Source organism: Bacillus spongiae (assembly GCF_037120725.1).
Lineage (GTDB): Bacteria > Bacillota > Bacilli > Bacillales > Bacillaceae_K > Bacillus_CI > Bacillus_CI spongiae.
In genome coordinates this window covers 57,672-104,737 of record NZ_JBBAXC010000016.1, presented here as the reverse complement: position 1 = coordinate 104,737, position 47,066 = coordinate 57,672, and the positions used below count along the sequence as shown (strand labels likewise).

Sequence of the window (47,066 nt, the reverse complement as noted above, 5' to 3'; positions counted from 1 at the left end):
ATCCCATTGGTCCTTCTAGATATTCTTTAACAATGGTTAATTTTAAATCGTCACTATATTTTGCCATACAAAAACACCCCAAAAATTAGTTTTTAACTCTAACTTTTGGGGTGCAGAACCTCGGCAGATTTTTTTATTTATATTGAACTAGAAAATATTTCTTTTTCCCTCTTCGAACAATAGTATATTGTTGATCGATTTTATCTGATTCCTTTATGATGTAGTGTAATTCCGTCGTACGTTCACCATTAATATAAATGGCTCCATTTTGAATATCTTCTCGTGCTTGGCGCTTAGAAGGTGAAATCTTGGCAGCTATGAGCAAGTCAATTAATCCAATCTCTTCTGCCTTATCTTGTTGAAATGAAGGAAAATCCTTAAATCCTTGTTTAATTTCAGATGATGTTAAATTTTTCACATCTCCACTAAAGAGAGCATTTGTAATCTTAATTGCTTGCTCTAATCCATCCATACCGTGAATGAGCTTTGTCATTTCCTCAGCTAACGCCTTTTGTGCTTTACGCAAATGCGGCTCTTCCTGTAGCGATACTTCTAATGCTTCAATTTCCTCTCTAGACAAAAAGGTGAAGAACTTTAAGTACTTTAATACATCTGCATCGGCTGTATTAATCCAAAATTGATAAAACTCATACGGAGTCGTTTTTTCTGGGTCTAACCAAATAGCTCCACTTTCTGTTTTTCCGAATTTCGTTCCATCTGATTTAGTGACAAGTGGAATCGTTAAACCGAATGCTTTCGCTCCCTCTTCCTGAGTCTTGCGAATAAGTTCAAGTCCTGTCGTAATATTTCCCCATTGGTCACTGCCACCAACTTGAAGCTTACAATTATGATGCTCATATAAATGCTTGAAGTCCATTGCTTGAAGAATGGTATACGTAAACTCGGTAAAAGAAATACCTGAATCGAGACGAGAAGAAATCGTATCTTTGGCAAGCATATAGTTCACCCCAACATGTTTACCAAAATCACGTAGGAAAGTCACCACATCCATTGAGCCAATCCAGTCATAGTTATTGACCATAACCGCACCATTATCACCTTCAAAAGAAAAGATTTGCTTGAGTTGTCCTTTTAAACAAGATACATTATGTTCAACCTGATCCATTGTTTGTAGCTTTCGTTCCTCTTTCTTTCCACTTGGATCCCCAATTAGACCTGTTGCCCCACCGACTAATACTAGCGGTGTATGTCCATGAAGTTGAAAACGTCTTAACGTTAGGAAAGGAAGTAAATGACCGATGTGCATACTATCTGCTGTAGGGTCAACACCACAATAAATCGCTATTTTCTCGTCAGATAGTAACTTTTCTAGCCCTTCTTCGTCCGTTTGTTGATATATGATTCCTCTCCATTCTAACTCACTCAATAATTCCATTTTTAAATTCCTCCTACTAATACTCTATATTGTATTGAAAGCATAAAAAGCGTCCCTGCAATATGCAGGGACGCTATATGCGCGGTACCACCCAACTTAAAGAACTAATTCTTCATCTCATCATAAAATAACGGTCTTCCCGTTTACTGCTACTACTATCATTATTCACAGTAAAAGCTCTAGGAGGTAATTCACTCGCATATTTGTACTGATTTTCACCAACCATCAGCTCTCTAAAAACAGGGATATGCTCGCTACTTCATCCTTTCATAGCCAGTTTCTTATTCATTTGTTATAATTATATATTAAGTTATTTAACATGAAGTAAGTGTAAATGTCAAATGTATCATGAATTTAATAATCCTATCATATTCAGCGTGACAAAATATGCTATAATGTATGTGATTTCGGGGGGATTGTATAAATGAATAAAAAATGGAACCTAATCAAGGAGAAAGCCAGTCTTGTCACTAATTTCTTTCAAAATAAAAAGGTTCGTAAAAGCACGAGAATTACATTCGGCGTCACTTGGAATTTACTCCTTGTTTTTCTCATCTTAATGACGATGGGATTTACATTTGCCGGAGGAGTAGGGGCTGGCTATTTCGCTTCACTCGTGAAAGACGAATCAATTCGATCATACGATAGTATGAAAAAAGACATATACAACTATGAAGAAACGTCAAAATTATATTTTGCTGATAATCAATTTTTAGGACAGCTCAGAACTGATTTAGAGCGTGAAGAAATAGAAATTGAAGACGTGTCAGAGCACTTAATTAATGCGGTAATCGCCACGGAAGATGAATACTTCGAAGAGCATGAAGGAGTCGTCCCAAAAGCGATTCTTCGAGCTATTTTCCAAGAGTTCACTAATTCCAACGTTCAATCAGGTGGTAGTACACTGACACAGCAATTAATTAAAAACCAAGTATTAACAAACGAAGTCTCATTTGAGCGAAAAGCAAAAGAAATTTTACTTGCCCTTCGGTTAGAGCGTTTCTTTGAGAAGGAAGAGATTCTTGAAGCTTATCTTAATGTAGCCACTTTAGGCCGAAATTCATCAGGCCGAAATATTGCTGGCGTGCAATCTGCCGCACAGGGGATTTTTGGGGTCAATGCGAAAGATTTAACCATACCTCAATCAGCTTTTATTGCAGGACTTCCACAAGCCCCATTTTCTTACACACCATATACAACCATGTCTGAAGACGGCACCTTAAAAAGTGCGGAAGGGCTTGAACCTGGTTTAACAAGAATGAAAACCGTATTAGCCCGCATGCTAAAGGAAGGTTATATAACGGAAGAAGAATACGATAATGCCGTCAATTATGATATTGTAAAAGATTTTATAAAGCCGAAAGAGAATCCTGCAGAAAAATATCCATATTTAACGCAAGAATTAGAGAATAGAGCAAAAGAGATTATCGCTTCGATTCTGGCAGAAAAAGACGGCTATACAGAAGAAGATTTGCAAATGGATGGAGAGCTAGCAGAGAAGTATACTACGCTTGCCGATCGAGATATGCGTCAAAATGGCTATGAAATTCATTCGACCATCATGAAAGATATATACGATGCTATGCAGGTGACGAAGAACGATTTTTCAGACTATCATCCTACTCGAACGGTTGAAGAAACAGATCCTGAAACAGGAGAGACGATTAATAAAGATGCTCCCGTTCAGGTCGGTGCCATTATGATTGAAAATTCTAGTGGAAAAATCCTTAGCTTTGTCGGTGGCCGCGACCATGATATACAAGCACAGAACCATGCAACACAATCCGAACGGCAAAATGGATCTACAATGAAACCCCTCATTGTCTATGCTCCAGCACTTGAGCTTGGGTTAATTGCACCTAACACGCCTGTACCCGATGTAAGTTTTACAGCAGGTAAATGGAATCCGAAAAACTATACTAGTACGGTATATGGATTAATGCCTGCGAGATCAGCAGTTGCTCGTTCAACCAACCTAGCTGCCGGAAGAACATATTTAAAATTTATAGACCAACTGCCTGCTAAAAATCTGGACAAAATGGGCTTTACGTCTCTTGAAGAAGAAGAATATTATTACCCATCACTTTCTCTTGGCGCGATGACTGTTGGGGTGACTTTGGAAGAAAATGCTAACGCGTATACTACATTTACCAACGGTGGCCAATTTATCGATGCTTATATGATTGAAAAGATTGTTGATCGTGATGGGAATATTATGTATCAAAATAAAACAGAGCCTGTCGAAGTCTTTTCTCCGCAAACAGCTTATTTAATGTTAGAGATGATGAGAGACACAATGAAATCTGGCGGAACAGGACAAAGTGCTGCTAGTTACCTCAACTATTGGTCTGACTGGGCAGGAAAATCAGGAACAACGCAATTTTTTGGTGACCATTGGTTTATCGCCTCGAATCCAAATATCACCTTTGGTACGTGGGTAGGGTACGATGAACCAGCTTCATTGAAAACACCTGTTGGGTTGCATTATGGTGTTCGAAATATTAAGCTTTGGTCGGAGCTCTTAAATTCAGCCTACGAGCTAAACCCATCGCTAGTAGACCCAGATGCGAGCTTTAAACGACCAGAAGGGATTGTCTCTCGCTCGTTCTGCTCCGTATCAGGTATGCTGCCATCAAAAGAATGTAGCGATGCAGGTTTAGTGACTTCAGGGCTATTTAATGCAAAATATGTCCCAACTCAAGTCGATGATAGCTTAATTACTAGCCGCTACGTCACTCTTGGAGACGAGAAATATATCGCACTAGATTCTACTCCAGAAGAATTTTCAGAGGCTGGTGTGGTGTTAAACCCTGATTTTGTGACACGTGTATTAGCTGGTTTATCAGCCAATCCAGAAGAATTGATTCCCCCTAATGATAAAAGGTTTGAGAATGTACTAGTCTCAAATAATAAAATTAAAGATGATGGGAAAGCTCCAGGAAAAGTGAAGGCTTCTGAATCTGGAAAATCCATTACTTGGACTACATCGGTCAGCTCAGATGTTATCGGATACCGTGTTTATCAAATAGACGGTTCAAACCGTAAAAAAGTTGGAAGTATTAAAGCGGATGAATCCTTAAAGGTGAAGGTTGGAGATGGCAAATATGTTGTCGTTGCCGTAGATGTCGCTGGACTGGAATCCGGAGACTCAAATGTTATCCAAATTGGTGAAGAAGAGAAACCAAAAGATCCGAAACCGAAAGACGATAAACCAACAGATCCACCACCTAAGGATGACAAGCCAGCTGACCCTCCTTCTGGGGGGAATGCACCAACGACGAACTCAACTCCTGGCGGGAATGCACCAACGAATACTCCTTAAAAGTAATATCATTACAACGGATTCGAGATTAGTTCTCGAATCCGTTTTTTATTCATAATAAAAACCTCCAACAACTGTTGAAGGTTCAAAACAGCATTTATTTAATCTTCCATTGTTGAAAGATCACCAGTAGGTAAGTCTAGCTCCCATGCCTTTAATACTCTTCGCATAATCTTTCCACTTCTTGTTTTAGGTAGCTTATCTCTAAATTCGATTTCCCTTGGTGCTGCGTGGGCCGCTAAGCCTTTTTTGACAAAGATTCGGATTTCTTCCTCTAGTTCGGCTGAAACTTCATACCCATCCCGTAAAGCTACAAAGGCTTTAATAATTTCTCCACGTACGGGATCCGGAATACCTACTACTCCTGCTTCAGCGACTGCCGGATGCTCCACTAGCTTGCTTTCTACTTCAAAAGGACCAACCCTCTCTCCCGAGGTCATAATGACATCATCAATTCGTCCTTGAAACCAGAAATATCCATCCTCATCCATATAGGCAGAATCTCCTGAAACATACCAGTCTTCTGCCATAAAGTAAGAAGCATACTTCTCACTATTATTCCAGATTGTGTGCATCATGGACGGCCAGCCTTTTTTCACCGCAAGATTCCCCATTCGATTCGGTGGAAGCTCTTGGCCGTTGTCATCAATTATTGCTGCTTTAATACCTGGAAGTGGTTTTCCCATAGAACCCGGTTTAATTTCTAAACATGGATAGTTACAAATTACCTGTCCACCCGTTTCTGTCATCCACCATGTATCATGTATTCGTAAATGAAACACTTTCATTCCCCAACGAATGACTTCTGGATTTAATGGTTCTCCGACACTTAACACATGACGCAACGACGAAAAGTCAAACTTCTTAACAAGCTCGTCTCCTGCACCCATTAGCATACGGAAAGCTGTTGGAGCAGAGTACCAAACCGTAATACCATATTCTTCAATTGTTTCGTACCAATTTTCAGGACTAAATCTACCACCTAATATGACATTAGATGCTCCAACTAACCAAGGACCGAACATGCCATAAGAGGTGCCAGTAACCCAACCAGGATCAGCTGTGCACCAATACACATCTTCTTCCTGTAAATCTAACACCCACTTCGCCGTTTGGTAATGTTGGATCATCGCATTATGAACATGTAGTACTCCTTTTGGTTTGCCAGTTGAACCAGAAGTATAATGAAGAACAAGGCCTTCCGTCCGTTCCATCCATTCTATTTGAAGCTTTTTTTCCGCATATTTCATCTTCTCTATAAAATCAATATACTTATCGTCTTCTTCAACTGACTCTCCTATAAGAAAGACATGTTTTAATGCAGGTAGCTCATCTATAGGTACACGTTGTAAAAGCTCTGGTGTTGTAATTAGAACCTTTGCCTCACTGTCTACTAACCGATCCTTTACAGCTCCTTCCATAAATGCTTCAAATAAAGGACCAATAATGGCTCCTAGTTTTATCGCTCCTAGTGCGGCAAAATATAGCTCCGGTGATCTTGGCATAAAAATAAAGACGCGATCCCCTTTTTCAACGTTCCCGTATTTTCTCAACACGTTACCTGCTTTATTAGAGTACTCCTTCATTTCTTTATACGTATATTTTTCATCTCGTTCATGATCACGGTAGTAAAGAGCGATTTTATTTTTTCGGAAAGACTCGGCATGTCGATCAATTGCTTCATAGGCCATATTTACTCGACCGGATTGTGACCAAGTAAATTCTTCTTCTACTTGCTTCCAGTCAAACTCACCAGCCACTAAGTCATAATCTCTTAAATTATAATTCCCCTTCATACTTGGTAGCGCTTCCATATTCATTTATTCCCTTCCCCTCTTTTTTGAAATTATTATATTTATTATAGTATAATACTGGTATTTTCACAATTTTTAAAATATAAACACTCTCTATACTTACTCTAATATTATCTGAAAACGCTTTATTTTTAATATATTCATGTATAATAAGATTAGAAGAGCTTCATGACTCAAGGTTAGCAGTATGCACTTGAAAATAGCCGAATCTAAAAAACAAGGTGGTGACCTAATGGAACACAAGAAAACGTATAATGCAGCAGAGCTAAAAACACCCTACGGAAATGTTGTCATCGAAGGCCCCATTTCCTCTAAGAAACTAGCATCTTTTGAATTTCATGAAGATTTAGTCGCTTTTCGCCCTCCTGTTCAACAGCATAAGGCCCTAGTTGAAATTGCCGATCTTCCAGAAGGTAGAATCATCATTGCACGTCAGCATAATACCATTATTGGGTATGTAACGTATTTGTATCCTGATCCTTTAGAAAGATGGTCGCAAGGAAACATGGAGGAACTTCTTGAATTAGGTGCTATTGAGGTCATTCGTAAATTCAGAGGATACTCAATCGGGAAGAACTTATTGAAGGTTTCCATGATGGATGACGCCATGGAAGACTATTTAATCATAACAACAGAGTATTATTGGCATTGGGATTTAAAAGGAACAGGGCTTAACATTTGGGAATATCGTAAAGTAATGGAAAAGATGATGAATGCTGGGGGTTTAGAGTGGTTTGCTACAGATGACCCTGAGATTAGTTCACATCCTGCCAACTGTTTAATGGCGCGCATTGGAAAGCGGATTCCTCCAGAGGCGATCCAACAGTTTGACCGATTACGATTTATGAATCGATTCATGTATTAGAGAGAAATTCACACAAAAGGGGTTGATTTGACAATGATTGTTGAACAAGTAATGAAGACAAATATAACTGTTTTAACTCCTGAAGATACCATTCAAAAAGCAATTGAAGTAATGCGAGCTCACTCTATTCGTCACATCCCAATTTGTACAGCAAATAAGCTTGTAGGCATTATCAGTGATCGTGATGTAAAAGAAGCCACTCCTTCAACCTTTAACAAACACTCTGTTGAAGAATTTAAAAAACCACTCAAGCAAATTATGACAACAAATGTCATTACTGGCCACCCTCTTGATTTTGTTGAAGAAGTGGCTGCCCTCTTTTATGAATACCAAATAAGCTGCCTACCTATTGTTAAAGAAGATAAGCTTGTGGGTATTATAACTGAAACGGATTTACTACACACTTTAATCGAGCTAACTGGAGCACATCAGCCTGGTTCTCATTTTGAAGTAAAAGTGCAAAACAAGGCTGGCATGTTATTTAACGTCGTCCGCATTTTAAACGAGCACAACGTTAATATTCATAGCGTCCTTGTGTACCCTGATTCCGAGGATGAAAAATATAAAATACTAGTATTTCGTATTCAAACGATGAATCCGCTGCCTTTATTACATAGTTTGAAAAAAGAGGGTCATATTGTTTTGTGGCCTAACATGCCAGGTGTTACCTCATGAAAAATGCTGTTTTTGTATATTCTGATGAATTGCTTTCTTATTGTTTTTCAAAGGAGCACCCCTTTAATCAATTTCGCTTAAAGCTAACAGTGGACCTTTTAAAAAGTATGGGCGCTATTGGCGACCAAGATATAATTTCTCCTCGAATGGCGACAGATGAAGAGCTTTGTTCCATTCATTACAGCGATTTTGTAAACGCTGTCAAATTAGCAGGAAAAGGGGAGTTATCCTCAGAAACTTCGGAAAATTATGGAATAGGAACAGAGGACACGCCCATCTTCCCTAACATGCATGAAGCCAGTGCTTTCCTTGTAGGAGGTACATTGAAGGCCGTAGAAGAAGTAATGAGCGGTAGAGCGAAGCATGCTCTGCACCTTGGTGGAGGGCTCCATCATGGCTTTCGTGGGAAAGCATCTGGTTTCTGCGTCTACAACGATAGTTCCGTTGCGATAAAATATATGCAGGAAAAATATAATGCTCGCGTCTTATATGTCGATACCGATGCACATCATGGTGATGGAGTTCAATGGGCATTTTACGATGACCCTAATGTCTGCACCTTTTCGATTCATGAAACTGGACGTTATTTATTTCCGGGTACAGGACAAGTGAACGAGAGAGGGAGTGGAAAAGGGTATGGCTATTGTTTTAACATTCCTTTAGATGCTTTTACGGAGGACGAATCTTGGATACAATCCTATGAAGAAGCTTTAACAGCAGTAACAGCTTACTTTAAGCCTGACGTGATTATTACACAAAATGGAGCAGATGCCCATTTTTATGATCCTTTGACACATTTAAATTCAACCATTGATATTTACAAACGTATTCCTCAGCTCGCTCATCAACTTGCTCATCAATATTGCGAAGGAAGGTGGATTGCTGTAGGAGGCGGAGGCTATGATATTTGGCGAGTTGTTCCGAGAGCTTGGTCCTTATTATGGTTAGAAATGAGCGATCAGCATTTAAACACGAACAAAGTTCCTTCTGATTGGATTAAACAATATCAACAACAATCACCGGTCCCATTACCGACTCATTGGACTGATGCCATTGATATGTATAAACCTATTCCAAGAAAAAATGAAATAACAGATAAAAATGCCCAAACTGTCTCAAAGTTACTCTATCCAATAAAAAAATATCAAACAAACCAAAGGTCCGTTTAATATACCCTTAAGTATGGGGAAACTCCTTCTGAGACACTTCCCCATATTTAATTCCTTCTTTCCCTTAATCCGTTGTTTCTTACTCGATTTAAGTAACCATCATAACATTTCGTAATAAAGCCCATTAAGATAAAATAATGAATTGAACACATCTGAACTTGTGTAGCAGGTTCTCATTTTCCCCAAAAGAAAACTGCACCTGCCATTGTATTAGGGTAGGGTGCAGTTCATCATTGCATAATATTTTTCAATTAGTTTCAGGATCTAAAATAACTAATTCAACACGTCGGTTTTTTTGTAGGTTATCCTGACTATCATTAGGAGCTATCGGTCGTGTTTCCCCATATCCTTCAAGAGCGAATCGGGATGGGTCCAAATTTTCGTTCACCACTAAAAATTCGATAACGCTCCCTGCTCTTGCACCAGATAAAACCCAGTTTGAAGGGTATTTATACGTGTTAATCGGACGGCTATCCGTATGTCCTACAACTTTAACACCATTTGGAATTTTCGTTAACAAGTCCCCTACTTTATGAAGTAATGGATAAGCCTCTTTTCTTAAAGTATCGTCACCAGAATTAAATAGGATTTGTTCCTGGAGCACCAATACTACCCCGCGTTCAGTCCGAGTTGCCACCGCAACTTCACTAAGGTTTTGATCATCTACAAATTCGTTAATTTCAGACAGTAGCTCATTTAATGAATTTACACCGTCTTCCACTTTTTGATTCTCACCAGGGTCCAGCATTTCATCTTTTTTGTGAACATCTGGAGAGGCTGAAGGGTTTTCTAACGGAATAACTGAAGGGTAGAATTCTAATATTTGCTTTTGTTTAAAAGAATCCGCAATAGCCTTAAATTTGACGATATCAATTTGTGACATGGAAAATAGCAGAATAAAAAACACGAGGATTAAAGTGGTTAAATCCGAAAATGTAACCATCCATCTTGGCGCACCCTTTTGTTGTTTAAGAGGTTTGCGATTAAGCTTCATTCATGATAGCCTCCTGCCCATCCATCTCATTACTTTCTTCATCTCTTCGTTGTGATTTAGGCAAGAATACGCTTAATTTTTCTTCTAAAATTTTCGGATTTTGTCCAGATTGAACCCCAATTACACCTTCAATAATAATTTGCTTAACAAATATTTCTTTCTCCGTTTTCGCTTGAAGTTTTGATGCCATTGGAATAAATACTAAGTTTGCCAATAAAGTTCCATATAACGTTGTTAATAAGGCAATTGCCATGTTTGGTCCTAAAGTAGTCGGGTCATTTAAGCTTTTTAACATTAGAACGAGACCAATCAGGGTTCCAATCATCCCCCAGGCAGGTGCATATTCTCCTGCTTTTTCTAATATACTTCTTCCTTGGCGATGACGATCTTCTAATGCAAGAATCTCAGCATTCATAATATCCACAATGACATCAGGCTCAATGCCATCAACAGCTAATAATACCCCCTTTTTAATAAAAGGGTCATCGACATCTTCGACCTCTGCTTCTAGAGCTAATAGCCCTTCCCTTCTTGCTCTTTCAGAAAGAGTCACAAACGTATGAACAAGTCCTTTCAAGTCAAACTCTTCCTTTTGAAAACTTTTTTTAATGACCGGAATCATTCGTTTTAGTTCTTTTAAGGAAAAGCTTACGAGTATCGCTGAAATTAGACCACCAAATACTACAATGACAGCAGGAATATCAATGAATGATTGAAACCCAGTCACTCCACCATTTGTAATAATTGCAAATGCGATAAAGGCTAACCCTATTACTAGTCCAACTGGCGTAAAAACATCTAGCTTTTTCATCATTTCTCTCCCCAGAATCAAATAATTGTTTGTCTATATTCTATATATCGACAAAACCATTATTTTGTTGAGTTACGATACTCAATTCTATGAGGAAGTACGACAATATTTTCGTCAACTTTTTCTTTATTCATATATTTTGTTAATAATCTCATGGCCACAGCCCCAATATCATATAATGGTTGTACAATACTTGTTAGCTGAGGCCTTACCATTAAGGCGAGCCTTGTATTATCAAAACTAATGATTTCTAACTGTTCAGGAATACGTACATCATTATCTTGAGCTCCATGAACCACACCAAGAGCCATCTCATCATTCCCAACAATTATAGCAGTAGGTTTGTTATCTAGCGCACTCAGCTTACCCCATGAATCTATTCCAGCATCGTACGTATAGTCACCTTCAATTATATATTCTTCTCGGAAAGGAAGACCTGCATCTGATAATGCCCTTTTATATCCTTCAAGCTTATAAAGCCTATTAATGGTATCGTGAAAAGGTCCACTTACAAATGCAATTTCTGTATGTCCCTTTTCAATCATGGATTGTACTGCATCGTAAGCTGCTATTTCATAATTAATATTTACAGATGGAACCTTTTTCGTCTCTTCAACTGAACCAGCTAAAACAATTGGGACAGGAGAACGCTCAAATTCAGCAACATGCTCTTCTGTAATGTCTCCACCCATAAAAACAATTCCATCTACTTGTTTGCCTAACATCGTATTTAATAAGTGTAATTCTTTCTCTTTATTTTGATCTGAATTACTTAAAATTATGTTGTATTTATACATTGTCGCGATGTCTTCGATTCCTCTTGCTAATTCAGCAAAAAAGATATTGGAAATATCGGGAATAATTACACCGACAGTCGTTGTTTTTTTACTTGCTAGCCCACGTGCTACAGCATTTGGACGGTAGCCAAGCCGCTCAATTACTTCCAATACTTTCTTTCTAGTTGCTGGTTTAACATTTGGGTTTCCATTGACTACACGTGAAACAGTAGCCATGGATACGTTCGCTTCACGAGCTACATCATATATGGTTACATTCATTTTAAAGAACACTCCTTTTATATCCTTAGTATGTATTTTACACTATATCAAAAATAGCATTCCGCTACGTATAATTTCATTTAATGCTTTTTATAATACGATAGTGTTCCTAGAACTTCAATGAATATCACCCTATTTTGATATATTTTTCACATAATCAACTAGAAAAGTCTAATTGAGGTACATTGTAGGAAGTGTAAATCGTCATATACACATAAATTGTTGCATCAAAAAAAGCTCCATTAAGGAGCTTTTATGAGCGAATTGAAATCCCTTTTTGCAGTTCAGAATAGAACTGGTCAAATTGATCTAAGTTCATTTGCTGTGCTGAATCTGAAAGTGCTACAGCAGGGTCTGGATGTACTTCTGCCATTACCCCGTCAGCCCCGATTGCAATTGCGGCTTTCGCTGTTGGTAGTAATAAATCTCTACGACCTGTTGAATGAGTAACATCAACAAAAACTGGTAAATGTGTCTCTTGTTTTAAGATTGGAACTGCTGAAATATCAAGGGTATTACGTGTTGCTCTCTCATATGTTCTTATGCCTCGTTCACAAAGAATAATGTTTTCATTTCCTTGTGAAATAATATACTCAGCAGCATTAATGAATTCACTAATTGTTGCTGCTAAACCTCTCTTAAGTAATACTGGTTTATTCACAGCTCCTGCAGTTTTCAACAACTCGAAGTTTTGCATATTTCGAGCACCAATCTGAATGACATCAATGTAATCAATTGCTTTCTCAATATCAGCCGGATTAACAATTTCACTAACTACTGCTAAATCATATTCGTCTGCCACTTGTTTTAAAATTTTTAAACCATCTAAGCCTAGTCCTTGGAAATCATATGGAGAAGTACGTGGTTTAAACGCACCACCGCGAAGTAATTTTAATCCTTTTGACTTGACGGCCTCTGCGACAATTTTAACTTGTTCGTAGGATTCAACTGCACATGGACCGAAAATGAAGTGTGGCTGTCCATCACCAATTTTGTCTCCTTTAATATCAACAATCGTGTCTTCTGGCTTCTTCTTTCTAGATACAAGTAATGCTTTACGATGATCGTCTTGTTGTAATTCTAATCCAGCTTTAAAAATCTCCTTGAAAATATGTTCAATAGTTGAATTTTCAAATGGTCCATCATTATGATCGGTAATAAGGTCTAACATACCTCTTTCTCTAACAGGATCATATCGATTCATCCCTTGTTTTTCTTTAGCTTTCCCGATTTCTTGGACAATTGTCGCTCTTTCATTTATAAGCTCCAATAGTTTTAAGTTCATTTCATCGACTTGTTTTCTAAGTTGATCTAATTCTTGATTGCTCACTTTAAGCACCCTTTCCAAATTCATTTACACATTAACTGAAAAAACAACACTATACTTATTATCACATGATATAACCGGATATGATATTTTTCAATCCGACAATTTATGATACTTTTAAAATAGATGATAAAAAACATTATAATTCATATATAATCAAATGTCACGAAAAATTCTTTAATTATTAAACGCTTTTAAGCGTTAAAGTAAATTACTAATTATAAAAGTGGGGGACAACATGCAAACAGAGAAAAAGATCTTTGCGTTAGACATAGGGACGAGGTCGGTAGTTGGGATTATTTTAGAAGAAAAAGATAACTTTTTCAAGATTGTTGAAGTACTTTCTATTGAACATAAAGAACGCGCAATGGTAGATGGCCAAATACATGATGTTTTAGCAGTAAGTGAAACCATTATAAAAGTGAAACAACAATTGGAAAAAAGACATGGGCCTCTTACAAAAGTATGCGTAGCTGCTGCTGGTCGTGCATTAAAAACCCAATTGGCTCAATCATCCATTGATATACATGGAAAACCTTTAATGACGCAAGATGACATTCTCCATTTAGAACTAAGTGCAGTTCAACAGGCTCAAGCACTTGCTGCTGAAAAACAACAGGCAGAAAATAGTATTCACTACTATTGCGTTGGTTATTCTGTTCTTCATTTTAAATTAGATGATGAAGAAATTGGCAGCCTTGTTGATCAACAAGGTCATACCGCTACGGTCAAAATTATTGCCACTTTTTTACCAAAAATTGTCGTTGAATCATTGCTTTCTGCCCTCAAACGTTCAAACTTAGAAATGGAAGCTTTAACTCTTGAACCAATTGCGGCTATCAATGTGTTAATACCACCTTCGATGAGACGCTTAAATGTAGCTCTCATTGATATTGGAGCAGGTACGTCTGATATTGCTATAACGGAAGGGGGAACCATTACAGCCTACGGAATGGTCCCAACAGCTGGGGATGAAATTACAGAGGCAATTAGTGATGCCCTTTTACTAGATTTTCCTTCTGCCGAAATAACGAAGCGATCCGTTTCAGAAAATGACTCGATTGAGTATACCGATATTTTAGGCTATTCCTCAAAAATATCAAGAAATGAGTTAATAGCACAAATATCAAACTCCATACACCATTTAGCCCACACCATTGCAACGGAAATTACCCAATTAAATCAAGGTCGGCCCCCTAAAGCCGTTATGCTCGTTGGAGGAGGTAGTCAAACGCCTGAGTTAGCAAGCTATTTAGCAACTGCGCTTAATCTTCCAGAAAATCGTGTTGCTCTTAGAGGAATCAGTGCCATTGAACACATTGAATTCAATACTGAAGAAAAATACGGACCTGAGCTCGTTACACCGATTGGTATTGCCATTGCAGCAAAGAAGGCACCTGTTCAATATGTAACAGCCTATGTGAATAGTCAACCGGTTCGTTTATTTGAAGTTAAAACGCTGACGGTAGGAGATTGTCTATTAGCCACGGGCTTAAAAATTTCCAAATTATATGGTAAACCAGGGATGGCTATGATGATACAAATAAATGATCAAACGGTAACCATCCCTGGCCAATATGGTGAAGCACCCCTTATTTTAATTAATGGGGAACCTTGCTCATTCGATACGCCGATTTCAAATAATGATGAATTAACGATTAAAACAGGAAAAGATGGACTTTCAGCTAGCATTACGATTAGCGACTTAGTTGATTATTCATGCCCGAAAACTATATATATTAATGATAAACTGATTCAAATACCTGTCACTGTATTAAAAAATGGTGAAAAGGTTGAGAAAAACGAACCCGTAATCGATAGAGATAATATAACCATTATCGAACACTCTTCTTTAAGAGATTTAATCCAGAACAATCAAGAGTCTTGGCAAGTATCACTACACCAATTTCACATCATTCTTAATGGAAAAAAGACTTATTTCCCCATTTTCTCAAGCAAAGTAATGGCTAATGGACAAGAAGTAAAATCAAGCTATATTCCTAGCGAGGGAGATAAAATTAACTTCATTTCTCCAAAAGAAGTAACTTGGAAGGACATTTGTGAAAAAAAATATTTACCTAGAGACCAACATATCGTCATTACGTTTAATGGACAAGAAGTAAAATTATCAAAGAAACAAATCGTAGCCTATAGGAATGGAGAAGAATTAGAGGATCATTCAATCATTTGTTCAGGTGATTCCATTTCATACAAAACACTTGAAAACTCTAATTTTATCTTCCAAGATTTATTCAGGCATATTGAAGTGAATATGCCGAAAAATGCAGGGGGAAACTTTCATTTACTAAAAAACGGGGAAGCAACAACCTTTTACAACCAAATTCAAGCTGGTGATGCATTAGAAATTCACTGGCCTGATGCTATCCATTAACCTAAAGTAAGAAAGAGAGGGGATGATTTCCTCCCCTCTCTTTCTACACTAGAAACCTTTCACCAAATAACTTTATAATTTCATAAGTGCTTCTTTTGTAATTCGATTGTGAGAAGCATTCCAAATAGGCTCTCCTTTTTCAAATAAAAAAGCTTGTGGTGACTCATGTCGAATGCCAAACCTCTCGGCAATATAATTAGATAATGCTCTTGCTTCTTGCACTGCTAAATAATAACTTGGTTCATCTATTCCACTTGTAAACGTCTGATATTGATTGTAAGCATTGCCACTGATCGGACATGTTAAGCTGTGTTTGAAAAAGAAAAAACGACCTTCTTGTTCTAATAAGTTTTCAAATTCTTCAACACTCTGTACTTTTTGCATCGGTCACACTCCATCTTATGTTTTATTCACCATTTTTTCACTCTCTAGAATTTATTATTTAGTTGAAAGTGTAAATTTATAACGTTTAAATAACAAAGACGATGAATAAATTTCATCGCCTTGTCCTTCACCTATTCATTTAAGGACCTTCAAATTAAATAACGATATTCTTCTCAGTTTCTGTACTGTCTACCATTGATTCTGTATTAACTTCTTCAGTCAAATTAGGGGAGGATGAATTGTCTATTAATCGATTTTCTTCTCCAACTGGGGTATTATCTTCAGCATTGATTTTGGATTCTTCCGGAATTGAATCTTCCTTCATGTTTCTCATCTTTTTTACTTTCTCAACTAAATTAGATTCTTGAACAGTTTTTTTAATGATTGCTGTTCTCTCTTTTGCAGCAGCTGCTAAGTCATTCCCTTTCTCCACAGCCGAATCTTTTAAAACAGTTGTTTTTGCTTTAAGATTAGACGCTTGAGTATTCACATCATTTCGTAATTCTTTTCCGGCTTTAGGAGCTAAAAACAATGCTGTCGAGGCACCAACAATCGTTCCAACAAGTGCACCTATAAAGAAATCTTTCGCCTTTGCATTCTCTGAAGTAGCTACTGATTGATCTTTAGATTGAATGATCTCACCTTCTGGATTTGGAAGTTGGTTTTGATTTTCTACTGACATTTTATTCATCTCCCTATTTAAATTATTGATTTAACCGCTGAAAAATACGCCCCCGACGGGAAACCTCATCTTTTTCTTGGGAAGCAGGGGGGGCCTGATCCTGTGCTTGCTTTTCTGTTTTTCTTAATTTCCACTTCTCACGTAACTCCATAGCAACATTACTCCATTGAACAACCTGAGAAATTTTTTCACTATTGTTTTCAACTTGTTGAGTAACAGCATTTGTAACCTTACGAACGGATGAATTAAATTCCTGAATCGACTTACCTACATCTTTTGCAGCATCAACTACTGAGTTCAAATCATCTGATTTTTTTTGTATATCTTCAGCAAGTTGATTCGTCTTATGTAGTAGGTCTGTTGATTCTGTCGTAATCCCTCTCAACTGAACTTCAAATCCGTCCAGCGTTTTTGAAACACTTTTTAATGTTTCTTGAAGGGATGATAAGGTTTTAGCCAAATATATGACCAAAATTAAGAAAGCGACAGCGATAATCGCCACACTAACATATAAAATAATAATCAAAATTCCACCTCCTACTTATCAATACAGTACCCGTATATTGTAACATTAAAACTAATTATTCATTTCTCTATTAATACCATTTTTTCCTGCAGGTATTTTATTTTAAATATTACATTTTGATAACATCGACTCCTATTAAAGAACAAACATAACGAAAAGTACCACTTCTTCACAATATCAGGTACAATAAAAAAGCTATAGTATAAAGGAGGTTACATAAATGAAAGACCCAAGAATTAGCTTATTAGCAAAGAATCTAATTCAATATTCTATTCAATTACAACCAGGAGAAAAAGTATTAATTGAAAACTTCGGATTACAAAAGGAACTAGTTATCGCTTTAGTAAAAGAAGCATACTTAGCTGGAGGACATCCTTTCGTCTCATTAAAAGATTCCTCAATTGACAGAGCCTTGTTATTTGGAGCCACAAATGAACAATATGATATGATGGCGAGCTTTGAGTCAAATGTCATGGAGAACATGGATGCCTATATTGGATTACGCTCCGGTGATAATATTAATGAGCAAGCAGATGTACCGGCAAGTAAAATGAAAATTCATGGTGAAACCATTATGAAAAAAGTACATCGGGATATTCGCGTACCTAAAACAAAATGGGTAGTGCTTCGCTATCCAAATGCATCGATGGCACAGCTTGCAAACATGAGTACGGAAGCATTTGAAGATTTTTATTTCGATGTGTGTAATTTAGATTACGCTAAAATGGATAAGGCAATGGATGGATTAGTTCAATTAATGAATCGTACGGATAAGGTAAGAATTACAGGACCTGGAACAGAATTATCTTTCTCAATAAAAGATATTCCTGCTGTAAAATGTGCAGGTCATCTTAATATCCCCGATGGAGAGGTTTATACGGCACCTGTTAAAAATACTGTCAATGGAACCATTACTTATAACACACCATCGCCATATCATGGATTTACATTTGAAAATGTAAAATTAACGTTTAAAGACGGGAAAATTGTTGAAGCCTTAGCAAACGATACGGAGAGAATTAACTCAATTTTTGACACAGACGAAGGAGCTCGTTATGTAGGGGAATTCGCAATAGGAGTAAATCCATATATACTTCATCCAATGCAGGATATTTTATTTGACGAGAAGATAGATGGTAGCTTCCACTTTACTCCAGGACAGTGCTACGATGAGGCATTCAATGACAATCACTCAAACATTCACTGGGATTTAGTCAATATCCAGCGTCCTGATTACGGTGGTGGAGAAATCTATTTTGATGATGTGTTAATTAGAAAAGATGGAAGATTTGTGATTCCTGAATTAGAAGCTTTAAACCCTGAAAACTTAAAATAAGAAAAAGACTGGGGAATCCCAGTCTTTTTTCATTCTCTATCCTAATAGATTTCCTACTTGAGAAAATTAGCTTGTTTTCATCTTCCCGTTATACATATTTTCATATGCTTGCTGAAATTTTTGAACATCTCCTGCTCCCATAAAGATAATCACTCCATCTTCATGCTGAAGAAGTGCCGTCGTATCCTCTTCCTCTATAATCTCAGCATCATTAATCTTCCCTTTTAAATCTTCTATCGATAATTTCCCATGATTCTCCCTAGCAGAGCCAAAAATTTCACAAAGATACACTTTATCTGCTTGACTTAAGCTATCCGCAAAATCTGCTAAAAATGTTTGTGTTCTTGTGAAGGTATGTGGTTGAAAAACAATGACTACTTCACGATTTGGGTATTTTTGCTTCGCCGATTCAATCGTCGCATGAATTTCAGTTGGGTGATGGGCATAATCATCAATGATAATTTGGTTCCCTAGCTGCTTCTCTGTAAAACGTCGTTTTACTCCCTTGAAGCTCAATAATCGTTCCTGAACAGCTTCTTTATCGATATCTTCATAATGACAAAGTGCTATTACACTTAATGCATTAAGGATATTATGGTTACCATATGTGGGAATAGTAAAAGTAGCATAAGCATTATTCCGAACAAATACATCAAAGGTTGTTCCACTCTCATTGATGGTAATATTCCTTGCTTGAAAATCATTTACCTCTCCAAAACCATAAAAAATCACAGGAACTTTTGCTTGTATTTTTTGAAGGTGTTCATCGTCTCCACATGCAATAATCCCTTTATTAACTTGCATAGCCATTTCTTGAAATGCTGAATAAACATCATCAATATTAGCAAAATAATCAGGGTGATCAAAGTCAATATTCAACATAATGGCATAGTCAGGGAAATACGATAAGAAATGGCGGCGATATTCACATGCTTCAAAGCCAAAATATTGAGCATCTTCCACACCTTTTCCTGTCCCATCTCCAATTAAATAAGATGTAGGCTTAATCCCTTCCATCACATGAGCCAATAGTCCTGTTGTAGATGTCTTTCCATGAGCACCAGTAACAGCTATACTCGTAAAGCGATTCATAAATTCTCCTAAAAACTTATGATACCTTAATACAGGTAGGTTGAGCTCCTTTGCCCGCACAACTTCTTCATGAGTATCTGGAAATGCATTTCCAGCAATAACCGTCATTCCTTCATGAATGTTATCTTCATTAAAAGGTAGTATTTTAATACCAGACTCTTCTAAAGATTTTTGTGTGAAAAAATATTTATCATAATCTGAACCTTGAACTTGATAATTCATGTCATGCAAAATCTGGGCCAATGCACTCATACCAGAACCTTTAATACCTATGAAATGGTATACAGTCATAAATTGAACCTCCAACAATCGTCTATCTGTAAGCATTATATGAAAACAATGTAATTTTGTTTATCTTCAACAGACAGTCCGTTTCATATTCCACTATTATATCATTATTATAAAAGACTGACCATGATTGTACCAACTTCGTTTGTAAATTGTCATAAAACTCCCTAATACGTTATGATGTTTTTATATTTCTACTTTTTCTAATCGGGGATTTGGTCGATACTTTCTTCCTGCTTTGGCTTCGTCTTTTCCATTGATTAATACATTATCTCCTGTAAAACCTATTCCAATTTTCAACAAACTGCCACCTACTCCATATACATCAACAGGTACTTCATTTTTCTCAAAATCGGTAATTCTCTTTTCATTAAAACCACCAGAAACAACAATCTGAACATGTTGATACCCCTCTGCATCCAATGCTTTTCGTAAGGCAAAAATAAGCTCTGCATTGACTCCACGCGGGTCAAACGTCCCTAATACGTGTTGATTTCTTAAGAAATATTTATCTATTAATGTTCGTGATGTATCAACCCTTACGCCTTTTAGTTTGTTACCAAAAACTCTCGCTACTTTCAAAGAATCGGTAATCACGTCATTATTATAGTCTACGAGGGCAATTAAGTCATCCTCAGGAAATGTTGCTTGATACGCCTCTGTCGCTGACACAATATCACCATCAAATAGTTGAATTAGGGCATGAGGCATTGTTCCCATCCCTTTCTTCCCCCACCATTCATTCATTGCATGAGTGGCTTGTGCGGTTGATCCACCCATAAATGCCGCATAGCCGTCTCCCGCTTGTTGTGTATAGTGATCATCACGATCACCCATGAAAATGACTGGCTTTTGCCTTCCTGAGATCCCAGCAGCCTTTGTCACATTATACACGTTCGTCGCAACAGATGTACGTCTTGCTAAAATACCATCAATCATTCCTTCTAAGTAACCAAAATCCTGGTAATAACCTTTAATGGTCAAGACAGTTTCAAATGGAGAGATTTTATCACCATCTTTTAACGAATGAATTTCTAAATTACCTGGGTTGTCAGAGAAAGTATGCAGCAGTGCTATTACTTCATCTGTCCCGCACAGTACCGCATGCTCTTTTTGAAAGAATTGCATTGTTACCATTCGGTCAGGTTTAAATTTTTTCGCTATCTCTCTTGTCTTTAAGAAGTAAACAGCAGAAAACCAGCCTTCTTTCACTCGCTCATCAAATTTGAATGTTTGATTAGTCAATCTTTTGATTTCACCTTTTAGTTTTAATTCAATCTCTTTCATTCTCATAGATCTCCTTCTATTTCAAATCAACATCACATTACTGAATATGTTCTAACTCTTCAATAGAAACCAATACTTCCCTAGGCTTGCTACCTCTAGCCTCTGAAATGATTCCTTGTTCCTCCATTACTTCAACGAGTCGCGCTGCACGATTATACCCTATACGAAAACGTCTTTGAAGAAGAGAAGCAGAAGCACCACCTTGATTTATGACAAATTCACAGGCATCGTAATATAATTCATCTTCTTCGTCTTGAATATTTGCTTTCGCTAACAATTCCTCTTGTTGAAATAAATAATGAGGTTGTTGTTGAGAACGTACATGTTTCACGACTTCCTCAATTTCTTCATCTGACACAAACGTTCCTTGAAGACGAATTGATTTTGATGAGCCGTTTTCTAAAAAGAGCATATCTCCTTTTCCTAATAAACGTTCCGCACCACTTATGTCAATAATCGTCCTAGAGTCTACTTGAGAGGAAACGGAAAAAGCTACTCGTGTAGGAACATTAGCTTTAATTAATCCCGTAATGACATCGACGGATGGACGTTGAGTTGCAATAATCAAATGGATTCCACAAGCTCTAGCTTTTTGTGCTATGCGACAAATTGATTCTTCCACTTCACCTGGGGACATCATCATTAAATCAGCTAGCTCATCAATAATAATGACAATAAAAGGTAGTTTCATTTCTTTCTTCCCATTTTTAATTGCTAAATCATTATATCGGGAAATATCACGAACACCCGTGTGTGCGAATAATTCATATCTCCTTTCCATTTCCTCCACAGCCCACTTTAAAGAAGCTGTTGCAGCCTTCACATCCGTAATAACTGGACTTACAAGGTGAGGAATCTGGTTATATGGTGCAAGTTCAACCATTTTAGGATCAATTAATAATAGCTTTACTTCATCTGGTCTTGCTTTATATAAAAGGCTCACAATGATTGAATTGATGCATACGCTTTTTCCTGAACCGGTTGCACCTGCAATTAGCCCATGTGGCATTTTCTTTAAATCAGTTACAATAGGTTTCCCAGAAATATCAAGTCCTAATACTGTGACTAGGGGGGAAGTATGCTGTTTAAACTCATCACTTTCAATAATTTCACGGATAAACACAGGGCGGCTTTTTTCATTTGGTATTTCTATCCCAATAGTATGTTTCCCTGGAATCGGTGCTTCTAACCGAATGTCTTTAGCTGCTAAGCTTAATTTAATATCATCACTTAAGTTAGTAATTTTATTCACTTTAACACCCGGCTCAGGCTGTACTTCAAACCGGGTTACTGATGGTCCTTGTGTCACATTAACCACTGCTGCTTTTACATTGAAGTTGGTTAATGTTGTATTTAACCGTTCACTTTGTAAGAGTAACCATTGTTGATCCTCTTCTCGGCGTATCGATGGGCTAAGAACTGCTAGTGAAGGGTACTGATAACTATCTGTCCTTGGCGTTTCATCTATTTGATTATGGCTTGTTGTAGCCTTTTTTGATTCTATTTGTTTACTTACTGCATCAGCTTTTTTTTTGGCAGCAAGTCGCTCCCGATCTTGGTTTAACATAAACACATTAAATGGCACGTGGCGATTCATTTTTTTCTTTTGCACGCTTTCCACTTTTTCTTCTTTTCTCTGTTGAGAATGTAACGGCTTTGACGATACTTGATTATGTTGCGGTTCCTCTATACCATGATTAACTGAATCTGCTGACTTTTCCATAGAGGACACAGTGGAATCTTGTCTCAGCCCTTCCACCTGTGTGTCCAAGTTATTCGTTTCAGGAATAAGTTCCAAAGCATCAGCAGTCTCCCTTACCTCTGATCCATCCTCACTATAGGCTTCCTCTTTCTCTATTGATGACTGGTCTACCTCGGCATTTAAACCAATAGTAGGCTGTGTCTCTTGTACCCTATCTTCAGCTTGGCGCTCTAATGGTAACGGTACTCCCGTTTCTGATAGCGATTCCGTTTGAGCAGGTTCTGAAGAATAATCTAAACCAATAGCAGGCTGTGCCTCTTGTACTCTATCTTCAGCTTGGCGCTCTAATGGTAAAGATACTTCCGTTTCTGGTAGCGATTCCGTTTGAGCAGGTTCTGAAGAATAATCTAAACCAATAGTAGGCTGTGTCTCTTGTACTCTATCTTCAGCTTGGCGCTCTAATGGTAACGGTACTTCCGTTTCTGGTAGCGATTCCGTTTGAGCAGGTTCTGAAGAATAATCTAAACCAATAGTAGGCTGTGTCTCTTGTACTCTATCTTCAGCTTGTCGCTCTAATCGTAACGGTACTCCCGTTTCTGGTAGCGATTCCGTTTGAGCAGATTCTGAAGAATAATCTAAACCAATAGTAGGCTGTGTCTCTTGTACTCTATCTTCAGCTTGTCGCTCTAATGGTAACGGTACTCCCGTTTCTGGTAGCGATTCCGTTTGAGCAGATTCTGAAGAATCTAGCTCATAATATATTTCTTTTTGTTTTGTTGGTCTTTCTTTAAATCCATATATTGGACTTGGAATATGAGTAGGAGTAAACGGGCGTTTATACGTATGAGTTACTTCACGTTTTTCTTCTTCATATGTACTATCTTTTTTCTGTTTCTCCTGATGTTGATCTTGCACGTCAGATTGTATTTGGTCATTATTAGGTTTAGAACGTACTTTTTTTTGATCAGGGATTAGTGGAAATCGAAACTCTCCTTTTGGATATTGGTAACTCATTTTTGTCTCGATTTCATTTTTAACAGAAGATACTTGATCTTGATTTGCATCAACCTGTCCATATTTGAAATCAGATGTCATTTTCTCTTCTGCTTTTGAGAGTTGAAACATTCTTTTGATCCAATTCAACTTGATCACTCTTTCTATTAGAATCACTTTCATTGTATCAGTTTACAAGATAATTTCGAAAAAAATGATAGAAAAAGAGAAATATCAAAACGATTCTTCCCAAAAAACGAAAAAAAAGCGATAGCCAGTTCTTCTGTTAAAAAATGCGCTCACACTTGTGTCAGCTATATTAATTTTTTTCGAACCGGCCACTAAAACTATTCCTTCTCTTTTTTATTTTTTGCAAGTATAAATATCGGCTCTAATTCACTATCATCATAAACAAATGAAAGTGCGGTAATTGGGACAGGCCCCGTTGTAAAAAAGCTCATTGTCATTTGCGCCAAGATATCATATCCCGTTTCATTCCGTATATCACCTATAATTAGAACATCTTGATGAGGGACAGAAACGGTCATTTCTCCAACCACTTCCTTCTTCATTTTTCTCAAGAAATGCTCATTTAAAATACGGCTAGCATCATACCCGTCTTTTTTATTCAAAAAATAAAAAATATTTCCAGCCACCTCGTCTTTTTTTAATGCAGTGGGTAGCGAACGAAGGTTAAAATGGGCTACTTCACGTACTTTGTCCTTACTCCATTTTTCTTTTTCTAACCATTTCTCATCAATAAGTCGATAAGAAGACCCTAAATCTAGAGCATAATAAATACGCGTTTCTGCAGTATGATCATCACTTATTAAGGTTGACCCCTCAGAGGATTCTTTAGGAAACGATGTAGACCGAATAACAGGGTAAATACTACGTTCTTTTTTATTCAATGTAACATCTTTCCCCATTACCTTAAGTGCTTCCTCTACATAATAGGCAATTTCGTCAATCGCAACGTCTTTCTTTTCATTATATCGTCCAACAACTCCTGGTAAAGAAATCGAAATTCCTTTCCCAGTTTGTTCATTTTCAATGCGTAATGTATCTTTCTCTCGATCAAACGTAATTTTTCGATTTTCCTTATTGAGCCTTTCCTGTAATAGATTTTTCATTTTATTTGTATCCATTGTTTTCCTCCAATTTTCACATCGTCAGCACTTAAGTTTCATTGTACAACAAAAGAAGGGACATCCCAAAGCCATAGCAATGACCACCTACATCGGATTTCCCTTCTTCGCTTATTATGTTTATATCGATTGTTCTTTTTATGAGCTCAAACAGATCATTCTCGCTCCAAGATTCAAACTATTATTTCTAAAAGAAAGACCACTGTGCAATTAACTATTGTCCATTGCTTTTGAATCACTCAAAACTATTTATAAGCCAATTAAAAAGTCTACAATTTGCTCTTTTGTTTTTCGATTTTTGCTCACGAAGCGCCCAAGTTCTTTTCCGTCATGAAACGCAACAAAACTTGGTATCCCAAAGATATCCATTTCAACACACAAGTCGATAAATTTGTCACGATCTACATAAATAAATGTATATTGTTCAAATTCCCCTTCAATTTCTGGAAGTATAGGATCGATTACTCGACAATCCGGGCACCAATCAGCAGAGAACATAAACACATGTTTTCCAGACTCCTTCAAGGTCTTAAACTCTTCTATTGTTTTTAAGTGTCTCATTTATTTTCCTCCTGTTTCAATTTTCATCTGACCAAATTTAATCCAGCCAGCTTTTCTCATATACTCTGATATTAACAGGGATATTAATGCTGGTCCAATAAAGTGCAACAATAGAACTTGTATTAGTACGTCGGTCGTAAACCCCATTGTTTTTAACGTCATTATTTGACCGACAAAGCCACTTGTCCCCATTCCCGCTCCTGCAGCAATGTTATCCATTTTCCAAATGGTTGTTCCAATTGGTGCTAAAACCATACCGGCTACTGTAGGAGGAATTAGTATGAGGGGATTTCGAACAATGTTAGATACTTGTAACATAGAAGTACCTATTCCTTGTGCAAGTAAACCACCCATTTTATTTTCTCGATATGAAATTACCGCAAAGCCGACCATCTGGGCAGCACAACCAATCGTTGCAGCCCCTGCAGCGATACCATTCAAATCTAACATTAAGGCAATGGCCACACTTGAGATGGGAGCCGTTAAAGCAAGTCCCATCAAAGCAGCTACAAAAATACCCATCGTAATTGGACGTTGCTCTGTCGCCCATTCAATCCAACTTCCAAATAACGTCATAAATTCTGCAATCCATGGACCAATTAACGCTGCTACTGAATACCCTACTAATATTGTGACAAAAGGAGTAATAATAATATCTATTTTGGTTGTTTTGCTAAACAGTTTACCAACTTCTGTTGACAGGACTGCTGCTACATATGCTCCAGCTGGCCCTCCAAGAGCTGCTCCTGCAGCACCTGTCACCACAGCAGCAAACATAACTAGTGGCGGTGCTCCTAGTCCATAAGCAATAGCTGCACCAATTGCAGGGCCTAAAAGACTCATGGCTAGTTCTCCCATTTCAATAAAGAATTGGCTAAAAGGAAGTATCCCTTGTATTTGTTCACCAATCGTCTTCATAATTAATCCAATAATTAAAGAACCAAACAGGCCTAGTGCCATATAGCTTAATGCATCGATAAAATAGGTTTGAAAAGAAAGATTAATACCCTTTTTTTGTAAGTAACTTTTCATTATTCCCTCCACAATCTCGTAAATCCATCACGATTAAAAAGACAAGTATGTTAGGATATTTTATTTCTTGAATTCAATAGATGAAACCATCTTCATCATTAATTCTGCTGTCTTCGGCAAATCCGACATTGAGGTGATTGTCGTGATTTTAGAGCCGCCAATCCCAACGATGACCTGAACATTTTCATGACTTTCTTCACTGACAAGAAAATAACCAAAACGTTCTTTTCCTTCATACACCTCTTCAATGAGAAAATCCGATTGCCCTTCTTTCGACAGCTCGTACAATAAAGTACTTTCCTCATCTTCATTTCGATTGTAAAACATTATATACGTATTTGACCCCTTTTCAAGGATAAGATTATTTTGTGTTTCTTCTACTACTTTCATTCTGAATGGGGTATAAAAAGATAGACCTTCTGCCTTTTCGTTTCTTTTTTTAGTAGGTTCTTCAAAAGATAATTCCACCTTTTGTTTTGCATCTTCTATATTTTCTTCTTCTGTTGCACTACATGCTGACAAGAATAGAATCAATACCATCATTACAATAGCTATTTTTTTGTTATACATAATCATCCTCCTGAGTAATATAGGACTAATTCTATATTACCTTTTGACTAGATGATTGACAACTCTGTCAAAAAGCAACTATGTTACAATAAAAGCAGATGAAAATAAGGAGGAAATACCTTGAATATAACTGTATATTTAGCTGGAGAAATCCATAGTACATGGAGAGAAGAAGTAAAGACTAAATCCGCTTCATTATCTCTTCCCCTCACTTTTGTAGGACCAATGGAAAATCACGAACGCTCCGATTCAATCGGAGAGGAAATACTAGGGACACAACCAAACAATTTAATCAAAGATGATATTGCTTCTAGTATTAACAACTTTCGTACTCAAGTATTAATGGAAAAATCAGATATCGTAATTGCCTTGTTTGGTGAAAAATACAAGCAATGGAATAGTGCTATGGATGCTGCGACGGCCTTAGCTTTAGGAAAACCTCTTATCCTTATACGACCTGAAAACTTGCACCATCCATTAAAGGAGCTGTCTCGGAAAGCTAATGTCACTGTTGAAACAGTCGACCAAGCCTTACAAGTCGTTTCTTATGTCTTTGACAAGAAGTAAACCTTAGGAAAAAAGCTTGAAAGAAAATTCTCTCAAGCTTTTTTATATAATTGCCTTCCCATTTCACCGTGAAGGCTCACAGAATAGTTTTACTAGACTATTTCTAAAACGAACGAAAAAATATAGAAACAAGGTATTTGTCATCTACATCTGTGAATGTAATAGCTACTATTTTATGTTTCTCCCAAATAGCCGAGGAGGATGCTTCATTTAAATACGAACTTCCATAGGGTTGCTGCTGTAGAACCTTTCACATTTCTAGTTAAGAAATGAAAAAGATTTACAAGGTATTATTGATAAAACTTTTTCTAAAGAACGCATTACTTACCTATACAAAGTAATTCATAGCAAAGAAATTTGTCTTTATTTCTTACTTGTTTTACACTTTCTGTAGCCTAGCAGCCTTAATAATCATATCAATAGTTTTGTCCGTTAATTCCAAGTGAACTACCTTCGTATCTTTAATCAACTCTTGAGTATTCCTGTCTTCAAAAGTAATATCTCTTGATAGATACGTTTTAAATACTTCTATAAGACCGTTCAATTTAACTTCTTCTGCATCCAACTCTACTAATTGCGAATCTTCCACAACGTCTAAATTACTGAATTGCAAGGTCGTTTTTAACATATCTAGAAGACGACTATTTAGAGGTGGATTAGGATTGGTGATATGATAAATTTGATTTTTTCGAGCTTTTTCAGGAGCTAAGCTTAAAATATCCGCAACATAATCTACCGGTACCAAGTTCGATGTACCATTTTGTTCTGCTATTAATCGATACGTTCGAGCTTCTCTTTGTCGTCTAGCCACTTTTCGTTTAAACACATCTAAAGCTCTCATAAAGCCGTACAATGTGAATTGTGAATCTGCTTCACCATTTTTAGAATCTCCGACGATAATAGCTGGTCGGAAAATCGACACATCCATTTTTTCTTGATAAGAAAACACTAAATGCTCAGCTTTTGCTTTACTTTCCTCATATGGGTTATTGAATTCATTATCCATCTGATATAACTTTTCAACGCCCATTGAAGACTTTCCAACCGTATAAGCTGTACTGACATAATAAAATTTCCTTACCTTTAAACGCTCAGCTAATTCAAGAATGTTCTTCGTTCCATCGTAGTTAATAGTAAACAATTCTTCTCTCAGGTCCAAATCAAATTTTACAAGGGCAGCTAAGTGATAAATTCCATCGATTTTTCCCGTTAAACTCTCAATTTCCTCATGACTTAGTCCCGCATTTGGAAGAGTGACATCCCCTTTAAGAATATGAATTTTTGATTGTAATTCATGTTCAAATGACGCTCTTAATTTCTCTGCCTTCTCACGATTTCTAACTAAAATAAACACTTGATCTATCTTATTTTGCAAAAGGTTTTTGATCAATTTTCCACCTAGAAAACCTGTAGATCCTGTTAAGAAAAGATTCATCTTGTTCACTCCTGTTGTCATTTCAAAAAACTTATTTATCTACTATCATAGCACACTGTCATTAATTCTTATATTTAAAAAGTAATCAAATAAAAGAGGGAGGCTTCTATTAAGAGCCTCCCTCTTACTTATATATTTTTTGATCAAATAAAAAGAGGAAACGTCTTATTAACTTACCAGTTTTGATAAAATCTCTTTGCGACCTCTATCGTTCCAGTACTACCGCCTCGATCTTCTACACCTTCCAGTAAGATAGCTAACACCATTGTTGGATCGTTTTGGTCATACGAAACGAATAAACCATTTTCTTTTCCTTTTTCTCCCTGCTGTAATTTGATTTCAGCTGTGCCTGTTTTACCAGCTATTTCTTTCCCTTCAACTTCTGCATTATTTGCAATTCCATCTGAAACAACCTTCCTGAGATTTTCTTTTAAAAGGTCAGATTGCTCTTTCGTTAGTAAGTTTTCCTTCCATACACCTTGTTCTTCATCCTGAAGCAAAACAGGCTTCATCATCGTTCCATCATTAATAATTCCACCATAAGCACTTGCTAAGTGTACGATGCTCATAAGTATTTCACCTTGACCAAACGCAGAGTCAGCAAGCTGTACATCACTTGAAATTGTTCCATCGTTAGAAATTTGAGATTGCTTTGTAGGGTACGTAAAAGGTACTTCTTCTCCAAACCCAAAGTTCTTCAAACCATCTATAAAAGTTTGAGCCCCCATATCTAAGCCAGTTCGAGCAAAATAGATATTATCCGAATATTTTAAAGCACTTTCTAGATCAACGGATGAATCAGTAGCATATACTCGGACAACTTTATAATTTCCAAAAGCCTCATCACTCCACTCTTTTCCATGAATCTCAAGAGCTTGATCAGGGTCTAATGTCCCTGCCATAAGTCCAACGGCTGCAGTAACTGCCTTCATCGTTGAGCCTGGAGAATAAGTGGTGCTAAACCTCGTTAGTAACGGATTATCTGGATTAGATTGAAGATTTTCATAATCACTTGAAGAAATACCTAAGACAAACTTATTAGGATCAAACGAAGGAGTACTAACGAGAGATAACGCTTCTCCTGTTTGCGGATGAATGGCAGCAGCTGTTCCTACTTCCCCCTTCATCTCTTCAAATAGTTTTTTTTGCATTTCTCCATCGAGGGTTAACGAAATATTTTCACCGTCCTGAGCTACTTTTTCAGCGACAGTAATTACTTCTTCAGACTCTTTTGTAATAAATATAACTTGGCCCTCTATTCCTCTTAGTTGTTCTTCGAAAAGCTGTTCGGCTCCACGAATTCCAATTAAGGATTGTGCCGTATACCCCTCACCCTGTAACTCTTCTAGCTTTTCGGCACTTATATTACCGATATACCCCGTCAAATGAGCAGCCGATTCTCCTAATGGATACTCTCTAGCCTCCACTCTTCTAAGGGAGCTTTCCCCAAGTAATTCAGTAATTTCTAACGCTAGTGATTCTTGTGACAGTGGGATTTTTCTGATCGGTACGAAATGATCTGGTTGAACCCAGCTTTGATTTAACTGTTCTTGTATAAAGGAAGGAGTTATTCCTAATAAAGAAGCTAGCTTATCAACATCTCCTTCATTAAAATCCTTTGGAACAACTCCAATTTCAAATGCCTCTCCATTAATAGCCAATGGCTGTTGGTTGCGGTCGTATATTTCGCCTCGTTTTGCTTCTGTACTTTTAATGCCGACCTTATCTCCCTTTTCTAAACCAGGTAGGATGAAGGAGGGTTGCCATTCAATATACCAGTTTTGTTGATCATTATCTTCTTCCTTTATTAATTGAACTTTTTCCTCATATTTTATTTCTCCAGCTAACGAATCCATTGCAATAGTCAATGAAAATTCAGCATTAGTTTCCTTTTCCCAATCTACTTCTTTTTCAGGTTTCTTAAAGGAAACATTTATATTTTTTATTTCTAAATCTTGATATATTTTCTTGTATCTTGTCGTAAATTCCTCTTCCTTAAATGTTGCTTTCGTCTCCGAGGACAAATACGATTTAAACATATCATCGAACTTTTCCTGATTCCAAAGTTCTACATATTCCTCCAGTCTTTCATCGGGCTTTGCTTCCTTTTGACATCCTGCTACTATGATACTAAGCGTAGCAAAAAGACAAACGAGCATTATTTTTTTAACCATCTTGACTGACACTCCCCTTTTCATTCTGTCCTTGTTTATTTTTTCAAAAACAAGGACATTTTACAATAGAAAATACTAATATTTTCTATATACAGCTACAATCCATCATATAGTAACATCTTTATGTAATAGGACTATCCTCCCTATTCTCCATTAACAGTAAGTTGTGATTTAACAATTGTTTTCTACCTAATCTTTTTGAACTCCCATTGACCAATTAGTAAATTCATAACGTGCTCAAACATTCCTTTTCTTGTAACTTTTTCGTTAGTGAAAAATCCAACTGCGCCTTCTTTTTTTCCCACATCACTCTTATGGCTATACTCATCCATCACCATTCCTAACTCCTCACCACTTCTAAGGCGAACAGCAATTTCCTCTGGCAATAAAAAGCGCGCACCGCCTGCAATAATAGGGGGCTGTCCTTCTAAAGAAAGTGCTCCCCAGTTGCAGAGCATTAACCCAAATGATGTTTCCGTCACGCCACCTTCAAGCCCAATTCCAATCATGGCCGCTTCCTTCACTCTGGCATTTTCAGCACGATTCATTGCGCCAATTAATGTTTCTTCATCGGTCATTGGCTGTTCTCGTACTCCAGAATTTGTGCTTGTTGCCAAAACGTTAAGAGTATATCCATTCTTAATAAAAGCCTCTTCTACAGCTAGAACTTTCGTCGGATTTGTTGAACCAATCGCTACTTTCAATTTCTCTTCTCCTTTTTTCTAAGGTATATAATAAGAGCCTAAGCAATAGCTTAGGCTTTTTATGTTTAACTATTTTGACGAATGCTTTTTATTGTAGCATGATCACACGATTTAACTAATTTTACTATTAATTCTTTTGCAGCTGCATAATCATCAACATGAATCATCGATGCATGTGTGTGAATATAACGTGAGCAAATGCCAATTACTGCACTCGGAACCCCTTCATTTGACATATGGACTCTTCCAGCATCTGTACCTCCTTGAGATACAAAGTATTGATATGGTATATCATGTGTTTCGGCTGTATCCAGGACAAATTCACGCATTCCTTTATGGGTCACCATTGAGCGGTCAAGGATTCGCAATAATGCCCCTTGTCCTAATTGGCCAAATTCATTTTTATCTCCAGACATATCATTTGCTGGGCTTGCATCTAAAGCAAAGAAAATATCAGGGTTAATCATTGAAGCAGCCGTTTGAGCCCCACGAAGACCAACCTCTTCTTGAACCGTTGCACCTGAATAAAGGGTATTAGGAAGCTTTTCACCCTCTAGCTCTTTCAATAGTTCAATCGCTAATCCACATCCATAACGATTGTCCCAAGCCTTAGCTAAAATTTTCTTGTCATTAGCCATCGGGGTAAATGGGCATATCGGAACAATTTGTTGACCTGGTTTTATCCCAATTTCCACAGCATTCTCTTTATTATCCGCTCCAATATCAATAAGCATATTTTTTATTTCCATTGGCTTACGTCTCTTTTCTTCAGATAATAAATGTGGTGGAATGGAGCCTATGACGCCAATAATAGGACCTTTATCTGTCAAAATTTGAACTCGCTGTGCTAATAACACTTGACTCCACCAGCCACCTAGTGTTTGAAAACGAAGCATTCCATTCTCTGTAATGGAAGTGACCATAAATCCTACTTCATCCATATGGCCTGCTACCATCACAGATGGTCCATCTGTCTCTCCTCTTTTAATTCCAAAAATACTACCTAATCCATCTTGAATAATTTCATCTGAATATTGGCTTAGTTGCTCTTTCATAAACTTACGAACCAAATGTTCATTACCTGGAGCGCCAGGTAATTCAGTTAATGTTTGAAATAATTGACGTGTTTCGTTATTCATCATCATGCTCCTTTTTTTATGTATACCTCTTATTGTACTGAAGAATTGGTTTTGTTACCACTTTTGAGGTGAAGACTAGAAAAAAGTCTTGTATACTTATTTTATTAGGCTAAATTGGAGGGAATGTGGATGAACTGGAAACCTTTTCTTATAGGAGCAGCAGTTGGGATAACGAGTGTTTATTTATTGAGAGAAAGTACGAAAACAAAAACGTATATTTCATCGGAAAAAGTCCTTCAAAAAGTAAAAGATACCTTTAAAGCCAAAGGGCCGATAAATGGTTCCTGGATTCATATGGAACCTGAAAATTATGAAATCACTCCGATGACATCAAAAATATACCGTGGAGGAATTTCAAGGCATCGAAATGGCAACAATGAGCATTATGAATTTATTGCCGATGCTCACACCGGAACGATAATGGATATCTCATTAATAAAAAATTAAAATGAAGAGAAATGGCCAATGTATTTCATCCCCTTGACCAAATAAATTCCATAACTTCAAAAAGAGTGAGTAGGTACATTCATAAGGCCAACTCACTCTTCTTAAGCTTATTTATTTTTTATCTTTTAACCCGCTGTAATTCGTCTACTACTGAGCCTTCTTGATTCCACTTTACCGCTCGGAATACTGCATCGTGATAGAATAAAAACCAATACTCATTTTCCATTGCCTCCGTGATCCACTTTTCTTTAGCGTATATGGATGTCATAGGATAATCATCATATGCAAGTACCCATAAAGGGTTTGTATGAGCATGCGTTGGCATAATATCAGCCATATGAAGCAATGTCTCATTACCGAGTTCAAACTTAATGATGGCATGACCTTCACTATGTCCCCCCGTATGAATCATTGTTAACCCTGGCAATATCTCTAGTTCTTGTTCAAATGTTTTGACTTGATGTGCTATTGAAACCCAATTATCTTTCCAATATGTATTTTTAGAACGAATATTTGGCTCACGCATTTCGTTCCATTCCATTTGAGTCGTATAGATTGTTGCGGAAGGAAATGCTGATTGCAATTCACCATTCACCCTTTTCGTCAATCCGCTTGCATGGTCAAAATGCATATGCGTCATAAGAATTATATCGATTTCCTCTGGCTTAACCCCTAATTCGGCCAGAGAGGTTTGTACTGCTGATTCTTCCAACACACCGTAATTCCGTTTTTGCTTATCATTTAATCGATTAATCCCAATACCTGATTCGATCATGATGTTTTTACCATAATACTGAAAAAAGATTGGATCAGTTCGAAGTTCAATTTGATTTTTTTCGTTGCAACGATATTTCTTTTCCCACAGTGGTTTAGGCACTACACCAAACATCGCACCACCGTCCATGTGAGTAACGCCCCCCCGTAACCAAGTAAACGTAACATCACCAATTGTTAATTGTTCCATATTAATCCCCCCTGTTCTTTCCCCATTGTAACATGTCTTTGTTTTTAAAAAGAATTGTTGTATGCACTTTAAATCAAGGTTTTGCAAGTTTATGGAGGAGTCGAGAATAAGGATAATAGAATATAGAAGCATGGGATGAAAGAATCATGGTCATTTTGACGACGTATTTGAAGAATTTTCCATCATTCAATAAAGATTGTTTGTGAAAATTAAAAAATGACCCGATAAGGGTCATTTTCTCATTCAGTCATACAGTTATCTCTTTCTCAAATAACGCACTTCACTCCGATAAATTCGTTGCCCTATGCTTGAGAATTTTTCTTCATACTCAGTCATGATGTTCCCTTCAAAGTCGCTTTTGTGTAAATCTAAGCTTACATAATTCAGTCGTAATCCATATGCAGAAAAACTTTGTAAGGAGTATTCGAATAATTTCTGATTGTCTGTTTTGAAGTGAATTTCCCCTTCATTCACAAGAATTTCCTCATAAATACGAAGAAACCCTTCATGTGTCAATCGCCTTTTCGCATGACGGGACTTAGGCCAAGGATCTGAGAAGTTTAAATACACTCGATCAATTTCACCTTCAGCAAAAAAATCACATAAATTTCGTGCATCAACACTTAACAATTTTAAATTTGGTAGTTCTGCTTCAATTAATCGATCTAATGCTGTAACAGCAACACTTTCGTACAACTCAATTCCAATATAATTGATGAATGGGTTAGCCTTCGCCATACCCGTTACAAATTTTCCTTTTCCTGTTCCAACTTCTATATGAATGGGATAATCATTTTGAAATAATTCTCTCCATTTTCCTTTATTATTTTCCGGTTCACTAATGAAATATTGAGGAAAAGAGTTTAATTTTTCCTTCGCCCAGGGTTTATGTCTTAATCGCATAAGGACTCACCTTTCTTTTGTTGTATCGTTCAAAACATACCATGACAGCCCTCTTCATGCAACCCTCTTTACGAGTTGTATAATCTAAAAAAGAATTCACACAATAAGAGTGAATTCCTTTTTAACTCCATCAAGAAAGGGTGGTACGACATGCCGTTAAATCAGCAAAATCAAATGGAATTACTTTCTGATATATTAAACAATCATCAGACAGATTGCTGTGGTTCTGTTGCAGAATGCGAACAAGTAGAACGTTTAGTCAAATCATTAATGGTTCACGGTAATGTAAACTCACAACTCCAATCAGCTTTAGAAGAAATTTACAAGTATAGTCAAGAAGGCATTCATACTCAACATTTAGAAGAACATATTCAGTCACACCAAGATAATTTAAAAAATTGGGTTGAAGATATGAATACTTATTTCTAAAGTATACGATGTAAATACTCGAGCCAATGATTCATTTCATGAAAACGTTTTTTCACTTTATGCCATTGAATGGAAAGCAATGTTTGAGATACAACATACCACTTCATTCGAAGTCGTAGCGAATCTGTTAAATTTAGACCATACTGATGCAGCCAATTCTCCCAATCCTTCTCATCAATATACCAATACAAAAGTGGGCCTAAATCAACAGCAGGATCAGCGATCATTGCTCCATCCCAATCTATCAAATACAACTGGTTGCGGTCAGAAAGCAACCAGTTGTTATGATTGACATCCCCATGACAAACAACAAACTCTTCATTATGAATATTATGAATATCCTTTTGTAGAAACTCGATTGCTCTTTGTACGGATGGAGTACTTACTAAATCCAAATCAAGAGAAGTTTCCACTTGAGTAAGCATCTGTTCAGGCCGAAATGGTTCAACCTGTAATCGTTGAAGCATGCCGAGAAGAGGCTTAGTGCTATGAATTTTATTCAGTAATTTTGCCACTCGATCTTGTTTCATTTCCTTTGCAGCTAACTCTCTTCCATTTAGCCATTGTTGAGCGGTAATCACATCTCCATTTTCAAGGCGTTTTGTCCAAATTAATTTCGGAACAATTCCTTCTGCAGAAAGCACCGCTAAGAAAGGCGAAGAATTTCTTTTTAAGAAAAGCTTCTGTTCTTCTCTCTGTGCGAAAAAAGCTTCCCCAGTCGCACCTCCTGCAGGTATTATTTCCCATTCGTGATCGAATAAATGTTCCAACATGCTTCACCCTTCAATTGTATCGCTGATACTAGCTGAAATTCTCTAAAAAACCTATAGAGGTATCCTGCTATTCATCCATTCCATTTTATATCTTTAAGTTTATTATTAATTAAAAGAAAAAAGACAGCTATTGAAGCATCAGGACAACAATAGCCATCTCTATAAATTCTATCGTTTTTCCCTATGGTTCGTCAAGGCTTCGTCAAAAACTGCTAATCTGTACAAAAAATATTAACACTTAACGCCTCTACTTCCACTTCATGTTCTAAATTCCTTTTAATCGGTGTTAAAGCCGCTTGATCTCTATTTACCAACACACCCCAATTCCCCTCAGGTAATTGAATATTTTGTGGCTCAGAATTTGCATGAAAGACAATAAATAAATCATTCCACTGCCCAAATTCACGGATATCTTTATAGTGTAAAGAAATAATCCCATTCGCTGCTTGAAAAACAAGTAAGTGTTTTGTTATCTGTTCCCTACTATCTAGTTGTAAAACCTTTTGTTGTTTTCTCAATGCAATAATGGTCTTTAAATATTCAATATTCTCATCGTTCTTCTCTCGAAGATTCCAGTCAAACCAATTAATAGCATCGGGTGAATTATAACTATTTTCAACACCCTGTTTTGTTCGAAAAAACTCTTGGCCTCCATGTAGAAAGGGTGTTCCATGACTGAGTAAAACCATGCAACTTGCCAGTCGATGGCGTTTTTCATTCAGCTCGGTTTCATTTGGATAGATGGCAGAAATTTTATCCCACAGAGTATAATTATCATGACATTCCACATAATTAATCGACTGTCTCGCAACAAGGTCCCCCTCTTTCACCCCATCAATTATTGAATGTCCAATAAAAAGCGACACAATCTCCTTTTCCATTCCTTTTTTGCCTAATGTAAAGCCTGTCTCCTTTAAATCAAATGTACTTCCTTTCAAACAATCACGAAATCGATCATGAAAAAAAGAAATGCCTGTCAATTGTCTAGAGTTACCATTTATTGCTTTCATCTTTTGCGGAAGTGTAGTCGGTAAATCCCATCCTTCTCCTAGTAATAGAGCACCAGGGTGAATTCTCTCCACGGTTTCCTTTACTTCTCTCATTGTTTTTAGGTCTAGATTGCCCATGAGATCAAAACGAAAACCATCTACTTTATACTCCTTTAACCAGTAGGCAACTGAATCTACAATAAATTTTCTTACCATCTTTCGTTCGGATGCAAGGTCATTGCCAACACCTGTACCATTTGATGGGAAACCACGTGAATCGTAACGAAAATAATACCCTGGAACAATTTTCTCAAAGCTAGATGTTTCTTGAATATATACATGATTATATACTACGTCTAAAATAACTCTTAAATCATGAAGGTGGAAATGATGGATTACTCGCTTTAATTCATTAATTCGAGCATAAGGGTCTGCAGGGGCTGAGGAATAGGAACCTTCGGGGGTGTTAAAAAACAACGGGTTATAGCCCCAATTGTAGCTCTTACTTGGCTGTAACTCATCAACACCTCCAAAGTCATTTACCGGTAATAATTCAACATGAGTAACACCTAACTCTTTTACATAAGAGAAGGCAGTAGAATAACCATTGACTGTTTTCGTGTTTGTTTCAATTAAGCCTAAGTATTTTCCTTTTTGCTTCACGCCACTTTTAGGGTGACTTGTAAGATCACGTACATGAACTTCATAAATAATGGCTTCTGTTGGGCTTGAAAAAGGAGGTGGGGGAGTATTTAACTGCAGAGTTTTTCTAAGATCTACAACAACTCCCCATTCGCTATTTACGGACAATGCTTTTGCATAAGGGTCAACAGCCTCATGCCAGCATAAATTAATGCATACTAAAAAGCTGTAATAATAGCCTTCTAAATTTTGAGTCAATTGCTGACTCCATATCCCATTTTCTCCGCGGATTAAAGGCTCCTCTTTAACTTTACCTGTTAGCGGTTGTTTGTATCGCACTTTTACGGCAGTAGCTGTAGGTGCCCATACTTTAAAAAGCGTTCCGTTAGCCATAATATTGGCACCTAAATCGTTACCTTCATAATAAAAGAGCTCATCAAAGTGGTCCGTTCGAATGACAGCACCTATTTGGAGATCGGTTGACATGCCTCTATCATCTATTACCTCGTAAGTTTGACCAAATTGGATGATTGCATTTGTTTCACAAATATATTTCATATGTTCCTCAAGACAGACCACTTCCTTAATGTGCACGTCCCACTTATGCTCTTGTAAACATAATGAAAAAGAGGAGCTTTTCCCATCAAAGTAGCTGTATGGCAATAATATAGTTAATTGAAACATGTCATCTAAATACGCATCAAACTTTCGGCTAATAGACAGCAACAATCTCACCTACTTTTAAAACTTTTTCCAACTTTTCTCTTTTACACTGACAAATAACCCTTGATTTTGGTTATTCCCTGTCAAATGCCCTACTGATTCACCATCTGCATGTACTAGTACATCATCTTCAGGCAGTATTTGAATTTCTTTTCCTTGCAAACTCTTTACTTCCCGCAGTCGTAAATGATCTCCTTTAAAAACAGTCATAAATAAAAATAATAGCTTAAGTTTAGATACATTATTAACAACCGTAACATCTAAAAGACCGTCTGTTGGTACTGCCTGTGGAGCAATTTTCATTCCCCCACCAATATAAGGTTGATTAGATATTGCGACTAGCCAAGTATTCTCAAAAACGTGCGTTTCTCCATCCACTTCAATTTGAATATTTTTTGGTTTAAAAGTAAACAATTCTTTCGCAATATAAAAAGCGTATATTAATTTACCAATAGAAAAACGGTTAAATAATTTTTTCATTATTGACGCGTTCACACGTTTGACAACATGTGCATCGAATCCTGCTCCCATATTATTCACAAAGAAGCCCTTCTGATACTCACCTAATTGATAAAAACCACTATCAAAACGTTGAGATGGCTCTCTGTTCTTTAGGCCTGACATAATTGATTTAAAAGATTCATGCATTGTCGATTTTTGACTGAACCCTCTCATAAAATCATTCCCAGATCCAGCAGGTATAAACTCTACTAATAAATGTTCCTTAGAAATAGCACCATTTATCACTTCATGGACGGTACCATCTCCTCCTACCGCCACGACTAATACTCTTTCTCCTTCAAATTGCTGCTTTATTTTCCCTACCAAATCTTTTGCGTGATTCGGATACTCTGTATAATAAATTTCAGCATCCTCTAAGGTGGCAGAAACTTCATTCTCAATCATTTTCCACTTTTTTAAAGAATACCCATTTTTCGCATTAGGATTAACAATAAATACTGTTCGCATTCTACTTCTTATTCTCCCTTGGGTAAATCCTTATGTTCGTCCCATTCTAGGCGTTTGAAGCTTGTTGTTTGGCAATAAGTTAAGATCGCTTGTGCTGCCCGTATTTGATTATTTTTTATTGGTGATCGAAATGATCTCATTTTCTCAAACCACTCATCATAATTTCGCTGATCAATACTCATGACATCTTGCGGTAAAGTAGGATAATCGATAAAACCATTCCGCGATAATATCAGTTTTTTTATGGGCAAATCAATTTTATGATGAGAAAAAATATTACTCACAATATTCTCCATTCGCTTCAAGGATATTATAGGATTTACAATCTTTTTTTCTTTATCTTTATATATTTCTGTCCAAAAGCGTTCTTTCCCTCCAATATAAGCTGTCCCATCAAAGCTTTCTAGAAAGGTTATACAAATCACTTCTTTAGGTGTCAATAGAAGAATCTCTAATTCAACAGGCGCATTCTTCAATTGAAGCACAGGATTATAAATTAATAAATAGTTATCAGGAAAACGTTGTAGAAAATAACGTAGATTTTGGTCTCGATTATAACTAGAATCAACAAAAGACTTCTCAATTAATGTAGAGCTAGCCCATTTAAGTTGAAAATGGAAAAGTTGATCCAGAAACTGTTTTTTCAACTCTACCTCTTTTTCAGGGAAAGTTTGAAAATTAGTAAAAAACAACATCGTATCATTATCTTCCTCACGACTTTGATCGAATAAAACTCTTTCCGTTTCCCTCTCTTTATTAAACAATAATTTCAGTTTCCTATGAAGAGGCTTTTCCAAAATATCGTTATGAGAATCATCTTCGTAATTACTATTTTCTGCTATTCCATCCTTTTTCCACATTCCATATACCTTTTCCCATTGTTGTTTTTTCAATCGAACAAACTGAGTAGGGTACCGAAATATATCTACTTCATATCGTGAAATATAATCTTGCAGTTTTATTAACTGAGCCATCTTTCTTTCCTTTCTTAATTACTTCATTAAAGGAAAATTTTGAATTACTTCATATTTTGGAAGTCTATCCATATGTGTTTGATAAAGAACAATATCCTTAACTATAAAAGAAGAGTTCAAATTATCAAGAGTATCTTTTTCCATTAATGGTAAATAGTTGCTTTCCCCTTTCCATTTTCTAGCGATTGTGACATGAGGAGAAAATGGGCGTTTCTCTAATTGAAAAGTCGCTTCTTGACAAACCTTATACACATACTCTCGCAATCGATAAAGCTCTTCGCTTTCTTTTATACCTGCCCAAAAAACACGAGGATTTTCTTGTTTTCCAAACGTACCAATACGATTAATGGTTATCATAAAAGGGGAAAATGGTAAAAGTTTCAGCTTTTCTTGTAATAACATTACTTGCTCACTTGTCACCTCTCCTAAAAAAACTAGGGTAAGATGATAATCTTCTTGGTGAACCCAACGCTGAAAAGGAAAGCGTTGTTCGACCGACTGTGTCCATTCATACAAAGATTTTTTTACAGATTTCATTAATGGTACAGCTAGAAAAAAATGCGCTTTCATAATAGAAACCCTTTCATAAACGGTGATAATCATATTTTAGCAAATTTCGGGTAAAGAAGTAGTAGTATTTAGATGTTTGATTACCGCTAGCGATATAGGTAAAATATAACTAACTAAATGAAGAAAGGACATTACACATGAAAGTAGTTCATAATATTGCTGACCTAATAGGGGATACCCCTTTAGTTAAATTAAATTCCTTAAGTCCTACCGACGGGGCTGATATCTACTTAAAATTAGAATTTTATAACCCAAGTAAAAGTGTTAAGGATCGAGCTGCCTTTCAAATGATTATAGAAGCAGAACAAGCTGGACTCCTCACACCAGGCTCCACGATTATAGAACCTACGAGTGGAAATACAGGAATTGGGCTAGCGATGAATGCCGCAGCAAGGGGATATAAAGCCATTTTAGTAATGCCCGATTCAAGTACACAAGAAAGAATCAATCTCTTGAAAGCATACGGAGCTCAAGTTGTCCTTACTCCTAGTGCTAATAAAATGCCCGGCGCAATTAAAAAAGCACAAGAACTTGTTAACAGTATCCCTAACAGTTTTATGCCAATGCAATTTGAAAATTCTGCTAATCCAAATGCTCATCGAAGGACAACCGCCAATGAAATCATTGACGCAATGAAGCAAATGGGAAAACCCCTTTCGGCTTTTGTTGCTACTGCTGGGACAGGTGGAACCATAACTGGGACTGGAGAGGTTTTACGAGAGCATTATTTAGATTTACAAATTCATGTTGTTGAACCTGCTGGCTCTCCTGTTTTATCAGGAGGAAAGCCAGGTAAACATAAACTTGTTGGAACAAGCCCTGGGTTTATTCCGCCAATATTAAACCAAAATATATATGATAAAATTCATCAAATTCAGGATGAAGACGCTTATACTATTACACGTAGACTAGCAAGTGAAGAAGGAATATTAGTTGGCCCCTCTTCTGGTGCGGCATGCTTTACCGCGGTTCAAGTGGCCAAAACGCTCTCACCAAATGATGTTGTTATTAGTATTGCTTGTGATACCGGCGAGCGTTATTTATCAAGCGACGTCTTTCGTTTTGAATAGAACACTTCATTCGTTCAACAAAAAAGAGCTACAATACTTCGTTATTTCTATTTTCGTTGTATTGTAGCTTCTTTTGTCTCTTATTTTTTTATCACAAAATAATTATAGCCGCTCAAATTGATGAACAACGAGTTCTTCATTAAGCAATGTTTTATTTCAGTACCCATATTAATGGAGAGCACCTAACTGATTAATTTGATCTTGAAATCGATTTTGCAATAGCACAGTGAGTTTACCAGGCTTACCACCACCCACTGGTTCATTATCAATGTTAATAATAGGCATAACTTCAGCAGTAGTACTAGTTATGAACACTTCATCTGCTGATTTTAGGTCCTCTACCGTAAATTGGCGTTCAATTAGGCTTACATTTTCCTCTCCACAAATTCTTTTAACAACCTTTCGTGTAATTCCCTCAAGGATAAGATTTGAGACAGGATGAGTGTATAGTTTCCCTTCTTTCACCATATATACATTAGACGATGATCCTTCTGTAACAATTTCGCCACGATGTAATATAGCTTCAAAGCAGTCTGCCTTTATCGCTTCCTCCTTTGCCAAAACGTTACCAAGCAAATTTAAACTTTTAATATCACACCGAAGCCAGCGAATGTCTTCAACTAGCTTTGCACTTACTCCATTTTGGATATTTGAAATTGGACGTTCTAGTGAGTTTGTATAAGCGATAATTGTCCCTTTAGCGGATGGCACAGGAAATTGGTGGTGCCTCTTTGCTACACCTCTAGTCCATTGTAGATAGACGGTTCCATTCACCACTCCATTAACGTCTACCAATTTTTTTAATAATGATAGTAAAGTTGTATAGTCCAACGAAGAGTCCATGCTTAATTTTTTTGCACTTAGGAATAACCGATCGAGATGTTCTTCTAAGGTAAAAAATTTCCCTTGATAAACTCGTATAACTTCATAAATTCCATCCCCAAATTGATATCCACGATCTTCCAATTGAACAGAGCAATCTGAACGATTCACAATTTCTCCATTATATAAAACCTTCTCCACTAGTCCCAACCTCATTTCTATTTTATTTTGTAGCTAATTCATATATCGCTTGAGCATAAATAGCCGTAACTTTTAACAAATCTTCTACATACATATATTCATCTTTTTGGTGGGCAATATCTTCTCTTCCTGGGAAAAGTGGTCCAAATGCCACTCCTGCTGCTAAAGAACGAGCATACGTTCCTCCACCTATAGCAATTAACTCCGCTTTATCTCCCGTTTGCTCTTCGTAGACTCTCTTTAATGTTTGAATCAATTCTTCTTTCTCATCCACATGATGAGGTTTCGAATCCGTAAAATTCTTTATTATATATCCTTTTTCTGAGAAAAGATTTTGCAGCTTCATTTTTGCTTCTTCTAGCTTAAAGGTGACGGGATAACGCATATTTAACCCAAATTTCCCTTCAATCCCTTTCTCATAATTCAGGATTCCAACATTTATTGTGAGCGGTCCTGTCACATCATCTTGATAATATATTCCTAATTTTTCTCCATGTACATCATTAACAAACCAGCTTGTTGCTGCTTCAAGGTACTTCGCTCCATTTTCATCAAAATCATAATCACTTAAAAACGTCGCTAGTAATAAACCAGCATTCTTACCATTTTGAGGAGTACTTCCGTGAGCAGATATTCCTTTTAATTGAAGATATAGTTGACCATTTTCTATATAATAGCTACCTTCTAAATTACCCTTTTTTAAAAAATCGTCAAAGGACTGACAAATGATAGTCGGGTCCTCTTGAACAAGAATAGCCGCTTCAGCAAAATCAGGAACCATATTGTATCGCCTACCTGATGATAAGGATAGCAGTTCATATTTGTGATGAAGCTCAGGCAAGCTCTTTAACGGAACAACTATATCAAAATCTGCGATTCCTTTTTCAGCATGAATGATTGGAAAATCAGCATCTGGAGCAAATCCCATTGTTGGCATTTCTTCATGCTTAAAATATGTATCGACACAGCGCCATTCACTTTCTTCATCCGTTCCAATTATCATGCGAACTCGTTTTTTTAAAGGGACTCCTAGTTCTTTGACAATTTTCATTGCAAAGTAAGCTGCCATTGTTGGCCCTTTATCATCAATAGCTCCTCTAGCAAAGATTTTCCCATCCTTTATTTCTCCACTAAATGGGTCGACGCTCCAGCCGTCCCCTTCTGGTACAACATCGACGTGGCAAAGAATTCCCAATAACTCTTTCCCTTCACCAAACTCTAAATGTCCAGCAACGTTTTCAACATTTTTACTTATAAATCCATCTCTTTCTCCCATATTTAGCATATAATCTAAAGCCTCTTTTACTCCTTGACCGAATGGGGCATTTGACGAAGCCTGTGTATCATTTAATACACTTTTAATTTGCAGCAGTGATTTTGTATTTGCTAAAAGCTCATTTTTTCGCTTTTCTACTTCTTCCATCCAATTAATCTGCTTCATTTTCTGTCTCCTTTTTTATGCTGTATCTGATTCCTATTGTAAACTCAATTCAATACAATTAGAAAGAAAACAAAGAAAATATTTTTTCCTGTTTATCCATGATCCCTTTTATCACCCTTATTTTGTATAGAAATATAGCTTCCTTAACCCCATTGTATAAAGGGAAAATATTTCTCTATAGATGGAATTTGAGGGACTGTCGACTAAATGTGAATACAGAAAGGGAAATTTTTTGTAAATTTCAACATTTCCTAGTATTATTAAGCATAAAGAGGTAAAATAAATATATAAATAAAATCATAAACATACCTTACATAAAGGAGTTGTTTGCTCGGAGAGAGACTAAGATATTCTTGGACGTCTTCTTGTCCATCCGTAGCTATCCGTCGTCTATGCCAGAGGAAAAATGATGAGGGAGTGGTTTGTTGAAACCTTCTACTAATCGAATGCTTACGCGCATTAAATCCGTCTACATGTTTATTAAAGACAATGGAACCGTCACAACGCAAGACCTAGTCGAGGAATTTGGAATCACTCCTCGGACGGTTCAACGAGATTTAAACGTTCTAGCATATAACGACTTGGTCGAAAGTCCTAGTCGAGGCAGATGGACAACAACTCAAAAAAAGGTCAAAATTTCTTCTTAACGATAGATAATCTAAAAACCTCGCTGAATAAGCGAGGTTTTTTATTGATGATTTTGACATGAGTTATTAAATATTATTAAACGACTTCAATAATTTAACCTCTTCGTCTGTTAATTCACGATATTCTCCTAATGATAGGCTCTCATCTAATTTTAAAGATCCCATTGAGACTCGCTTTAAATACGTAACATGCTTTCCTACTGCTTCAAACATTCTTTTTACTTGATGAAACTTACCTTCCATAATGGTAAGAAGGATTTCAGAATTTTCTTCAGATAACAGGATTTCCAAATCTCCCGGTTTTGTGACATACCCATCATCAAGCTTGACTCCCCTTTTAAATGTAAGTATGTCCGCTTCTGTTACCTTTCCAGCTATTTTTGCGTAATAAGTTTTTGGGACATGTTTCTTCGGAGATAAGAGAGAATGGGAAAGCTGACCATCATTTGTGATGAGCATAAGTCCTTCCGTATCTTTGTCTAATCGTCCGACAGGGAATGGCTGATAAACTGCATCTTCAAATTCTAACAAATCAATCACTGTTTCATCATACTTATCCTCTGTTGCAGATAGCACTCCTGGTGGCTTATTCATCATTAAATATATATATTCTTTATACTCGATCCTTTCTCCATTCACCGTTATATGATCACTTTCAGGTTCAATATGTTGTTTTCCGTCTTTAGCTGGGACTCCGTTTACAAGGACTCCTCCACCCTTTAATAACTGCTTAGCTTCCTTTCGACTTCCATAGCCCATGTTTGCTAGTAGTTTATCTAATCTCATACCTTACCCTTTCTCAACTTTATTAGTATTTATCATCAAGAGCCTAAGCCCAGTTTTCTACGTAACTTTATTGCACGGTCCCCAAATAATTTATCAATTAAATAGCTTCTAAAACCTAAGTAAAAATAGAGAGATGCTCCGATGGTTCCACAGATGGTCACAATTACAACTGCAGATAAGGTGTTAGCTGGATTTAATAGAAGCTGTAATAGTGTATACACAATCCATACCACTATAGCCATGACAATATTAAAAATCCCCATTAACATCACT

The 47,066-nt window shown here is 36.8% G+C and carries 42 protein-coding genes and 1 other annotated feature (1 of these 43 only partly in view); of the genes, 11 read left to right on the top strand and 31 right to left on the bottom strand.

Features of this window, described 5'->3' with window-relative positions:
• Positions 1-133 precede the first annotated feature (133 nt).
• A complete protein-coding gene (gene tyrS / locus WAK64_RS17525) occupies positions 134-1,396 on the bottom strand; it encodes a tyrosine--tRNA ligase (RefSeq protein ID WP_336588293.1) in 1,263 nt (420 codons plus the stop codon).
• 63 nt (positions 1,397-1,459) lie between these two features.
• Positions 1,460-1,676, bottom strand: a binding site (T-box leader).
• 144 nt (positions 1,677-1,820) lie between these two features.
• Between tyrS and WAK64_RS17520 the strand changes: the two genes are divergently transcribed.
• Complete coding sequence (locus WAK64_RS17520) at positions 1,821-4,718, top strand: transglycosylase domain-containing protein (protein ID WP_336588292.1); 2,898 nt, start codon at positions 1,821-1,823, stop codon at positions 4,716-4,718.
• A gap of 101 nt (positions 4,719-4,819) precedes the next feature.
• Here the strand turns inward: WAK64_RS17520 and acsA are convergent, their stop codons facing one another.
• Positions 4,820-6,538: an acetate--CoA ligase gene (acsA, locus tag WAK64_RS17515; protein ID WP_336588291.1), complete on the bottom strand. Its 1,719-nt coding sequence runs from the start codon at positions 6,536-6,538 to the stop codon at positions 4,820-4,822.
• A gap of 226 nt (positions 6,539-6,764) precedes the next feature.
• Here acsA and WAK64_RS17510 point away from each other — a divergent pair, with 226 nt between their 5' ends.
• The 3 genes from WAK64_RS17510 to WAK64_RS17500 are packed head-to-tail and all read left to right on the top strand — an operon-like array spanning position 6,765 to position 9,241.
• Positions 6,765-7,397 carry a GNAT family N-acetyltransferase gene (locus WAK64_RS17510; RefSeq protein ID WP_336588290.1) on the top strand — a complete coding sequence of 211 codons (633 nt, stop codon included), beginning with the start codon at positions 6,765-6,767 and terminating at the stop codon, positions 7,395-7,397.
• A 33-nt stretch (positions 7,398-7,430) separates the two neighbouring features.
• On the top strand, positions 7,431-8,072 hold the full coding sequence (locus WAK64_RS17505) for an acetoin utilization AcuB family protein (protein WP_336588289.1): 642 nt from the start codon (positions 7,431-7,433) through the stop codon (positions 8,070-8,072).
• A complete protein-coding gene (locus tag WAK64_RS17500) occupies positions 8,069-9,241 on the top strand; it encodes an acetoin utilization protein AcuC (RefSeq protein ID WP_336588288.1) in 1,173 nt (390 codons plus the stop codon). The genes WAK64_RS17505 and WAK64_RS17500 overlap by 4 nt, the downstream gene beginning before the upstream one ends.
• A 247-nt stretch (positions 9,242-9,488) precedes the next feature.
• On the opposite strand, the gene motS is transcribed toward WAK64_RS17500, so the two are convergent.
• The 4 genes from motS to WAK64_RS17480 form a co-directional block, all read right to left on the bottom strand.
• Positions 9,489-10,235: a flagellar motor protein MotS gene (motS, locus tag WAK64_RS17495; RefSeq protein ID WP_336588287.1), complete on the bottom strand. Its 747-nt coding sequence runs from the start codon at positions 10,233-10,235 to the stop codon at positions 9,489-9,491.
• A complete protein-coding gene (motP, locus tag WAK64_RS17490; RefSeq protein WP_336588299.1) occupies positions 10,225-11,046 on the bottom strand; it encodes a flagellar motor protein MotP in 822 nt (273 codons plus the stop codon). The genes motS and motP overlap by 11 nt, the downstream gene beginning before the upstream one ends.
• A 59-nt stretch (positions 11,047-11,105) precedes the next feature.
• Positions 11,106-12,104 (bottom strand): catabolite control protein A, encoded by a 999-nt coding sequence (gene ccpA / locus WAK64_RS17485; RefSeq protein ID WP_336588286.1) that lies wholly within the window; start codon positions 12,102-12,104, stop codon positions 11,106-11,108.
• A 253-nt stretch (positions 12,105-12,357) separates the two neighbouring features.
• Positions 12,358-13,434, bottom strand: a complete 1,077-nt coding sequence (locus WAK64_RS17480; RefSeq protein WP_336588285.1) for a bifunctional 3-deoxy-7-phosphoheptulonate synthase/chorismate mutase — start codon at positions 13,432-13,434, stop codon at positions 12,358-12,360.
• Between the two features lie 235 nt (positions 13,435-13,669).
• On the opposite strand from WAK64_RS17480, the gene WAK64_RS17475 reads away from it, so the two are divergent.
• Entirely contained in the window at positions 13,670-15,823 is a 2,154-nt protein-coding gene (locus tag WAK64_RS17475; protein ID WP_336588284.1) for a cell division protein FtsA, read from the top strand.
• 72 nt (positions 15,824-15,895) lie between these two features.
• Here WAK64_RS17475 and ytxJ read toward each other — a convergent pair whose 3' ends face one another.
• From ytxJ to WAK64_RS17460, 3 genes are all read right to left on the bottom strand, one after another.
• Positions 15,896-16,207, bottom strand: coding sequence for a bacillithiol system redox-active protein YtxJ (gene ytxJ, locus WAK64_RS17470; protein WP_336588283.1), 312 nt, complete (start codon positions 16,205-16,207; stop codon positions 15,896-15,898).
• A 154-nt stretch (positions 16,208-16,361) separates the two neighbouring features.
• Entirely contained in the window at positions 16,362-16,889 is a 528-nt protein-coding gene (locus WAK64_RS17465; RefSeq protein ID WP_336588282.1) for a YtxH domain-containing protein, read from the bottom strand.
• A 22-nt stretch (positions 16,890-16,911) separates the two neighbouring features.
• Positions 16,912-17,415 (bottom strand): DUF948 domain-containing protein, encoded by a 504-nt coding sequence (locus WAK64_RS17460; RefSeq protein ID WP_336588281.1) that lies wholly within the window; start codon positions 17,413-17,415, stop codon positions 16,912-16,914.
• Positions 17,416-17,635: 220 nt separating this feature from the next.
• On the opposite strand from WAK64_RS17460, the gene WAK64_RS17455 reads away from it, so the two are divergent.
• Entirely contained in the window at positions 17,636-18,751 is a 1,116-nt protein-coding gene (locus tag WAK64_RS17455; RefSeq protein WP_336588280.1) for an aminopeptidase, read from the top strand.
• A 66-nt stretch (positions 18,752-18,817) separates the two neighbouring features.
• Here WAK64_RS17455 and murC read toward each other — a convergent pair whose 3' ends face one another.
• The 7 genes from murC to WAK64_RS17420 form a co-directional block, all read right to left on the bottom strand.
• The gene (gene murC, locus WAK64_RS17450; RefSeq protein WP_336588279.1) at positions 18,818-20,134 is read right to left on the bottom strand and encodes a UDP-N-acetylmuramate--L-alanine ligase; all 1,317 of its coding nucleotides are present in this window, start codon (positions 20,132-20,134) and stop codon (positions 18,818-18,820) included.
• A gap of 183 nt (positions 20,135-20,317) precedes the next feature.
• Positions 20,318-21,418, bottom strand: coding sequence for a nicotinate phosphoribosyltransferase (locus WAK64_RS17445; RefSeq protein WP_336588278.1), 1,101 nt, complete (start codon positions 21,416-21,418; stop codon positions 20,318-20,320).
• Positions 21,419-21,455: 37 nt separating this feature from the next.
• On the bottom strand, positions 21,456-24,263 hold the full coding sequence (locus tag WAK64_RS17440; RefSeq protein ID WP_419465966.1) for a DNA translocase FtsK: 2,808 nt from the start codon (positions 24,261-24,263) through the stop codon (positions 21,456-21,458).
• Positions 24,264-24,460: 197 nt separating this feature from the next.
• A complete protein-coding gene (locus WAK64_RS17435) occupies positions 24,461-25,261 on the bottom strand; it encodes a DUF1444 domain-containing protein (protein ID WP_336588277.1) in 801 nt (266 codons plus the stop codon).
• Positions 25,262-25,510: 249 nt separating this feature from the next.
• The gene (locus WAK64_RS17430) at positions 25,511-25,822 is read right to left on the bottom strand and encodes a thioredoxin family protein (protein WP_336588276.1); all 312 of its coding nucleotides are present in this window, start codon (positions 25,820-25,822) and stop codon (positions 25,511-25,513) included.
• Positions 25,823-26,854, bottom strand: coding sequence for a PTS sugar transporter subunit IIC (locus tag WAK64_RS17425; protein WP_336588275.1), 1,032 nt, complete (start codon positions 26,852-26,854; stop codon positions 25,823-25,825). It abuts the gene before it with no gap.
• A 60-nt stretch (positions 26,855-26,914) separates the two neighbouring features.
• Complete coding sequence (locus WAK64_RS17420) at positions 26,915-27,424, bottom strand: hypothetical protein (protein ID WP_336588274.1); 510 nt, start codon at positions 27,422-27,424, stop codon at positions 26,915-26,917.
• Positions 27,425-27,544: 120 nt separating this feature from the next.
• Between WAK64_RS17420 and WAK64_RS17415 the strand changes: the two genes are divergently transcribed.
• Positions 27,545-27,991 (top strand): YtoQ family protein, encoded by a 447-nt coding sequence (locus WAK64_RS17415; protein WP_336588273.1) that lies wholly within the window; start codon positions 27,545-27,547, stop codon positions 27,989-27,991.
• Between the two features lie 379 nt (positions 27,992-28,370).
• On the opposite strand, the gene WAK64_RS17410 is transcribed toward WAK64_RS17415, so the two are convergent.
• From WAK64_RS17410 to WAK64_RS17395, 4 genes are all read right to left on the bottom strand, one after another.
• Positions 28,371-29,426: an SDR family oxidoreductase gene (locus WAK64_RS17410; protein ID WP_336588272.1), complete on the bottom strand. Its 1,056-nt coding sequence runs from the start codon at positions 29,424-29,426 to the stop codon at positions 28,371-28,373.
• Positions 29,427-29,599: 173 nt separating this feature from the next.
• Positions 29,600-31,600 (bottom strand): penicillin-binding transpeptidase domain-containing protein, encoded by a 2,001-nt coding sequence (locus WAK64_RS17405; RefSeq protein WP_336588271.1) that lies wholly within the window; start codon positions 31,598-31,600, stop codon positions 29,600-29,602.
• A gap of 185 nt (positions 31,601-31,785) precedes the next feature.
• On the bottom strand, positions 31,786-32,304 hold the full coding sequence (locus tag WAK64_RS17400) for a DUF84 family protein (protein ID WP_336588270.1): 519 nt from the start codon (positions 32,302-32,304) through the stop codon (positions 31,786-31,788).
• Positions 32,305-32,369: 65 nt separating this feature from the next.
• Positions 32,370-33,443 carry a M42 family metallopeptidase gene (locus WAK64_RS17395; protein ID WP_336588269.1) on the bottom strand — a complete coding sequence of 358 codons (1,074 nt, stop codon included), beginning with the start codon at positions 33,441-33,443 and terminating at the stop codon, positions 32,370-32,372.
• A gap of 129 nt (positions 33,444-33,572) precedes the next feature.
• Between WAK64_RS17395 and WAK64_RS17390 the strand changes: the two genes are divergently transcribed.
• Positions 33,573-33,890 carry a PepSY domain-containing protein gene (locus tag WAK64_RS17390; protein WP_336588268.1) on the top strand — a complete coding sequence of 106 codons (318 nt, stop codon included), beginning with the start codon at positions 33,573-33,575 and terminating at the stop codon, positions 33,888-33,890.
• Positions 33,891-34,008: 118 nt separating this feature from the next.
• Here the strand turns inward: WAK64_RS17390 and WAK64_RS17385 are convergent, their stop codons facing one another.
• Together WAK64_RS17385 and trmB are read right to left on the bottom strand one after the other, a co-directional pair.
• Positions 34,009-34,854: a YtnP family quorum-quenching lactonase gene (locus tag WAK64_RS17385; protein ID WP_336588267.1), complete on the bottom strand. Its 846-nt coding sequence runs from the start codon at positions 34,852-34,854 to the stop codon at positions 34,009-34,011.
• Positions 34,855-35,109: 255 nt separating this feature from the next.
• Positions 35,110-35,757 (bottom strand): tRNA (guanosine(46)-N7)-methyltransferase TrmB, encoded by a 648-nt coding sequence (trmB, locus tag WAK64_RS17380; RefSeq protein ID WP_336588266.1) that lies wholly within the window; start codon positions 35,755-35,757, stop codon positions 35,110-35,112.
• A gap of 150 nt (positions 35,758-35,907) precedes the next feature.
• On the opposite strand from trmB, the gene WAK64_RS17375 reads away from it, so the two are divergent.
• On the top strand, positions 35,908-36,186 hold the full coding sequence (locus WAK64_RS17375) for a YtzH-like family protein (protein WP_336588265.1): 279 nt from the start codon (positions 35,908-35,910) through the stop codon (positions 36,184-36,186).
• Here the strand turns inward: WAK64_RS17375 and WAK64_RS17370 are convergent.
• The 5 genes from WAK64_RS17370 to thpR all read right to left on the bottom strand — a co-directional run bounded on the left by WAK64_RS17370 (position 36,183) and on the right by thpR (position 41,826).
• Positions 36,183-36,956: a phosphotransferase family protein gene (locus WAK64_RS17370; RefSeq protein WP_336588297.1), complete on the bottom strand. Its 774-nt coding sequence runs from the start codon at positions 36,954-36,956 to the stop codon at positions 36,183-36,185. The genes WAK64_RS17375 and WAK64_RS17370 overlap by 4 nt on opposite strands.
• Positions 36,957-37,171: 215 nt before the next feature.
• Entirely contained in the window at positions 37,172-39,316 is a 2,145-nt protein-coding gene (gene pulA / locus WAK64_RS17365) for a type I pullulanase (RefSeq protein WP_336588264.1), read from the bottom strand.
• Between the two features lie 15 nt (positions 39,317-39,331).
• Complete coding sequence (locus WAK64_RS17360; protein WP_336588263.1) at positions 39,332-40,282, bottom strand: diacylglycerol/lipid kinase family protein; 951 nt, start codon at positions 40,280-40,282, stop codon at positions 39,332-39,334.
• 8 nt (positions 40,283-40,290) lie between these two features.
• Complete coding sequence (locus WAK64_RS17355) at positions 40,291-41,256, bottom strand: nuclease-related domain-containing protein (protein ID WP_336588262.1); 966 nt, start codon at positions 41,254-41,256, stop codon at positions 40,291-40,293.
• A gap of 18 nt (positions 41,257-41,274) precedes the next feature.
• Positions 41,275-41,826 (bottom strand): RNA 2',3'-cyclic phosphodiesterase, encoded by a 552-nt coding sequence (thpR, locus tag WAK64_RS17350; RefSeq protein ID WP_336588261.1) that lies wholly within the window; start codon positions 41,824-41,826, stop codon positions 41,275-41,277.
• A 137-nt stretch (positions 41,827-41,963) separates the two neighbouring features.
• On the opposite strand from thpR, the gene cysK reads away from it, so the two are divergent.
• Positions 41,964-42,896 carry a cysteine synthase A gene (gene cysK / locus WAK64_RS17345; RefSeq protein ID WP_336588260.1) on the top strand — a complete coding sequence of 311 codons (933 nt, stop codon included), beginning with the start codon at positions 41,964-41,966 and terminating at the stop codon, positions 42,894-42,896.
• A gap of 168 nt (positions 42,897-43,064) precedes the next feature.
• On the opposite strand, the gene dat is transcribed toward cysK, so the two are convergent.
• Together dat and pepV are read right to left on the bottom strand one after the other, a co-directional pair.
• A complete protein-coding gene (gene dat / locus WAK64_RS17340) occupies positions 43,065-43,919 on the bottom strand; it encodes a D-amino-acid transaminase (RefSeq protein WP_336588259.1) in 855 nt (284 codons plus the stop codon).
• 22 nt (positions 43,920-43,941) lie between these two features.
• Positions 43,942-45,360, bottom strand: coding sequence for a dipeptidase PepV (pepV, locus tag WAK64_RS17335; RefSeq protein ID WP_336588258.1), 1,419 nt, complete (start codon positions 45,358-45,360; stop codon positions 43,942-43,944).
• 425 nt (positions 45,361-45,785) lie between these two features.
• Here pepV and WAK64_RS17330 point away from each other — a divergent pair, with 425 nt between their 5' ends.
• On the top strand, positions 45,786-46,007 hold the full coding sequence (locus WAK64_RS17330; RefSeq protein WP_336588257.1) for a DeoR family transcriptional regulator: 222 nt from the start codon (positions 45,786-45,788) through the stop codon (positions 46,005-46,007).
• Between the two features lie 66 nt (positions 46,008-46,073).
• On the opposite strand, the gene WAK64_RS17325 is transcribed toward WAK64_RS17330, so the two are convergent.
• Positions 46,074-46,793: a pseudouridine synthase gene (locus WAK64_RS17325; protein WP_336588256.1), complete on the bottom strand. Its 720-nt coding sequence runs from the start codon at positions 46,791-46,793 to the stop codon at positions 46,074-46,076.
• A 35-nt stretch (positions 46,794-46,828) separates the two neighbouring features.
• Positions 46,829-47,066: the end of a putative polysaccharide biosynthesis protein gene (locus WAK64_RS17320; RefSeq protein WP_336588255.1), read on the bottom strand. The gene runs 1,385 nt beyond the window's last position; only the last 238 of its 1,623 coding nucleotides appear in the window; its start codon lies beyond the right edge, outside the window; its stop codon occupies positions 46,829-46,831.

Coding starts and splice junctions, on each gene's coding strand:
- WAK64_RS17355 (WP_336588262.1), bottom strand. CDS start 41,256: ATGGCTCAGTTAATAAAACTGCAAGATTATATTTCACGATATGAAGTA.
- motS (WP_336588287.1), bottom strand. CDS start 10,235: ATGAAGCTTAATCGCAAACCTCTTAAACAACAAAAGGGTGCGCCAAGA.
- WAK64_RS17390 (WP_336588268.1), top strand. CDS start 33,573: ATGAACTGGAAACCTTTTCTTATAGGAGCAGCAGTTGGGATAACGAGT.
- WAK64_RS17405 (WP_336588271.1), bottom strand. CDS start 31,600: ATGGTTAAAAAAATAATGCTCGTTTGTCTTTTTGCTACGCTTAGTATC.
- WAK64_RS17420 (WP_336588274.1), bottom strand. CDS start 27,424: ATGTATAACAAAAAAATAGCTATTGTAATGATGGTATTGATTCTATTC.
- ccpA (WP_336588286.1), bottom strand. CDS start 12,104: ATGAATGTAACCATATATGATGTAGCTCGTGAAGCGAACGTATCCATG.
- trmB (WP_336588266.1), bottom strand. CDS start 35,757: ATGCGATTAAGACATAAACCCTGGGCGAAGGAAAAATTAAACTCTTTT.
- ytxJ (WP_336588283.1), bottom strand. CDS start 16,207: ATGCAAAAAGTACAGAGTGTTGAAGAATTTGAAAACTTATTAGAACAA.
- motP (WP_336588299.1), bottom strand. CDS start 11,046: ATGAAAAAGCTAGATGTTTTTACGCCAGTTGGACTAGTAATAGGGTTA.
- WAK64_RS17465 (WP_336588282.1), bottom strand. CDS start 16,889: ATGTCAGTAGAAAATCAAAACCAACTTCCAAATCCAGAAGGTGAGATC.
- WAK64_RS17500 (WP_336588288.1), top strand. CDS start 8,069: ATGAAAAATGCTGTTTTTGTATATTCTGATGAATTGCTTTCTTATTGT.
- WAK64_RS17395 (WP_336588269.1), bottom strand. CDS start 33,443: ATGAATAACGAAACACGTCAATTATTTCAAACATTAACTGAATTACCT.
- WAK64_RS17430 (WP_336588276.1), bottom strand. CDS start 25,822: ATGAGACACTTAAAAACAATAGAAGAGTTTAAGACCTTGAAGGAGTCT.
- WAK64_RS17410 (WP_336588272.1), bottom strand. CDS start 29,426: ATGAATCTTTTCTTAACAGGATCTACAGGTTTTCTAGGTGGAAAATTG.
- WAK64_RS17360 (WP_336588263.1), bottom strand. CDS start 40,282: ATGCGAACAGTATTTATTGTTAATCCTAATGCGAAAAATGGGTATTCT.
- WAK64_RS17385 (WP_336588267.1), bottom strand. CDS start 34,854: ATGGAACAATTAACAATTGGTGATGTTACGTTTACTTGGTTACGGGGG.
- WAK64_RS17425 (WP_336588275.1), bottom strand. CDS start 26,854: ATGAAAAGTTACTTACAAAAAAAGGGTATTAATCTTTCTTTTCAAACC.
- tyrS (WP_336588293.1), bottom strand. CDS start 1,396: ATGGAATTATTGAGTGAGTTAGAATGGAGAGGAATCATATATCAACAA.
- WAK64_RS17505 (WP_336588289.1), top strand. CDS start 7,431: ATGATTGTTGAACAAGTAATGAAGACAAATATAACTGTTTTAACTCCT.
- murC (WP_336588279.1), bottom strand. CDS start 20,134: ATGACTGTATACCATTTCATAGGTATTAAAGGTTCTGGTATGAGTGCA.
- WAK64_RS17475 (WP_336588284.1), top strand. CDS start 13,670: ATGCAAACAGAGAAAAAGATCTTTGCGTTAGACATAGGGACGAGGTCG.
- pepV (WP_336588258.1), bottom strand. CDS start 45,360: ATGAAGCAGATTAATTGGATGGAAGAAGTAGAAAAGCGAAAAAATGAG.
- WAK64_RS17435 (WP_336588277.1), bottom strand. CDS start 25,261: ATGGATACAAATAAAATGAAAAATCTATTACAGGAAAGGCTCAATAAG.
- WAK64_RS17375 (WP_336588265.1), top strand. CDS start 35,908: ATGCCGTTAAATCAGCAAAATCAAATGGAATTACTTTCTGATATATTA.
- WAK64_RS17510 (WP_336588290.1), top strand. CDS start 6,765: ATGGAACACAAGAAAACGTATAATGCAGCAGAGCTAAAAACACCCTAC.
- acsA (WP_336588291.1), bottom strand. CDS start 6,538: ATGAATATGGAAGCGCTACCAAGTATGAAGGGGAATTATAATTTAAGA.
- WAK64_RS17445 (WP_336588278.1), bottom strand. CDS start 21,418: ATGAAAGAGATTGAATTAAAACTAAAAGGTGAAATCAAAAGATTGACT.
- cysK (WP_336588260.1), top strand. CDS start 41,964: ATGAAAGTAGTTCATAATATTGCTGACCTAATAGGGGATACCCCTTTA.
- WAK64_RS17520 (WP_336588292.1), top strand. CDS start 1,821: ATGAATAAAAAATGGAACCTAATCAAGGAGAAAGCCAGTCTTGTCACT.
- thpR (WP_336588261.1), bottom strand. CDS start 41,826: ATGAAAGCGCATTTTTTTCTAGCTGTACCATTAATGAAATCTGTAAAA.
- WAK64_RS17455 (WP_336588280.1), top strand. CDS start 17,636: ATGAAAGACCCAAGAATTAGCTTATTAGCAAAGAATCTAATTCAATAT.
- WAK64_RS17325 (WP_336588256.1), bottom strand. CDS start 46,793: ATGAGATTAGATAAACTACTAGCAAACATGGGCTATGGAAGTCGAAAG.